Annotated in this window: 56 protein-coding genes, 3 tRNA genes, 4 pseudogenes and 2 CRISPR repeat arrays (1 of these 65 only partly in view); of the genes and pseudogenes, 32 read left to right on the top strand and 31 right to left on the bottom strand. The window is 38.2% G+C overall.

The features are described from left to right. From fruB to EAE90_RS09095, 9 genes are all read left to right on the top strand, one after another. Positions 1-113, top strand: partial view of a fused PTS fructose transporter subunit IIA/HPr protein gene (gene fruB / locus EAE90_RS09135; protein ID WP_214053233.1) — the final stretch only. Its footprint begins 1,015 nt before the window's first position; only the last 113 of its 1,128 coding nucleotides appear in the window; its start codon lies beyond the left edge, outside the window; its stop codon occupies positions 111-113. A gap of 74 nt (positions 114-187) precedes the next feature. Beyond that, positions 188-1,870, top strand: coding sequence for a PTS fructose transporter subunit IIBC (fruA, locus tag EAE90_RS09130; RefSeq protein ID WP_214053276.1), 1,683 nt, complete (start codon positions 188-190; stop codon positions 1,868-1,870). A 152-nt stretch (positions 1,871-2,022) separates the two neighbouring features. Further along, positions 2,023-2,928 carry a GntR family transcriptional regulator YhfZ gene (gene yhfZ, locus EAE90_RS09125; RefSeq protein WP_214053232.1) on the top strand — a complete coding sequence of 302 codons (906 nt, stop codon included), beginning with the start codon at positions 2,023-2,025 and terminating at the stop codon, positions 2,926-2,928. 26 nt (positions 2,929-2,954) lie between these two features. Next, positions 2,955-3,314 (top strand): PRD domain-containing protein, encoded by a 360-nt coding sequence (locus tag EAE90_RS09120; RefSeq protein WP_214053231.1) that lies wholly within the window; start codon positions 2,955-2,957, stop codon positions 3,312-3,314. Positions 3,315-3,428: 114 nt separating this feature from the next. Further along, the gene (locus EAE90_RS09115; protein WP_214053230.1) at positions 3,429-4,607 is read left to right on the top strand and encodes a YhfX family PLP-dependent enzyme; all 1,179 of its coding nucleotides are present in this window, start codon (positions 3,429-3,431) and stop codon (positions 4,605-4,607) included. Positions 4,608-4,665: 58 nt separating this feature from the next. Beyond that, positions 4,666-5,556 carry a phosphotriesterase-related protein gene (locus tag EAE90_RS09110; RefSeq protein WP_214053229.1) on the top strand — a complete coding sequence of 297 codons (891 nt, stop codon included), beginning with the start codon at positions 4,666-4,668 and terminating at the stop codon, positions 5,554-5,556. An 11-nt stretch (positions 5,557-5,567) separates the two neighbouring features. Continuing rightward, positions 5,568-5,927: a DUF2620 domain-containing protein gene (locus tag EAE90_RS09105; RefSeq protein ID WP_214053228.1), complete on the top strand. Its 360-nt coding sequence runs from the start codon at positions 5,568-5,570 to the stop codon at positions 5,925-5,927. Positions 5,928-5,937: 10 nt separating this feature from the next. Then, on the top strand, positions 5,938-7,293 hold the full coding sequence (locus tag EAE90_RS09100; RefSeq protein WP_214053227.1) for a YhfT family protein: 1,356 nt from the start codon (positions 5,938-5,940) through the stop codon (positions 7,291-7,293). A gap of 83 nt (positions 7,294-7,376) precedes the next feature. Next, complete coding sequence (locus EAE90_RS09095) at positions 7,377-8,486, top strand: aminotransferase class V-fold PLP-dependent enzyme (RefSeq protein ID WP_214053226.1); 1,110 nt, start codon at positions 7,377-7,379, stop codon at positions 8,484-8,486. 227 nt (positions 8,487-8,713) lie between these two features. Here EAE90_RS09095 and EAE90_RS09090 read toward each other — a convergent pair whose 3' ends face one another. The 18 genes from EAE90_RS09090 to EAE90_RS09005 form a co-directional block, all read right to left on the bottom strand. Further along, a complete protein-coding gene (locus EAE90_RS09090) occupies positions 8,714-9,409 on the bottom strand; it encodes a helix-turn-helix transcriptional regulator (protein WP_214053225.1) in 696 nt (231 codons plus the stop codon). Positions 9,410-9,554: 145 nt separating this feature from the next. Beyond that, positions 9,555-10,226 (bottom strand): helix-turn-helix transcriptional regulator, encoded by a 672-nt coding sequence (locus EAE90_RS09085; protein WP_214053224.1) that lies wholly within the window; start codon positions 10,224-10,226, stop codon positions 9,555-9,557. A 30-nt stretch (positions 10,227-10,256) separates the two neighbouring features. After that, positions 10,257-10,937, bottom strand: a complete 681-nt coding sequence (locus tag EAE90_RS09080) for a PAS and helix-turn-helix domain-containing protein (protein ID WP_214053223.1) — start codon at positions 10,935-10,937, stop codon at positions 10,257-10,259. A gap of 306 nt (positions 10,938-11,243) precedes the next feature. Continuing rightward, positions 11,244-11,924 carry a helix-turn-helix transcriptional regulator gene (locus tag EAE90_RS09075; RefSeq protein WP_214053222.1) on the bottom strand — a complete coding sequence of 227 codons (681 nt, stop codon included), beginning with the start codon at positions 11,922-11,924 and terminating at the stop codon, positions 11,244-11,246. Positions 11,925-11,953: 29 nt separating this feature from the next. Continuing rightward, the gene (locus EAE90_RS09070) at positions 11,954-12,634 is read right to left on the bottom strand and encodes a helix-turn-helix transcriptional regulator (protein ID WP_214053221.1); all 681 of its coding nucleotides are present in this window, start codon (positions 12,632-12,634) and stop codon (positions 11,954-11,956) included. A gap of 29 nt (positions 12,635-12,663) precedes the next feature. Next, a complete protein-coding gene (locus tag EAE90_RS09065; RefSeq protein ID WP_214053220.1) occupies positions 12,664-13,344 on the bottom strand; it encodes a helix-turn-helix transcriptional regulator in 681 nt (226 codons plus the stop codon). Positions 13,345-13,372: 28 nt separating this feature from the next. Next, positions 13,373-14,056, bottom strand: a complete 684-nt coding sequence (locus EAE90_RS09060; RefSeq protein ID WP_214053219.1) for a helix-turn-helix transcriptional regulator — start codon at positions 14,054-14,056, stop codon at positions 13,373-13,375. Between the two features lie 58 nt (positions 14,057-14,114). After that, positions 14,115-14,324 (bottom strand): hypothetical protein, encoded by a 210-nt coding sequence (locus EAE90_RS09055; protein ID WP_339921121.1) that lies wholly within the window; start codon positions 14,322-14,324, stop codon positions 14,115-14,117. Positions 14,325-14,352: 28 nt separating this feature from the next. Next, positions 14,353-15,033, bottom strand: a complete 681-nt coding sequence (locus EAE90_RS09050; RefSeq protein WP_214053218.1) for a helix-turn-helix transcriptional regulator — start codon at positions 15,031-15,033, stop codon at positions 14,353-14,355. Positions 15,034-15,061: 28 nt separating this feature from the next. Further along, on the bottom strand, positions 15,062-15,742 hold the full coding sequence (locus EAE90_RS09045) for a helix-turn-helix transcriptional regulator (protein ID WP_214053217.1): 681 nt from the start codon (positions 15,740-15,742) through the stop codon (positions 15,062-15,064). Between the two features lie 28 nt (positions 15,743-15,770). Beyond that, positions 15,771-16,451, bottom strand: coding sequence for a helix-turn-helix transcriptional regulator (locus EAE90_RS09040; protein ID WP_214053216.1), 681 nt, complete (start codon positions 16,449-16,451; stop codon positions 15,771-15,773). Between the two features lie 49 nt (positions 16,452-16,500). Beyond that, positions 16,501-17,160 (bottom strand): helix-turn-helix transcriptional regulator, encoded by a 660-nt coding sequence (locus EAE90_RS09035; RefSeq protein WP_214053215.1) that lies wholly within the window; start codon positions 17,158-17,160, stop codon positions 16,501-16,503. A 30-nt stretch (positions 17,161-17,190) separates the two neighbouring features. Continuing rightward, positions 17,191-17,868, bottom strand: a complete 678-nt coding sequence (locus EAE90_RS09030; protein ID WP_214053214.1) for a helix-turn-helix transcriptional regulator — start codon at positions 17,866-17,868, stop codon at positions 17,191-17,193. Between the two features lie 295 nt (positions 17,869-18,163). After that, positions 18,164-18,841: a PAS and helix-turn-helix domain-containing protein gene (locus tag EAE90_RS09025; protein ID WP_214053213.1), complete on the bottom strand. Its 678-nt coding sequence runs from the start codon at positions 18,839-18,841 to the stop codon at positions 18,164-18,166. Between the two features lie 16 nt (positions 18,842-18,857). Then, a complete protein-coding gene (locus EAE90_RS09020; protein ID WP_214053212.1) occupies positions 18,858-19,091 on the bottom strand; it encodes a hypothetical protein in 234 nt (77 codons plus the stop codon). Between the two features lie 29 nt (positions 19,092-19,120). Next, positions 19,121-19,801, bottom strand: a complete 681-nt coding sequence (locus EAE90_RS09015) for a helix-turn-helix transcriptional regulator (protein ID WP_214053211.1) — start codon at positions 19,799-19,801, stop codon at positions 19,121-19,123. A gap of 290 nt (positions 19,802-20,091) precedes the next feature. After that, positions 20,092-20,772, bottom strand: coding sequence for a helix-turn-helix transcriptional regulator (locus EAE90_RS09010; protein WP_214053210.1), 681 nt, complete (start codon positions 20,770-20,772; stop codon positions 20,092-20,094). A gap of 51 nt (positions 20,773-20,823) precedes the next feature. Next, the gene (locus EAE90_RS09005) at positions 20,824-21,516 is read right to left on the bottom strand and encodes a PAS domain-containing protein (protein ID WP_214053209.1); all 693 of its coding nucleotides are present in this window, start codon (positions 21,514-21,516) and stop codon (positions 20,824-20,826) included. 909 nt (positions 21,517-22,425) lie between these two features. On the opposite strand from EAE90_RS09005, the pseudogene EAE90_RS09000 reads away from it, so the two are divergent. From EAE90_RS09000 to EAE90_RS24650, 5 genes and pseudogenes are all read left to right on the top strand, one after another. Then, a pseudogene (locus tag EAE90_RS09000) lies at positions 22,426-22,888 on the top strand (PAAR domain-containing protein); the annotation flags it as partial. Between the two features lie 252 nt (positions 22,889-23,140). Beyond that, a complete protein-coding gene (locus EAE90_RS08995) occupies positions 23,141-23,269 on the top strand; it encodes a hypothetical protein (RefSeq protein WP_246550543.1) in 129 nt (42 codons plus the stop codon). A gap of 4 nt (positions 23,270-23,273) precedes the next feature. After that, positions 23,274-23,408, top strand: coding sequence for a DUF6392 family protein (locus EAE90_RS24460; protein WP_339921112.1), 135 nt, complete (start codon positions 23,274-23,276; stop codon positions 23,406-23,408). Between the two features lie 49 nt (positions 23,409-23,457). Continuing rightward, the gene (locus EAE90_RS24655) at positions 23,458-23,559 is read left to right on the top strand and encodes a DUF6392 family protein (protein ID WP_422615987.1); all 102 of its coding nucleotides are present in this window, start codon (positions 23,458-23,460) and stop codon (positions 23,557-23,559) included. A 77-nt stretch (positions 23,560-23,636) separates the two neighbouring features. Then, positions 23,637-23,738, top strand: a complete 102-nt coding sequence (locus EAE90_RS24650; RefSeq protein WP_422615984.1) for a hypothetical protein — start codon at positions 23,637-23,639, stop codon at positions 23,736-23,738. Positions 23,739-24,495: 757 nt separating this feature from the next. Here EAE90_RS24650 and EAE90_RS08990 read toward each other — a convergent pair. Together EAE90_RS08990 and EAE90_RS08985 are read right to left on the bottom strand one after the other, a co-directional pair. Then, complete coding sequence (locus tag EAE90_RS08990) at positions 24,496-25,164, bottom strand: helix-turn-helix transcriptional regulator (protein WP_214053208.1); 669 nt, start codon at positions 25,162-25,164, stop codon at positions 24,496-24,498. An 836-nt stretch (positions 25,165-26,000) separates the two neighbouring features. Further along, on the bottom strand, positions 26,001-26,675 hold the full coding sequence (locus EAE90_RS08985) for a PAS and helix-turn-helix domain-containing protein (RefSeq protein ID WP_214053207.1): 675 nt from the start codon (positions 26,673-26,675) through the stop codon (positions 26,001-26,003). Between the two features lie 864 nt (positions 26,676-27,539). Between EAE90_RS08985 and EAE90_RS08980 the strand changes: the two genes are divergently transcribed. The 5 genes and pseudogenes from EAE90_RS08980 (at position 27,540) to EAE90_RS08960 (ending at position 36,616) form a co-directional block, all read left to right on the top strand. Beyond that, entirely contained in the window at positions 27,540-28,364 is an 825-nt protein-coding gene (locus EAE90_RS08980) for a hypothetical protein (RefSeq protein WP_214053206.1), read from the top strand. 189 nt (positions 28,365-28,553) lie between these two features. Next, a CRISPR array of direct repeats spans positions 28,554-29,420; the repeat unit is 28 nt; unit sequence GTGTACTGCCGTACAGGCAGCTTAGAAA. Between the two features lie 981 nt (positions 29,421-30,401). After that, positions 30,402-31,319 (top strand): phage tail protein, encoded by a 918-nt coding sequence (locus EAE90_RS08975; RefSeq protein WP_214053205.1) that lies wholly within the window; start codon positions 30,402-30,404, stop codon positions 31,317-31,319. A 203-nt stretch (positions 31,320-31,522) separates the two neighbouring features. Further along, a CRISPR array of direct repeats spans positions 31,523-33,470; the repeat unit is 28 nt; unit sequence GTGCACTGCCGTACAGGCAGCTTAGAAA. Between the two features lie 441 nt (positions 33,471-33,911). Continuing rightward, positions 33,912-34,541, top strand: a pseudogene (locus EAE90_RS08970) (tail fiber protein); the annotation flags it as partial. Between the two features lie 225 nt (positions 34,542-34,766). Then, positions 34,767-35,393 carry a tail fiber assembly protein gene (locus EAE90_RS08965; protein WP_214053274.1) on the top strand — a complete coding sequence of 209 codons (627 nt, stop codon included), beginning with the start codon at positions 34,767-34,769 and terminating at the stop codon, positions 35,391-35,393. Positions 35,394-35,698: 305 nt separating this feature from the next. Next, the gene (locus EAE90_RS08960) at positions 35,699-36,616 is read left to right on the top strand and encodes a phage tail protein (protein ID WP_214053204.1); all 918 of its coding nucleotides are present in this window, start codon (positions 35,699-35,701) and stop codon (positions 36,614-36,616) included. A 579-nt stretch (positions 36,617-37,195) separates the two neighbouring features. Here EAE90_RS08960 and EAE90_RS08955 read toward each other — a convergent pair. Together EAE90_RS08955 and EAE90_RS08950 are read right to left on the bottom strand one after the other, a co-directional pair. Then, the gene (locus tag EAE90_RS08955; RefSeq protein WP_214053203.1) at positions 37,196-38,347 is read right to left on the bottom strand and encodes a type I restriction endonuclease; all 1,152 of its coding nucleotides are present in this window, start codon (positions 38,345-38,347) and stop codon (positions 37,196-37,198) included. Between the two features lie 9 nt (positions 38,348-38,356). Beyond that, positions 38,357-39,058 carry an XRE family transcriptional regulator gene (locus EAE90_RS08950; protein ID WP_214053202.1) on the bottom strand — a complete coding sequence of 234 codons (702 nt, stop codon included), beginning with the start codon at positions 39,056-39,058 and terminating at the stop codon, positions 38,357-38,359. Between the two features lie 1,003 nt (positions 39,059-40,061). Here EAE90_RS08950 and EAE90_RS08945 point away from each other — a divergent pair. The 3 genes and pseudogenes from EAE90_RS08945 (at position 40,062) to EAE90_RS08935 (ending at position 41,521) form a co-directional block, all read left to right on the top strand. Next, positions 40,062-40,765 (top strand): annotated as a pseudogene (locus EAE90_RS08945) (phage tail protein). Positions 40,766-40,773: 8 nt separating this feature from the next. Continuing rightward, on the top strand, positions 40,774-40,974 hold the full coding sequence (locus EAE90_RS08940) for a tail fiber assembly protein (RefSeq protein WP_214053273.1): 201 nt from the start codon (positions 40,774-40,776) through the stop codon (positions 40,972-40,974). A gap of 148 nt (positions 40,975-41,122) precedes the next feature. Then, a complete protein-coding gene (locus EAE90_RS08935) occupies positions 41,123-41,521 on the top strand; it encodes a hypothetical protein (RefSeq protein WP_214053201.1) in 399 nt (132 codons plus the stop codon). 257 nt (positions 41,522-41,778) lie between these two features. Here EAE90_RS08935 and EAE90_RS08930 read toward each other — a convergent pair. The 6 genes from EAE90_RS08930 to uvrY all read right to left on the bottom strand — a co-directional run bounded on the left by EAE90_RS08930 (position 41,779) and on the right by uvrY (position 45,313). Beyond that, a tRNA-Leu gene (locus EAE90_RS08930) sits at positions 41,779-41,865 on the bottom strand. Between the two features lie 6 nt (positions 41,866-41,871). After that, positions 41,872-41,945 (bottom strand) — tRNA-Cys (locus tag EAE90_RS08925). Between the two features lie 60 nt (positions 41,946-42,005). Beyond that, positions 42,006-42,081, bottom strand: a tRNA-Gly gene (locus EAE90_RS08920). 144 nt (positions 42,082-42,225) lie between these two features. Then, positions 42,226-42,774 (bottom strand): CDP-diacylglycerol--glycerol-3-phosphate 3-phosphatidyltransferase, encoded by a 549-nt coding sequence (gene pgsA, locus EAE90_RS08915; protein ID WP_214053200.1) that lies wholly within the window; start codon positions 42,772-42,774, stop codon positions 42,226-42,228. 57 nt (positions 42,775-42,831) lie between these two features. Beyond that, a complete protein-coding gene (uvrC, locus tag EAE90_RS08910; RefSeq protein WP_214053199.1) occupies positions 42,832-44,664 on the bottom strand; it encodes an excinuclease ABC subunit UvrC in 1,833 nt (610 codons plus the stop codon). After that, positions 44,648-45,313, bottom strand: a complete 666-nt coding sequence (gene uvrY / locus EAE90_RS08905; RefSeq protein WP_214053198.1) for a UvrY/SirA/GacA family response regulator transcription factor — start codon at positions 45,311-45,313, stop codon at positions 44,648-44,650. Before uvrY ends, uvrC begins: the two co-directional genes overlap by 17 nt. Positions 45,314-45,747: 434 nt before the next feature. Here uvrY and EAE90_RS08900 point away from each other — a divergent pair, with 434 nt between their 5' ends. From EAE90_RS08900 to phoH, 10 genes and pseudogenes are all read left to right on the top strand, one after another. Beyond that, the gene (locus EAE90_RS08900) at positions 45,748-45,972 is read left to right on the top strand and encodes a DUF2594 family protein (RefSeq protein WP_214053197.1); all 225 of its coding nucleotides are present in this window, start codon (positions 45,748-45,750) and stop codon (positions 45,970-45,972) included. 568 nt (positions 45,973-46,540) lie between these two features. Continuing rightward, positions 46,541-46,968: pseudogene (locus EAE90_RS08895) on the top strand (universal stress protein). Positions 46,969-47,122: 154 nt separating this feature from the next. Continuing rightward, complete coding sequence (locus EAE90_RS08890; RefSeq protein ID WP_036807688.1) at positions 47,123-47,461, top strand: hypothetical protein; 339 nt, start codon at positions 47,123-47,125, stop codon at positions 47,459-47,461. A 119-nt stretch (positions 47,462-47,580) separates the two neighbouring features. Then, positions 47,581-48,018, top strand: coding sequence for a universal stress protein (locus EAE90_RS08885; RefSeq protein WP_214053196.1), 438 nt, complete (start codon positions 47,581-47,583; stop codon positions 48,016-48,018). Between the two features lie 365 nt (positions 48,019-48,383). Beyond that, a complete protein-coding gene (aqpZ, locus tag EAE90_RS08880) occupies positions 48,384-49,079 on the top strand; it encodes an aquaporin Z (protein WP_214053195.1) in 696 nt (231 codons plus the stop codon). Positions 49,080-49,439: 360 nt separating this feature from the next. Beyond that, complete coding sequence (locus tag EAE90_RS08875; protein ID WP_214053194.1) at positions 49,440-50,159, top strand: phage tail protein; 720 nt, start codon at positions 49,440-49,442, stop codon at positions 50,157-50,159. 21 nt (positions 50,160-50,180) lie between these two features. Next, positions 50,181-50,813 (top strand): tail fiber assembly protein, encoded by a 633-nt coding sequence (locus tag EAE90_RS08870; RefSeq protein WP_214053193.1) that lies wholly within the window; start codon positions 50,181-50,183, stop codon positions 50,811-50,813. 235 nt (positions 50,814-51,048) lie between these two features. Then, on the top strand, positions 51,049-52,344 hold the full coding sequence (locus EAE90_RS08865; protein WP_214053192.1) for a phage tail protein: 1,296 nt from the start codon (positions 51,049-51,051) through the stop codon (positions 52,342-52,344). A 393-nt stretch (positions 52,345-52,737) separates the two neighbouring features. Then, complete coding sequence (locus EAE90_RS08860; protein WP_422615986.1) at positions 52,738-53,721, top strand: endonuclease; 984 nt, start codon at positions 52,738-52,740, stop codon at positions 53,719-53,721. A 574-nt stretch (positions 53,722-54,295) separates the two neighbouring features. Continuing rightward, positions 54,296-55,087: a phosphate starvation-inducible protein PhoH gene (gene phoH / locus EAE90_RS08855; protein WP_214053190.1), complete on the top strand. Its 792-nt coding sequence runs from the start codon at positions 54,296-54,298 to the stop codon at positions 55,085-55,087. A gap of 167 nt (positions 55,088-55,254) precedes the next feature. Here phoH and EAE90_RS08850 read toward each other — a convergent pair whose 3' ends face one another. From EAE90_RS08850 to EAE90_RS08840, 3 genes are all read right to left on the bottom strand, one after another. Then, positions 55,255-55,995 carry a hypothetical protein gene (locus EAE90_RS08850; protein WP_214053189.1) on the bottom strand — a complete coding sequence of 247 codons (741 nt, stop codon included), beginning with the start codon at positions 55,993-55,995 and terminating at the stop codon, positions 55,255-55,257. Between the two features lie 77 nt (positions 55,996-56,072). Then, positions 56,073-56,807 (bottom strand): hypothetical protein, encoded by a 735-nt coding sequence (locus tag EAE90_RS08845; RefSeq protein ID WP_214053188.1) that lies wholly within the window; start codon positions 56,805-56,807, stop codon positions 56,073-56,075. Between the two features lie 77 nt (positions 56,808-56,884). Continuing rightward, positions 56,885-57,619, bottom strand: coding sequence for a hypothetical protein (locus EAE90_RS08840; protein ID WP_214053187.1), 735 nt, complete (start codon positions 57,617-57,619; stop codon positions 56,885-56,887). Positions 57,620-57,671 lie beyond the last annotated feature (52 nt).

Here is a 57,671-nt window from a genome sequence, read left to right as displayed (position 1 = left end):
CTAAAAAAGGGCACCGGCTGCATGTTACTGCTAATGGCGATGATGCTCAACAGGCGATAGCTGCCATTGGTGAAGCGATTGTTTCCGGTTTGGGGGAGGGGCCGTGTAAATAGAAATCTCCAATTGACTGTGATAATGGCGCGCGTCGATCTACAACCCTAATTTAGCTAACAGCAGGAGAAGCATGATGAAAACACTGCTTATCATTGATCCCTCACTCGGACTTGCCGGAAGTTATCTGGTGAAAACAATTCTCAGTGCCGCTGCGGTGGAAAACGGACTGATACTAACAGAAGATCCAGCGGAAGCCGATTTGGTGGTCGTGACCGGCAGTCACATCCCCACCGATAACGCACTGAATGGTAAGCTTGTTTATCTCGGCGACACGGAACAGGCGTTGCATGCGCCGAAAAATTTCTTTCAGCAAGCAAAAGCTGACGCGAAGCCGTATCAGATACCGGCAACTGACAGCCGTGATGATATAAAACGCATTGTCGCGGTTACTGCTTGTCCTACTGGTGTGGCACACACCTTTATGGCCGCTGAAGCTATCGAAACCGAAGCCAAAAAGCGCGGCTGGTGGGTAAAGGTGGAAACTCGCGGTTCGGTAGGTGCGGGCAATGTTATTACGCCGGAAGAGGTGGCAAAAGCGGATCTGGTGCTGATTGTTGCAGATATTGACGTAGATTTGGCGAAATTTGCAGGAAAACCTATGTACCGTACCTCCACCGGGCTGGCATTGAAGAAAACAGCGCAAGAATTTGATAAAGCGCTGGTCGAAGCTAAACCTTTCCAGCCGGCAGGGCAGAATATGCAGAATAACAGTACTAAAAGCGGACAAGGAGAAGAGAATGGCGGCATCTATCGTCACCTGTTGACCGGCGTCTCTTATATGTTGCCGATGGTAGTGGCGGGTGGTCTGTGTATCGCACTGTCATTTGCTTTTGGTATCACTGCATTTAAAGAGCCGGGTACATTGGCAGCCGCGTTGATGCAAATCGGCGGTGGTTCAGCTTTTGTGCTGATGGTCCCTGTATTGGCAGGTTACATTGCTTTCTCGATCGCTGATCGTCCAGGTCTGACGCCTGGTTTGATTGGCGGTATGTTGGCAACTAGCACGAATGCGGGATTTATTGGCGGTATTATTGCGGGTTTCCTCGCCGGTTACGTAGCGAAGTTACTCAGCACCAAAGTGAAATTGCCGCAGAGTATGGCAGCGTTGAAACCGATTTTGATCATTCCGCTATTTGCTAGCCTGATCACTGGATTGATTATGATTTACGTTATTGGTAAACCAGCCGCCGGTATCATGGCGGGGCTAACGCACTGGCTTTCTAATATGGGAACAACCAACGCGCTCCTGCTAGGGGCCATTTTGGGTGGGATGATGTGTGCTGATATGGGGGGAGCGATAAACAAAGCAGCCTATGCGTTTGGTGTCGGTTTGCTTAGTTCGCAAACCTATGCGCCAATGGCTGCCATTATGGCTGCGGGGATGGTTCCACCGTTGGCAATGGGGGTGGCGACTCTGATTGCCCGGCAGAAGTTCGATAACGTTCAGCGGGAAAGTGGTAGAGCCGCGTTGGTGTTGGGCCTATGTTTTATTTCCGAAGGCGCGATTCCTTTTGCTGTCCGCGATCCGATGCGTGTGCTCCCATGTTGTATCGTTGGTGGTGCAGTGACGGGAGCGATCTCTATGGCAGTGAGTGCGCAATTGATGACACCACACGGTGGCCTGTTTGTGCTGTTGATCCCAGGAGCTATCACACCAGTATTGGGTTATTTAATGTCGATTATTGTCGGCACCCTATTGGCAGGATTTATTTATGCATTACTTAAGCGTCCAGAAGCGACCCCGACTAAAGTATAAAGACAGAAATTATTAGTTATCAAACTAAACTAATTGAAATTAAAGGAAATTATCTCTTTATTCGTGACCTCATTCGCATTTTTGCTATTTTCCGATTGTTATTTGCCTGCTTAAATTAGATATAAATACATTCAAAAAAATGAAGAATTATTATGGGTCGTGGGCTGTTAAAAAAAGAGGGGGTTGCTCAGGCGTGTCTGGCGCGTTATCTGCTAGGTGAGCATTGTGGTAATCGGTTGAAGACGATTGAAGAGCTGTCATCTGACTATGGGTTATCTGTTGGGCTAGTTCAGTTTGCATTAAAAAAATTGGAGAGTTCTGGCGCGGTTTACGTAGAACGGCGGGGGCGCAACGGCAGTTATCTGGTCAGTGTGGATCACAAAGCGCTGTTAGCCCATGCTGACATTAGTAACGTGGTTTGTGCAATGCCGCTGCCTTATACCCTATTGTATGAAGGATTGGCGAGCGGCTTGAAAGCGCAATTTGAGGGCATTCCGTTTTATTTCGCCCATATGAGAGGTTCAGATGCCAGGATGGAATGCTTGCGTAACGGCATTTATGACTTGGCGGTAGTATCACATTTGGCGGCGCAGACTTATCTGGAGCAGGGTGATGTCCGCGCTGTACTTGGATTGGGGCCACATACCTATGTTGGCGCACACCAACTGATTTATCGCAAAGGAGGTGAACATAATATTCGTCGTGTTGGGTTGGATCATCGTTCTGCCGATCAGAAGATCATGACTGAGGTGTACTTTGCTGGGCAGGATATCACGTTGGTGGATATCTCTTACCACGAGAGCCTGCATAAGGTGGCGAAAGGTGACATTGATGCGGTGATCTGGAACGTTAGCAGAGAAATTGAACTGAGTTCCAGGGAGCTTATTGCAGTACCGCTCCGTGGAAGTGCATGTTTTATCCAAGCTTCTGAGGCAGTAGTTTTAACCAGAACTGATGACATTCTGATTCAGCAACTTGTACGTACTATGGTGAATAAAACAGAGTTGTTAGCCCATCAACAACGTGTACTGGCAGGCCAGCAGGACCCAAGTTATTAATTTGGCATGGGGGGGAGGTTCACGACATGGAAAATCGACTGAATCTACTCTGTCAGGGAAATGTCATTGATCAGGATATCTATGATGGCATGTTACAGGTTGTGGCGCAGCTTGAAAATGATTGGGAAATTCCAGTCAGGAATGCGCTAGGGGAAATGGTAATAACACATATGGCTAATGCGTTGATGCGCTCACGCCGGGGAGAACAAATCAGTTCAATGGATATTGAGCTGTTGATGGAAATACGTCAATCAAGTGTTTTTTCTCATTTGCAAGCGGTTAACGCTTCGTTGTTGGCACATTTTGACGTGCAATTACATCCCTGTGAGGAGGGGTACCTGTTGGCAAATTTGCTTAACCTTTGGTCGGCGAAGAAGCAGTGGTAAACCACCACAGAGATGAGGAAAATTTTTTTTTCCATCAAATATTCAAAAAAATGATGATTTAACATCTAGGTTTTATAATGGCATTGATCGCCGAAGAAGTACAGGAGGTACATCATGTTTATGCATGCGCTGAACAAACAAAATCCGGCACTGATTGAGGCAGCCCAGATGTTATGGGCGCAAGGAGCCTTACTGCCGGATACTTACGTTATTGACGTTGATCAGGTTTTAGACAATGCCAGACGGTTGCTTGCGGTAGCGGAACATCATGATATTGCTCTCTACCTGATGACCAAACAGGTTGGGCGTAACTCCTGGTTGGCACGTAAACTGATAGAGCTGGGTTATCAGGGCGTCACCGCGGTGGATTTTAAAGAAGCCAGGATCTTGATGAACGGGAAAATTCCGGTGACTCATGTAGGCCATCTGGTACAGATCCCTCGCAATATGCTCTCCTCAGTGATGCAACAACATCCAGAAGTGATCACAGTATTTTCTTTAGAAAAAGCAGAGGAAATTTCCAGTCTGGCGCAGCGTGAGGGAAATGTGCAACGCATTATGCTGAAAGTCTATGATGATCATGATCATTTATATCCTGGTCAGGAGGCGGGTTTTCATTTATCGGAATTGAACGCCATCGTTCAGCGCATTATGGCGATGCCCGGTGTAAAACTGACAGGGTTGACACATTTTCCTTGCTTGTTGTGGCAAGATGACCAGCAGCAGACACTACCGGCGCCAAACTTATTTACTTTACTGAAAGCAAAAGACATTGTACGACAGGCAGGGATTGAGGTGACGCAGATAAATGCGCCGTCGGCGTCAAGCTGTAGCACACTGCCGTTACTGGCAAAGTATGGTGTTACCCATACCGAGCCGGGACATGCGCTAACAGGAACGATCCTTGCTAATTATCGAGGGGAACAGCCAGAACGCATTGCTATGCTTTATCTGACAGAAATATCCCACCGATTTAACGGTAACAGCTACTGTTACGGGGGCGGTTATTACCGTCGTGGACGGGCGCATAACGCGCTGATATTCTTGCCAAACGGTCAAACTACTTCTACTCATTTGTTACCGATGGATGATACCAGTATTGATTACCATTTCCCTCTGAGCGGTGAATTTCCGGTCGGTTGTGCTGTTATGCTGTGTTTTCGCACCCAGATATTTGCTACTCGCAGTGATGTGGCGTTGGTTAGCGGTATCCAGTCAGGGCATCCGGTATTGGAAGGGCTTTATGACAGCCAAGGGGGCCCTATTTCGATTAATGGAGAAAATGCCCCGTGAATAGATGCATTTCCATCCTCTTCACCTCCATCCTTTTTACCTTCGGACCATCTTACTTATGACTCAGCAAAACAGAATTGACGCATCGGGCTATACCTATGCGCATGAACACCTGCATCTCGATTTATCATCATTTAAAAACAACATTGACTGCCGACTGGATCAGTACGACCTGATTTGTGAAGAGATGAAAACGCTGGTCAGCTTGGGTGTACACAATATTGTGGAGATGACCAACCGTTACATGGGACGTAACCCACAGTTTATGCTGGATCTGATGCGGAACTCCGGCATTAATGTAATAGTTTCAACTGGCTATTACCAATCTGCCTTTTTTCCTGAGCATGTAGCACATACCACAGCTCGACAACTGGCGGATGAAATGATCGCTGAGATTGAGCAGGGTATCGACGGTACAACGCTGAAAGCCGGAGTGATTGGGGAAATTGGTTCCAGCAAAGGGGTAATTACGCCTGATGAAGAGAAAGTATTTCATGCTGCGGCTATCGCTCATCTGGAAACCGGGCGCCCTGTTTCGACGCATACGACATTAAGCACGATGGGCCTTGAGCAACTGGCGTTACTGAAAAAGCACGGTGTAGATGCTGAACGTGTAGTTATTGGTCACTGTGATCTTAAAGATAATCTGGACAACATCTTGCGTATCATTGAACAGGGTGCCTACATCCAGTTCGACACGATTGGCAAAAACGATTATTACCCGGATGAAAAGCGGATCGCTATGTTACAGACCCTGGCCCAACGTGGCTTACTTAACCGCGTCATGTTATCGATGGATATTACCCGTCGTTCTCATTTAAAAGCCAATGGTGGCAATGGCTTTGCCTATTTGATCACCACCTTTGTGCCGATGTTAAAAGAGGCTGGATTAACGCAAACCGATATTGATTTGATGTTACGTGATAACCCAACACTATTTTTCAAATAAAGGAAAAACATATGAGATTTGTTATTGGAGGACAAATTGAGAAAGAAAGAATTGCTGAAACCTTACGCCGTCTGGCCGGAGATAAAGTCTCATCCATTACCGTGATGGGCGATATAGATGCCGCTATAGCGCTTAAGAGCGGTAATGCGGATTACTATTTGGGGGCCTGTAATACAGGTGGGGGCGCTTTGGCAATGGTAATTGCTATTGTTGGTATTGATAAATGCGCGACCATCAGTATGCCAGGCAAGATCCTGCCTGATGAAGAAATTATTGCCCATGTTAACGCGGGGAAAACCGCATTTGGTTTTACTGGTCAGGATATGGACGCAGTTATTCCGGTGATTATCAAGGCTATTTTTTCTTTATGAGGGCAGGAAAATGGAATATGAATTTTTCAGCCGTTTAATGGAAATTGATCCATTTAAAGCCGGTTTGTTGGCGGTGATTGGTGGGATATCTGCCATGATGGCTAACCGTGGTATTGCGGTATTTCATGATGGTCTACGTCCTTTAATGCCGGAACATCTGGAAGGGCGTATGAATCGTAAGACCTTGGCGGCCACCAGTTTTGCCCTAAGCTTTGGTTTGGTTATCGGCTTTGGTATTCCGTTCTCGCTGACCGCTCCGATTATTTTGGTGCATAGCCTATTACTGGGAACTGATGTCATTGGAACCTGGTGTGCAAATAGTAAAAAAGGTTTCATACTTTCCGCTATCTTGGGGGCGCTGTATGCCGTTGCCCTGATGACCGGTTTACGATCTGTTGTCGACATCTTTGCCCATTTGCCGGTTAATTTCATGGGCAACCTGAGTAAAGTTGGCGATCCTATCGTGGCCTGCTTTGCACTGTTTCCTGCGATTGTTGTGGCCTATCAATATGGCTATGGCAAAGGAATATGGGTGCTGATTGCGACATTGGTAGGGTATATCGCGACGAAAGCGGTAGGAGCATTGAGTTTTGGCGGCGCTCTGAGCAAACCGGTGCAGTTGGACCCTAACGGGATAGCCCTGCTGATTTCGATGATAGTGATGTTCTATTTTGCTATGAAACAGCGTGCACCCAAAGCTGGCGAAGGATCTGCTTCGTCCAAGGGGGCGAATGAGATGCTAGTTGGATTATTTTCCACGCGGATCCAGCGTATTCAAAATAACATCTGGTTGCTGGTATTCAGTGGGGGATTGACTGCTGTAGCGGCTTCGATGTCGCTTAGTTTGCTGGCGGAGGGGCCTGTATCACTGCAACTGATGGCGCAGGGGGAAGGGGCTAACGCTATGCTGGTGGCGCTTGCCAGAGCGATCAGCTTTGTGCCGTTAGTCGGTATGACCGCCATTGCTACTGGGGTTTATAGCCCGGTCGGCATGAAATTTGTGTTTGTCGCGGGATTAGTTACCAATAATCTGTGGATTGCCTTCATTGTCGGCAGTGTGATTATGTTCATGGAAATCAAACTACTGGCGAGAATTGCTATCTGGTTGGATAAATATCCCGGGGTTAAAGCTTGTGGTGAACATATACGAACCGTTATTACCCGCATGTTGGAAGTTGCCCTATTGGTGGGAGGAATGATGGCTTCCAATGCTATTCTGCCGGGCATGGGATTCATGGTGGTGGCGGGCATTTATCTGCTCAACCGCACGGCTAAACGTCCTTTGGTTGAAATGGCGATTGGGCCTATTGCAACGATTGTGGTTGGTGTATTAGCCAACGTCATCTATCTGGTGGGCATCAGTTAATTGAGTAGATTTCCCCCTTTATTTTGTGATGATAAAAATAGAGGGGGAAGTGCGGGAGAATAAATAGTGCGGGAGAGCAGATATTGAACACCTATCCATTACCCAGTCTGAGCATGGAGCAGGCGCAGCACAAACAGTTTCGTTTAGTTGATATTATCTGCCGCCATTTTCCCGGTGCGGATTTTCTCACCACCGGAGATTTAGGGTTGGTGCCGGGATTGAATCGGCCACAAGTGACACAACGTGTTGAACAGGTTATCGCAGATTTCTTTTCCGCCGAAGCTGCTGTGTTAGTGCAAGGGGCGGGAACTGGCGCAATACGTTGTGGGCTGGCGGCATTACTTAACGCGGGCGATAGTCTGTTGGTTCATGATGCGCCGTTATATCCCTCGACAGCGGTTACTGCCGAGCAGATGGGGTTGCATTTGGTACGGGCTGATTTCAACCAACCCGAACAAATACGAGCTGCGATTTTGCAACATTCACCGGTGGCGGGATTGGTACAACACACGCGACAGAAAATTGATGATGCTTATGACTTGGCAGAGGTTATATCACTGCTGAATGCCGCCTCGCTACCGGTTCTGGTTGACGATAACTATGCAGCCATGAAAGTGGAACATATCGGTTGTGAATGGGGGGCTGCATTATCGGCCTTCTCCAGCTTTAAATTGTTTGGCCCGCAAGGTGTCGGTGTTGTAGTAGGCCAACAAGCGGCAATAGAGCACATCCGGCGTAGTATGTATTCCGGTGGCAGTCAGATACAGGGATTTCAGGCATTAGAAGTATTGCGTGGATTGGTATTTGCTCCAGTGATGCATGCTGTGCAGGCTCAGGTGAGTGAAACATTAGTGGTACGGCTTAATCAGGGAATTATTCCGCAGGTAAAACAGGCGTTTATCGCCAATGCACAATCGAAAGTATTGCTGGTAGAGTTTTATGATGAGATTGCTGAACAAGTACTTCATGTTGCTCATCAGCTTGGCGCACTGCCTTATCCGGTAGGCGCTGAATCAAAATTTGATATTCCGCCACTGTTTTACCGGTTGTCTGGTACATTCCGTCAGTCTGATCCCACGTTAGAAAAACGGATGATAAGGATAAATCCCAATCGAAGTGGTGTGGAGACAGTGATAAGGCTCCTGAGTCAAAGCTGTGCACAGGCCGTCGCCCTTGCGGTAATAAAAGGCTAAAAAATAGGCAGAAGATTATTCTGGATGCAGTAGCATCCGCCGTAATCGGCGGTATATATCGTCTGTCATCCAAAATATGTTCAATATTTTCTGAGTATGGAGAAATCGATATCAAGGCTTATCGATCCTGAATTAATGTAAAATTTGGCGATATCATTAATTGCATTCCTGATTATTAAAAAAATTAATAAATGATGTGAGTAATAGTTAATAGTAAAATAAATCACTTATAATATAAAATGACCTATGGATAGAAAATACCGTGGTGGCATATAGAGGTCATAGCCATTTTCTTTGCAAAGTGATCGTAATTCTGTTACTGAGTTAACAGATAATTTTTCATAAATACTTTCAAAATGTTTTTCCACAGTATGACATGAAACATTCATTTCAAGGGCTGTATCATTATTGCTCATGCCGCAGCAAAATAGAAAAATAACCATCCACTCTTTATCGTTTAGCAAATCATTAGGTGGTCTGGGGGCGGCAGATATTGGAGTATTATTTTTAATATAGTGGGATACTGTAAAGTGTTCTATTTCTCTGGCATGGCAAATAATACCGATACATTGATTATCTTCCCCCATCAATGGGTATTTCTCGCAAAAATAGGATTTAGGCGGCCGACCATTACCTTGAGGATAAGTGCCGACAGAACATACTCGTTGCATACATTTTAAGACCCTACGATCGTGTTCTCTAAAATGGTGAGCAAAACCATTAACGGGTGTTGGTAATTCTTCAACAGCGTGCCCTATAATATTAAAGTTTTCCGGTAACTTCATGACTTTAATGAATTTGGTATTCGCATAAATAAAACGGGATTCCTTATCTTTTACGAACCACGGTTCAGGGCTTCTGTCCCATACATGTGTAAATTGACGAGTAATAAAAGGGACTTTTTCTAATCCTGATTTATTCATAAATATCCTTTAAGATAATTATTGCTTTTTTAAACAATTGAATGGAAATGTTCCGTTGAAAAAAGCCTGTTTCCATAGGGCCATATATTTTATCAATAAATAATTAACAAAGGTAGTGTGTAGCAACTGGGAAATAATACGTAATCTAAGACAATAAAAACCTTTCTGGGATGTAATGATGAAAGTCATTGGCTCGACAATATTCTTCCAACTGTTGACTAGAGTGAATCCCGATTTTACGATATATCCTTGCCATATGTTCTTCAACCTCATGATAGGCGATATTCAACATTTCCCCAATCTGTTTTCTAGATTGCTTGTGTAAGAAGAGAAAGATAATATCCCACTCCCATTGAGTAAAAAGATCAGAGGGTGGTTGGAGTAGTATAGATGGTGGTAGTTTATCATAATATTGATATAGGTAGGTTAATGAATACTCCTTGGCTTGCCACATATGGTACATAATTCCCATACAATTACCATTGTTATGATAAAGAGGCAATTTTTCACAGAAATAGGATGATAGAGTTTGCTCTTGTCCAAACACATGGGTTTCAAGTGAACAGACTCTTTCACCTTTAGCCATGACATTTTTATCGTGGATAATAAACTCCTTGGCGAACTCAGCGCCATCCCAAGGCAGCTCATGATCATCAAGCCCTTCATAATCAAATGACTCTTTAAAATTGTGGATAAATTTCTTTGTGGCTGAATTACCGTAGATAAAGTTTGAAGAGCTATCCTTTATTCCCCACGGTTCATTGCTTATTGCCATTGTATTAATAACTTGAGGTGATATTGCATTGTTCTTCTTCATATTAATAAAATCTCCTTTATAATCTGGGGGTTAAAGAAACATTCTGCTTTTTGGATGAACAAAACATTTTGGCATATAGAGGTCATAATCATTGGTGCGACAATACTCCTCCAATTGGTGACTAGAGTGAACACCGATTCTTTCATATATTCGTGCAATATGGGTTTCAACAGTACGGTGGGAAATACTTAACATTCTACCGGTTTGTTTACTGGTATACTTTTGTAGCATGAAGAAAATAACATCCCATTCCCGTTGAGTAAAGAGATCGGTCGGTGGCTGGAACATAATAGATGCCGGCAGCTTTCCATCAAATAGCCGGGTGAATGAGAAATCTTGGGCTTTCCAGCCATGAATAAAGATACCGATACATTCTTTTTTATCATTATAGATTGGATATTTTTCCGAAAAATAAGATGATGGAAATTTATCTTTTCCATATGTATGTGTTTCAAGTGAGCATATTCTTTCCCCTTGTTTCATAACACTTTTATCGTGAATAACGAATTTTTTTGCAAATTCAGCACCATTCCAGGGGAGTTCACTATCATATTTCCCTTCATAATCAAATAAGTCTGGGATATTTTGCATTTGTCTAAGTGCCGAATTACAAAAAATCCAACATGAGTTTTTGTCTTTGATTGCCCAAGGTTCATTACTTTGCTGCATAGTATTAATAACTTGAGGTGAAGTAATTAGTTTATTATCCATGTTATTATTTCTCTTTTCTCTATCCTTAAAGTTCGGTTCTTGATGTTTGCTCTTTGTTCTTATAATCAATTCAACTCATGACCATCCCATAATCTAGGGTAACGCATGATTATAAATTTTTCCATAACCAAATGGTTGTTTAAATTTACGAATAAATTCCTTTGTGGCTGAATTATCATAGATAAAATATGAAGAACTATTCTGTATTCCCCACGGTTCACTGCTTATTTCTGCTATGTTAATAATCTGAGGTGATACTGCATAGTTCTTATTCATATTAGTGGCGACACCTTTTAATCTAAAGAATTAAGGAAACGTTCTACTTTCTGGATGTACAAATCTTTCCGGTACATAGAGATCATAATCATTGGTGCGGCAATACTCTTCCAATTGGTAACTAGAGTGGACACCAATCCGTTTGTATATACGTGAGATATGGCTTTCAACCGTACGATAGGAAATATTTAACATTCTACCGATTTGCTTACTGGTATACTTTTGCAACAGGGGGAAAATAACATCCCATTCCCGTTGGGTAAAGAGATCGACCGGTGGTTGGAACATAATATTAGCTGGCAATTTTCCACGAAATAATCGGGTGAATGAGAAATCCTGAACTTGCCAACCATGATATATCGTTCCTATACAGCTTCCGTCTTCATGATAAAAAGGGTATTTTTCAAAGAAGTAAGACGACAGAATTTGTTCTTTAAAAAATTTATGAGTTACAAGCGAACACGTTCGTTCTTCTCTTTCCATCACTATTTTATCATTGGCCATATACGCTTCAGAAAATTCGGCACCATCCCACGGAAGATCGTAGTCATAAAGGCCCTCATAGTCAAAGGAACGTGAAATATTTTGAACACGATTACATGCTCGATTAGCATAAATAAAGCATGAGTTTTTATCTTTTATTCCCCAAGGCTCGTTACTCAGCTCCATCGTATTAATAACCTGAGGTGATATTGCATAGTTCTTTTTCATATCAGTAAAATTCCTTTGTAATCTAAGAGTTAAAGAAACATTCTGCTTTCTCGATGCACAAATCTTTCTGGTACATAGAGATCATAATCATTGGTACGACAGTATTCTTCCAATTGACAACTGGAATGAACTCCAATTCTTTGGTATATGCGTGAGATATGATTTTCAACCGTACGATAAGAAATGCTTAATATTCTACCGATTTGCTTGCTATTATATTTTTGTAAAAAAAGGAAAATAACATCCCATTCCCGTTGCATAAAGAGATCTGTCGGTGGCTGGAACATAATAGATGCCGGCAGTTTTCCACGAAATAGTCGGGTAAATGAGAAATCTTGTGCTTGCCAGCCATGATATATAACCCCCATACAGCTACCATCTTTGTGATAAAAAGGATATTTTGCAAGAAAATAAGATGATAGAATTTGTTCTTTTCCGAATAAATGTGTTTCAAGTGAACATATTCTTTTTTCTTGTTCCATTACTTTGTGATCATGAGCAATGTATTCTTTGGCAAATTCGGCTCCGTCCCAGGGTAATTCATGTTCATGAACCCCTTCATAGTCAAAAGAACTTGAAATATTTTGAAGACGTTTACATGCCTGATTGACATAAATGAAGCATGAGTTTTTATCTTTTATTCCCCACGGTTCATTACTTATCTCCATCGTATTAATAACCTGAGGTGATATTGCATAGTTCTTTTTCATATCAGTAAAATTCCTTTGTAATCTAAGAGTTAAAGAAACATTCTGCTTTCTGGATGTACAAATCTTTCTGGTACATAGAGATCATAATCATTGGTACGACAGTATTCTTCCAATTGATAACTGGAATGAACTCCAATTCTTTGGTATATGCGTGAGATATGATTTTCAACCGTACGATAAGAAATGTTTAATATTCTACCAATTTGCTTGCTGTTATTTTTTTGTAAAAAAAGGAAAATAACATCCCATTCCCGTTGCGTAAAGAGATCAGTCGGTGGTTGGAACATAATAGATGCTGGCAGTTTTCCACGAAATAACCGGGTAAATGAGAAATCTTGTGCTTGCCAGCCATGATATATAATGCCCATACAGCTCCCGTTTTCATGATAAAGAGGATATTTTGCAAAAAAGTAGGATGATAGAATTTGTTCTTTTCCATGTACATGTGTCTCAAGTGAACATATTCTTTTTTCTTGCTCTACAACTTTTTTATCATGAGCCATGTATTCTTTGGCAAATTCAGCTCCATCCCAGGGCAATTCATATTCATAAAGCCCCTCATAATCAAAAGAACTTGAAATATTTTGAAGACGCTTACATGCCTGATTGACATAAATATAGCGTGTATTTTCATCCTTTATTCCCCACGGCTCATTACTTTGCTCCATCGTGTTAATAACCTGAGGTGAAATGACATAGTTCTTTTTCATATTAGTAGAACTCCTATTAATCTAATGGTTAAGGAAACATTCTGCTTCCAGGTTGCACAAATCTTTTTGGCACATAGAGATCATAATCGTTGGTGCGACAATATTCTTCTAACTGAGAACTAGAGTGAACAGCAATCCGTTTATATATACGTGAGATATGGGTTTCAACCGTACGATAGGAAATATTTAACATTCTACCGATTTGCTTACTGGTATACTTTTGTAACATGAGGAAAATAACATCCCATTCCCGTTGGGTAAAGAGATCGGTAGGTGGTTGGAACATAATATTTGCTGGCAGTTTTCCATGAAATAGCCTGGTAAATGAAAAATCTTGAGCTTGCCAACCATGATATATTGTTCCTATACAGCTTCCATCTTCATGATAAAAAGGGTATTTTTCAAAAAAATAAGATGACAGAATTTGTTCTTTTCCAAATGTACATGTTATAAGTGAACATACTCTTTCTTCTTTTTCTATTACTTTTTGATCATGAGCGATGTACTCTTTGGAGAATTCGGCTCCATCCCAAGGCAATTCATGATCATAAAATCCTTCATAATCAAATGATTCTTTAAAATTATGAATAAGTTTTTTTGTTGCTGAATTTCCATAAACAAAACATGAGTTTTTATCTCTTATTCCCCAAGGTTCATTACTTTGCTTCATTGTGTTAATGACTTGGGGTGTAATAATTAGTTTATTGTCCATGTTATCACTCCTCTTTTATCTAGCCTTAAAATTAGGTTTTTGATGTTTGATCTTATAATCAATTTAATTCATGATCATCCCATAATCTAGGGTAATGCATGATCATAAAACTCTTCATAATTAAATAATTGTTTAAAGTTACGAATAAATCTTTTGTAGCTGAATTATCATAGATAAAATTTGAAGAACTATCCTGTATTCCCCTCGGCTCATTACTTTGCTCCATCGTGTTAATAACCTGAGGTGAAATGACAAAGTTCTTTTTCATATTAGTAGAACTCCTATTAATCTAATGGTTAAAGAAACATTCTGCTTTCTGGATGTACAAATCTTTCTGGTACATAGAGATCATAATCATTGGTGCGACAATACTCTTCCAATTGATAACTGGAATGAACTCCAATTCTTTGGTATATGCGTGAGATATGATTTTCAACCGTACGATAAGAAATGTTTAATATTCTACCGATTTGCTTGCTGTTATATTTTTGTAAAAAAAGGAAAATAATATCCCATTCCCGTTGGGTAAAGAGATCGGTCGGTGGCTGGAACATAATATTGGCTGGCAATTTTCCACGAAATAGCCGGGTGAATGAGAAATCCTGCGCTTGCCAACCATGATATATCGTTCCTATACAGCTTCCGTCTTCATGATAAAAAGGATATTTTTCAAAAAAATAAGATGAAAGAATTTGTTCTTTTCCATGTACATGTGTTATAAGCGAACGCATCCTTTCTTCTTTCTCCATCACCATTCTGTCGTGAATCATGAATTCTTTAGCAAATTCGGCTCCATCCCAGGGAAGGTCATAATCATAAAGCCCCTCATAGTCAAAAGAGATTGAAATATTTTGAACATGTTTACATGCTTGATTGGCATAAATAAAGCATGAATTCTTGTCTTTTATCCCCCAGGGTTCATTACTTTGCTCCATTGTATTAATAATCTGAGGTGAGATGACATAGTTCTTTTTCATAGTAGTAGAACTCTTTTTAATTTAATGGTTAAGGAAACATTCTGCTTTCTCGATGCACAAATCTTTTTGGCACATAGAGATCATAATCATTTGTGCGACAGTATTCTTCCAATTGATAACTGGAATGAACTCCAATTCTTTGGTATATGCGTGAGATATGATTTTCAACCGTACGATAGGAAATATTTAACATTTTACCGATTTGCTTGATGTTATATTTTTGTAAAAAAAGGAAAATAACATCCCATTCCCGTTGGGTAAAGAGATCGGTCGGTGGCTGGAATATAATAGATGCTGGCAGTTTTCCACGAAATAGCCGGGTAAATGAGAAATCCTGCGCTTGCCAACCATGAAATATCGTTCCTATACAGCTTCCATCTTCATGGTAAAGTGGATATTTTTCACAAAAATAGGATGATAAAATTTGTTCTTTTCCAAATAGATGTGTTTCAAGTGAACATATTCTTTCTTCTTTTTCTATCACTATTTTATCTTGAATCACATGTTCTTTAGCAAATTCGGCCCCATCCCAAGGAAGGTCATAATCATAAAGTCCTTCATAGTCAAGAGAGCTTGAAATATTTTGTGCATGCTTACATGCTTGATTGACATAAATAAAGCATGAGTTTTTATCCTTGATTCCCCAGGGCTCATTACTTTGCTTCATTGTGTTAATAACCTGAGGTGAGATGACACAATTCTTTTTCATATTAGTAGAACTCCTATTAATCTAATAGTTAAGGAAACATTCTGGTTTCTGGATGCACAAATCTTTTTGGCACATAGAGATCATAATCATTCGTACGACAATATTCTTCCAATTGATGGCTAGAGTGAACACCAATGCGTTTATATATACGCGAGATATGATTTTCAACAGTACGGTAAGAAAGATTTAATATTCTACCGATTTGCTTACTGTTATACTTTTGCAACATGAGGAAAATAATATCCCATTCCCGTTGGGTAAAGAGATCGGTCGGTGGCTGGAACATAATATTTGCTGGCAATTTTCCACGAAATAGCCGAGTGAATGAGAAATCCTGAACTTGCCAACCATGAAATATCGTTCCAATACAGCTTCCATCTTCATGATAGAGAGGGTATTTTTCAAAGAAGTAAGACGACAGAATTTGTTCTTTAAAAAATTTATGTGTTACAAGCGAACATATTCGCTCTTCTCTTTCCATTACTATTTTATCATTGGCTATGTATTTTTCAGCAAATTCGGCACCATCCCAGGGAAGATCATAGTCATAAAGGCCCTCATAATCAAAGGAACGTGAAATATTTTGAACGTGATAATTAGCTTGATTAGCATAAATAAAGCATGAATTTTTATCTTTTATTCCCCAGGGTTCATTACTCTTCTCCATTGTGTTAATAACCTGAGGTGAGATGACATAATTCTTTTTCATATTAGTAGAACTCCTTTTAATCTAAGGGTTAAAGGAACATTCTGCTTTCTCAATGTACAAACCTTTCTGGCACATAGAGATTATAGCCATTCGTGCGACAATATTCTTCCAATTGACGACTAGAGTGAACACCAGTGCGTTTATATATTTGTGAGATATGGGTTTCAACAGTACGATAGGAAATGTTTAATATTCTACCGATTTGCTTACTGGTATATCTTTGTAACAGGAAGAAAATAACATCCCATTCCCGTTGGGTAAAGAGATCGGTCGGTGGCTGGAACATAATAGGTGTTGGCAGTTTTCCGCGAAATAACCGGGTGAATGAGAAATTCTGAGCTTGACAACCATGATATATCGTTCCCATACAGCTTCCATCTTCATGATAAAAAGGGTATTTTTCAAAAAAATAAGATGAAAGAATTTGTTCTTTTCCAAAAGTATGTGTTAGAAACAAACATACTCTTTCTTCTTTTTCCATTACCTTTCGATCATGATCTATGTATTCTTTGGCAAATTCGGCCCCATCCCAGGGTAATTCATGATCATAAAGCCCTTCAAAGTCAAAAGAACATGAAATATTGAGAAGACGTTTACATGCTTGATTGACATAAATGTGGCATGAATTTTTATCCTTTATTGCCCAAGGAGCATTACTTTGATCCATTGTATTAATAATCTGCGGTGATATTGCATAGTTCTTTTTCATATTAGTAAAAGCTCCTTTATAATCTAAGCGTTAAAGAAACATTCTGCTTTCTGGATGTACAAACCTTTCTGGCACATAGAGATCATAATCATTCGTGCGACAATAATCTTCCAATTGACGACTAGAGTGAATACCAATGCGTTTATATATGCGTGAGATATGGGTTTCAATCGTACGGTAGGAAAGATTTAACATTCTACCGATTTGCTTACTGGTATACTTTTGTAACATGAGGAAAATAACATCCCATTCCCGTTGAGTAAAGAGATCAGTTGGTGGTTGAAATAATATAGATGCTGGAAGTTTTCCATGAAATAGCCGAGTGAATGAGAAGTCTTGGGCTTGCCATGCATGGAGAAAGATACCGATACATTCATTTTCATCATTATAGATTGGATATTTTTCCGAAAAATAAGATGATAGAAATTTATCTTTCCCATAGGTATGTGTTTCAAGTGAGCATATTCTTTTCTCTTGTTTCATAACATTTTTATCGTGAATAACGAATTCCTTTGCAAATTCAGCCCCGTTCCAGGGAAGTTCATTATCATATTTCCCTTCATAATCAAATAAATCTGGGAGATTTTGGATTTTTCTAAATGCTAAATTACCAAAAATCCAACATGAGTTTTTGTCTTTGATTGCCCAAGGTTCATTACTTTGCTGCATGGTGTTAATAACTTGTGATGAAATCATTTTGCTATTCATAGTATTATTCCTCTTCTTTACCTTAAAATTCGATTATTGATGTCTGATATTATAATCACTTTAACTCACGACTATCCCATGATATAGGATAATGCGTGATTATAAAATCCTTTATAATAAAAGGGTTGTTTAAAATCACGAGTGAATCTCTTTGTAGCTGAATTATCGTAGATAAAGTTCGAAGAACTATCCGGTATTCCCCACAGTTCGTTGTTCACTCCCATTGTGTTAATAATCTGAGGTAATATTGCATAGTTCTTTTTCATATTAGTGATCACTCCTTCTAATCTAATAATTAAGAAAATATTCTGATTTTTGGATGCACAAACCTTTCTGGTACATAGAGATCATAATCATTTGTGCGGCAATATTCTTCTAATTGATAACAAGAGTGAACTCCCACTCTTTTATATATTCGTGAGATATGGGTTTCAACAGTCCGATAGGAGATATTTAATATTCTACCGATTTGCTTGCTAGTATACTTTTGTAACAGGAGGAAAATAACGTCCCATTCCCGTTGAGTAAAGAGATCGATTGGTGGTTGGAACATAATATTTGCTGGTAATTTTCCACGAAATAGCCGGGTAAGTGAGAAATCCTGAGCTTGCCAACCATGATATATAATTCCCATACAGTTATCATCATGGTAAATAGGTAGCTTTTCAAAAAAGTAAGATGATAGAATTTGGTTTTTCCCATATGTATTAGTTTCAAGGGAACATACTCTTTTTTCTTTTTCCATAACCTTTTGATCATGAGCAATGTATTCTTTGGCAAATTCGGCCCCAACCCAAGGTAATTCATGATCATAAAGCCCTTCAAAGTCAAAAGAACATGAAATATTGAGCATGCGTTTACATGCCTGATTGGCATAAATAAAGCATGAATTCTCATCTTTTACTCCCCAGGGATCGTTACTTTGTTCCATTGTATTAATGATTTGAGGTGAAATCATTGTTGTTCTGCTCATCGTATCATTCCTGTGATTATGATAATTTTAGTGTAGATAACAGACTCTTTGGCAAATTCAATGCCATCTCAAGGCAGTTAATATCCATAAAGTCATTTATAATTAAATGATTATTTAAAGTTGTGAATAAATTTTTTTGTTGCTGATTACTGTAGATAAAGCTTGAAGAACTATCCTGTATTCCCCACGGTTCATTGCTTATTTCTATTGTATTCATAATCTGAGGTGATACTGCATAGTTCTTTTTCATATCAGTAAAAATCCTTTGTAATTTAAGAATTAAAGAAACATTCTGCTTTCTGGATGCACAAACCTTTCTGGTACATAGAGATCATAATCATTCGTGCGACAATAATCTTCCAATTGACGACTAGAGTGAATACCAATCCGTTTATATATACGTGAAATATGGGTTTCAACCGTACGGTAGGAAATATTTAACATTCTACTGATTTGCTTACTGGTATACTTTTGTAACAGCAGGAAAATAACATTCCATTCCCGTTGTGTAAAGAGATCGGTTGGTGGTTGAAATAATATAGACGCCGGAAGTTTTCCATGAAATAGGCGAGTGAATGAGAAATCTTGGGCTTGCCAACCATGAAATATCGTTCCTATACAACTTCCGTCTTCATGGTAAAGAGGGTATTTTTCACAAAAATAGGATGACAGTATTTGCTCTTTCCCAAATAGATGTGTTTCGAGTGAACATATTCTTTCTTTTTCTTCCATCACTATTCTATCTTGAATCACGTGTTCTTTAGCAAATTCAGCACCATTCCAAGGAATTTCATCATCGAAAAGCCCTTCATAGTTAAAAGAACTTGAAACATTATGAAGAGATTTTAATGCCAAATTAACATAAATAAGGCATGAGTTCTCATCTTTTATTCCCCAGGGATCGTTACTTTGTTCCATTGTATTAATGATTTGAGGCGAAATAATTAATTCATTTTCCATGTTATCACTCCTATTTTTCTAGCCTTAAAATTCGATTTTCGATGTTTTATCTTATAATCAATTTAACTCACGACTATCCCAGACCTGAAGGTAGTTCATGATCATAAAATTCTTCATAATCAAATGATTGTTTAAAGTTACGAATGAATTTCTTTGTAGCTGAATTATCGTAGATAAAATATGAAGAACTATCCTGTATTCCCCTCGGTTCATTTCTATTGTATTAATAATCTGAGGTGATATTGCATAGTTCTTTTTCATATCAGTAAAAATCCTTTGTAATTTAAGAATCAAAGAAACATTCTGCTTTCTGGATGCACAAACCTTTCTGGCACATAGAGATCATAATCATTGGTGCGACAATAATCTTCCAATTGACGACTAGAGTGAACACCAATGCGTTTATATATGCGTGAAATATGAGTTTCAATCGTACGATAGGAAAGATTTAACATTCTACCGATTTGCTTACTGGTATACTTTTGTAACATCAGGAAAATAACATCCCATTCCCGTTGCGTAAAGAGATCGGTCGGTGGCTGGAACATAATATTGGCTGGCAATTTTCCATGAAATAGCCGGGTGAATGAGAAATCCTGAGCTTGCCAACCATGATATATAATTCCTATACAGTTTCCGTCTTCATGATAAAGAGGGTATTTTTCAAAAAAATAAGACGAAAGAATTTGTTCTTTTCCAAAAGTATGTGTTAAAAGCAAACACACTCTTTCTTCTTTCTCCATCACCTTTTGATCATGAGCAATGTACTCTTTGGCAAATTCGGCTCCATCCCAAGGTAATTCATGCTCATATAGTCCTTCAAATTCAAATGAACTTGAGAAATTCTTAAGAGATTTTAATGCTAAGTTACCATAAATAAAGCATGAGTTTTTATCCTTGATTCCCCAGGGATCATTACTTTGCTTCAATGTATTAATAACTTGAGATGAAATAATTAATTTATTGTCCATATTATTACCCCTCTTTTCTCTAACCTTAAAATTAGATTGTTAATCTTATAATCAATTTAACTCTAAACTACCAATAGTGACGAATCTTGCTGGAATATAAACATCAAGTTTATTTTCTTTACAGAAATCTTTTAATTCTGCATGTAATGGCAAATTAAATTTTTGGTAAATTGATTGAATATGATTAACCACATCTTCGGTACTTATCATTAACTCTTCACCGATTTCATCTTCATCTAATGAGCGCAGAGTTAGAAAGAGAACTTCCCATTCAGTTTGCGTCAATTTGTCATTAGGGGCGATAAATTCCAACGTTGCCGGAGGTGTTTTTTCATGGTAGTAAGCAGTAGAAAAGTTTTGGGTTTTGCACATATGAAAAATGATCCCAATACAATTGCCATCTTCATCACAAAGTGGGTATTTATTGCAAAGATAGATTTGTTTAATCTTATGTTCTTCAAATGGATGCGTTTCTAGTGAAGTAACACGTTGCATTGTTTGAATAACTTTTTGATCCTGACGGTGGCATTCTTTTTCATATTCTGCAATAGGTGAGGGTAATTCACCTGTTGAAAGCCCGGTAATATCGAAATCTTCCGGCAAGTTGAGTAGTTGATAAAAGGCGGAATTGGCATAAATGAATTTTGATTGGAGATCTTTAGCTCCCCAAGGTTCATCACTGTTTTCCCACATATGAATTAATTGTGGAGTGATATTATTAGGTCTGTTTTTTATATGTTGCATTGGTGGCTCCTGAACGATTATTTCAGTTGTTATCTGACACGTTTGCTAACTAATTATACTTAAAATGCCTTGGTAATATAATAGAATATAATAACCTTCTCGTCAAAATACATATATTTATTAATTTAACCTTTTATTGTTATATAATGGTATTTTTAACATTAATTAATATAACGCAAAATACTATTTTGTATAAAAACATTTTAGTTTGATTACTAAACAGTAAAATTAATGAATAAGGTTTTTAAGTCATAAGTAATTAAGTGATATAGGTCAAAAACTTTCTGTCATTAACCGAAGCATGAGGGAGCGGTTGTTATAACGATGATCGGTAATAGAATGAAAAAGAAGGTGTTATCTTTCTGGCAGAATAACGTCGAAAAAATGGCATTTAATCGGAATAATATTCGATCAATTAAAGAATGCTTTTTAAACGTCATATACTGGTCATCGTAATTCGGTAAAATATATTGTGGAATTGTCAGAATAATCAACTATATGGAGTTTTCAGCCTAAAAACTGCGTCTAAATTTGTCAGCTACTAACAATAGCGATTCTTAAATAAAATTAAGGTTGGGTAAATTCTATGAAATTAAATTTTTGAAGAATAATTAAATAAAAAACTTACTTAAAATGGTATAGCTCAAGATATAAAGTTGTATTTAAAGTTCTACTTAGGTGTTTGTCACAATCACATTCTTATCCCATTTCCTATGGTTCTTGTCAGTGCCGGTGAGGTAATGTCGGAGACAAAATGTTGACCTGATTTTCATCAGTTTCATAATGTTATTGTATTTTTTAATTCAAATTTATTGCGTTATTGTTCATCTATTAATTCTTAAGTGGTAATAATATAGTGAGAATTTAGATCAAAACAACGTTTTGTACGATTGGCTAATGGGGGCGTGAATAGATGACAATAGGTATTATCTGCTCGTCGGTGACAAAACCACTTGTGGCGGACAGATTATTACGGGTGATCACACCGTGACATTTAATGGGCGAACAACAGCTTGTGAAGGAGATACAGTTAACTGTGGTAAAAATCCCGGCACTGATATTATTACTGGTGGCACATCAGATATGTTTGATATGGGACAATGATTGGCAGGAACACTGGATGGTGTTAGTACCTGCTTTTGTCGGGTTCGGTTTATCAATTCGGTTATGGCAGCTACGAGAAGCAGAAACAGCCCCGCCATCAAGCGGTAGCGCTTGCTTATATGGCGATATAAAATTTCTCATCACGATGAAGAAAGCGTCAACGATTCGGCCCATTCTTCCACCGGTGACACAGGTATTGCCTCCACCAATCTTGGTATTTGCCAAATTCCGTCAGCGGAGCAAAGGTTGTACCGATGTCGGAAGAGAAGGATTTCCGTGATTATATTTGCTCCTCCTTATCCCTAACATGCCGCTGATGTATGTGTATTTGAGTGAACCTAGAAATGGGTTGCCTCAAGGTGGATACGATGATCATCCAGCCCAAAAATAGAGAAAATTACTGGAGGTTTCGGGTTACGGTCAGTTAAGGAAAAACACCAAAACAAAGTGGAGGTAGTAAATGAGATAAATCGATAGCAAAGGTAGCTGAATTTATGAATGGGATTCTCAACATGGTGAATTGGAAGTTTACCTGGCAAGTGATGGTGAGCATCTTTGCTCTATAGATTATAAGTCTAGGCAAGAATTAAAACCTGCTCTCAAAGGAAGAAATGTTTTTCGTTCCAGACACACCAGATCCTGGGTATAAATAAATGTTTATTAATATTGAAGCATTAGTTAATTGCTTGGGTAAGCATTATCAGGAAATTTTCTATGAAGAGCTAATCTCTTATAAAACGAATCTAAGTGGTTTTGGTGGTGATAGCATGGTGTGTTTGTATGGTTAAAGAAGGTGTCTTTCTATCTTTTTATCGGGAAGTAGTGCGCTTAAAATAAATTACATTAACTCTGTTTGATGAGAAGAATTCTTTATATCGGTTTGCTAATGAGCTACCTTCACTATTAATTCTATTGATGTGCCGACAGTGGGTTCATTAATAATTTGGTAAAGCAAAAAAGTTCCTTCCACCGAGAAAAAGGCTTAAAAAGGCATTGGCTGGGTTGAGTGATATGAGTTGTTGGATTTTCGTATTCCGACTAGTATGAAGTTTGATTATGACTTATTGGAGCGAGTTATGTTAGTGACATTCTTACCTACCCCAGAAGTGCGTTGGTAGTTAATGTGCTTTTTAGAAAGTTATCACTTTCACGAATGACAATGTTTACTTTTGCTTGAATATATCTGTTTCAGGTGAAAATTATTTTGTATCCGGGAATTAAAGAAACATTTTATTTATCGGTTGCGAAAATTTTCTGTAAATAGAGATTGTGATTATTTATTTGAAAATATTCTACTAATTTTCCTATTATGGAATTTTTGTATAAGTAGGAACGTAATGTCCCATTCCTGTTGAGTAAATAAAACATGCATTTCTGTCCTTTATTCTCCGCATCTCATTAATTTTCTCTAATATATTAATTATTTGAGTTATTTTCTCATTTTGGTTATCTAAAAAATTCATTATATTATTATAGTTAAAATAGTTTGATTACATAATAGAGAATAATAATTTTTTCGTCAAAAAATATATTCTTATTAATTAGATGTGTAATTTTTTTATAAAGAGATTTTAAAAATAAATATGATAGGGAAGGTTATTTTATATAAAAATATTTATATTGCTAAGTGATTACACTTAGCGGTGATATTCCTTCTTTTTTACAAACTATCATTGTGAACATCTATCCTGTGTATTTGTTAACTGAATGTAATGAGAAATGTTTTTTAAGCCCTGATGGGTTCATATATAACCTTTAAAAATTATTGAATATAACTATAATATTTTAAAATAAAAATATTTCAACAGGGCTGGTTATTTTCTCCATCAATAATGGATAAGAACAGTATGTAAAAATTGGGAATAAATACGTAATCTAAGACAATAAAAATTTTTCCGGTATATAGTGATTAAAATTATAGGTTCGGCAATACTCTTCCAGTTGTTGGCTGGAATTAATACCTATCTTATGGTATATCCGAGTCATATAAGATTCAACAGTACGATAAGCAAGATTCAGTATCCGTCCAATCTGCTTTCTGGTATTTTTCTGTAAAAAGAGGAAAATGATATCCCATTCACGTTGAGTAAAAAGATCAGTTGGAGGCTGGAGCATAATTGAAGGGGGAAGTTTGTCATGGTATTGATGTAAATAGGCTAATGAATGATTTTGTGCTTTCCAACCGTGGTATATGACTCCGATACAATCTCCGTCTTGATGGTAAAAAGGTAATTTTTCGAAAAAGTAAGATGATAGGAGTTGATCTCTGCCAAATACATGAGTTTCGATTGAACATATTCTCTGCTGTTTTTCCATTACTTTTCTGTCATGATTAATAAATTCTTCCGCAAATTTAGCACTATCCCAAGGAAGTTCATTTTCATAAAACCCTTCAAATTCAAATGAATTTGAAAAGTTCTGAAGGGATTTTAATGCTATATTGCCGTAGATAAAGCATGAGTTTCTATCTTTGATTCCCCAAGGATCATTGCTTAGGGCCAGTGTGTTAATAATTTGAGATGATATAGTTATGTGATTACTCATATTATTATTCCTTTTTACCTGATTTGTGTTTAAGTTGTGATATGTTTGAATCATATTGTCAGTTTAATACTTTATTACCAGCAATGACAGGCTTTTTCATAAAATAATTATCATGGATACTTTTATTACGATAAACATTTAATTATATATACCATTGTAAATTTTATTTTGGATGGATTTTATTAATATAATTAACCAAATTTTCTGCAATGGGTGAGGACAATTTGTTAGTTAAAAATATCACAATGCCGTAATTTTTAGAGAAATTACGATATTGATAGAGAATCAGGAAAGGAAGATTTTTGATAAATAATCACTTTTTCCAGGAGATTATTACTTTCTTACACAGTTAAATTAGTTCAATAATGGTATTGTTTTGATTGTATTTATTAACTGGTATAATACCATTTGATTATTCAAGTTATTTGTTTATGATGTTTAAAATAACTGTGTTTTATGATAGAGAGAAATAGCTAATTCTTTCTGTTAATGAAATTTATTTTTATTTGAGAGGTGAGCTTTGAATATTAGAAAATGTAACTGGAAATGATTCTTGATATTAAAAATAAATTAAATGTTAAGTTGTTTGTGTAACTAATATTTTTATATATGAAACTGCTGCCGGTATAATTTGAAATAAAAATATATCCTATGGGTTTCAAGATGGATTGCGACGGCAAGGAAGCGAATCCCCGGCAGCATAACGAACTATGTTACCGGGGGAGAGCGAGTGCAGCCAGCGAAGAGGCAACTTGAAAGATAACGGGTATGTCTCCATTGATAGTGGGGTCGCATCATACCGACAGTAATAGACTATTTAATCGTGTTCTTTATGACTAAAATAGTAAAAATCTCTCCGGTACATAGCGTTTAAAATTATTGATGAGACAATATTCTTCCAGTTGTTGACTGGAGTTAACACCTATCTTGTGATATATACTGGTCATATGAGATTCAACTGTACGATAAGCAATATTTAGTATTTTTCCAATCTGTTTACGGGTGTATTTTTGTAAAAAGAAGAAAATAACATCCCATTCCCGTTGAGTAAAAGTATCTACTGGCGGTTGAAATATAATCGATGTGGGTAGATCATTATAATATTGATATAGGTTAATTAATGAAAAATCTTGGGCTTTCCATCCATGAAAAAATATGCCTATGCATTCCTTTGCATCGTTATACAGTGGTAATTTCTCTTGGAAGTAAGACGATAAGATTTTTTCTTTTCCATATGTATATGTTTCGAGTGAACAGATTCTTTCCCCTTTTATCATTACAATGTTATCATGATCAATAAATTCTTTTGCAAACTCTGCTCCACTCCAGGGAAGTTCGTTATCAAAACACCCTTCATAATCAAATGATATTGGAATGTTTTGAATAGATTTTAGAGCCAGATTACCATAAATAAAGCGTGAATTTTTATCTTTAATTCCCCACGGTTCATTGCTTGCTTCCATCGTGTTTATTATTTGTGGTGAAATATATGTTCCATGAATTTTTTTCATGATTAAGACCTATGTAGCTGGTGATAAGTTTATAGTGCTTTGTTACCGTAAGTGATCAATATTTATAGGGTGCAAAAGAGGATAGTCATTTTTATTGCGGTAGTTTCCCGATGATTGAGTTTTTTGTAAGATGCCTTTACATCGTTTCAACATATGTTTTATCTTGGTAGCGGGATTTTTATTCATATTCTAAGGTTGTTAAATATAATTTATGTGTTCAAATGACTCTATTTTTATTCTTCATATAACTTAAGATTAACGTGGTATTGCTTAGTTTACTTTTTATGTTTTGCATAGTAAATCCTTGCTGATTACTTAATGGATTAAGTAAGCGATTTCAGTAACAATTTAACTTAAAATAACTTTATTATATGGCATAGATAAACAATTTGTTTTTAAATGAAAAATAAACTAATAATTAAGTCTTTATTCTTTAATAAAGAAATTTTAAATAAATGGAAATATATTTTTAAATATTATTTTTTAGGTAAATTATTTAATAATGATATTTTTTCTGAATGGTCAATGATAGTTGGTGATACCTATTTTTTTCGATGGCATTTATTGGTGAACGGTTATCAATAGTCTTGGAGTATTGTATCGAACAATAGATTGAGCGTTTCTGTTATTAATGAAAGTTTCTTGGTTAAAAGTATTATTAGCAAGATCAAATGAAGTGTCTCTGTAATTATGTTAATTTTTTGTGAAGTTATGATGTTTAAAATTGCTGAAATAGAAAAATTGGCCAATATGAAAAACTTAGGGAATTTTTATAAACCTTAATCCTTTACTTGCATAATAAAGAGTACTGACAAAGATTTTTATTGATTATAGATGTTGATATTTTCAAATGGTGTCGATATATTGACCACGATAGCCTATTTATTTTATGGTGCTGTAAGTAACATCGCATTAATAGATAATTTAGGTAATATTGGATTAGCTATGTTTTATAGAGATCTTTCTTTGGAATATAGGATGAGGTTATCGATGATGAGAAAATATATCCTGGCATTTTTACTGTTAAATGTGTCGGGACAAATAAATGCTGCTGAGGCTTGCCCAATAGGGGTGGAGTTTTTTTCTGTTAATAAAGAGAGGGAGCTTTGTTTTAAAGGAAAGGTATTATCTGATAATATTGATGAACCTCACAAAGTTTTACAGACCGTAATCTCGAAAGATAAAAAGAGCGCTGCAAAGTTGATTTCATATCCAGCCAAAAGTGAAGATCCGGAAGATGATTGTTGTGGTTTTCCTTATCATTATGAGTTGTATCTCAAACGGATAAAGGGTGATGATGAAATTGAATCAAAAATGGTTGTTTCAGGCAAAGGACATACAGCAGTTCAAATAGGGTATGATAAAAAATTGTGTCCAACGTGGAATATTAGCCTTTCTCCTGATGCATCTAAAACATATCTTGAGTGTATGAGATCAGCGACAGCGAATGAAATTAGATCTGTTGATAACAGAACAGGAAAAATATCTGATGTCATCACATATGGCAATGGGCTCGATATTGTGGAGTCAGGTAGATATGAAGGGTATATCATCACGGAAGAACATTTGTATAAGGAAAAATCCGGCTCTTACGACCGTTATTATCTTGTATCACCGGATGGGAAGAAATCGATTCCGCTGAGTGATGAATGGGATAAGGTAGAAGATTTCTTGAAACGTAGTCGTTAGCTAAGAAAATTGTGTCAATGGTAACTTAAAAACGCAGGTATTCCTGAACCTGATTTTTAACCCTTTTTTAGCAATCAATTATAACTTATTGATTTTTAATGTAATTCAATCTCTTCTTTAAAAAAGGGTTTTTGAGCTTTTTATAAATATATTCTTTGATAGTCAGTGGGTTGGAGTTAATATGTAACAGTGTACTGCCGTACAGGCAGCTTAGAAAACCAACTGCAATTTTGGGTGGGGGTAAAGATTGTGTACTGCCGTACAGGCAGCTTAGAAAGCTATGTAACAGATTGTTACGTTCGATTAAGTGTGTACTGCCGTACAGGCAGCTTAGAAATGTCTTCGTAAAGAATTGGGTCTAGCCTATACGTGTACTGCCGTACAGGCAGCTTAGAAAAAGAATAGTGCATCATTTTCAATAAATTGCATGTGTACTGCCGTACAGGCAGCTTAGAAACGCCTTGATTTCAATAGCTCATGAACGTAATCGTGTACTGCCGTACAGGCAGCTTAGAAATATTAATAATCGATTAGTACCAGCAAACTTGAGTGTACTGCCGTACAGGCAGCTTAGAAAGCTAGCTTTAATTGCATTGTAGTGGGCTTTGAGTGTACTGCCGTACAGGCAGCTTAGAAATGAGTTTCAAGCGGTCGGTACAGAATGCCCCGGTGTACTGCCGTACAGGCAGCTTAGAAAAACAGCACCCCTCTCTGCTTGCGAGAAACACGTGTACTGCCGTACAGGCAGCTTAGAAATTATTTTTAGAGTTCCAGTCGCATATAGCATCGTGTACTGCCGTACAGGCAGCTTAGAAAACCCCCATGCGTAAATAGAACGCTATATATTTGTGTACTGCCGTACAGGCAGCTTAGAAAATTTCACCGCGGGCCAATAGCTAAATTGTTCCGTGTACTGCCGTACAGGCAGCTTAGAAAAATGGGAAAAAAGACGGATTACAAATCCTACCGTGTACTGCCGTACAGGCAGCTTAGAAAATTAATTCAAAATTCGGATGTATTCCTGCTATGTGTACTGCCGTACAGGCAGCTTAAATTTTTAAAGTTCTAGTTGTGGTTTAAAGTTATAAAAGCAAGGAATTTCTATCAATTGATAAGATTGGAAAATAATGTACGGATTTACACTTATATTTATTTCTTAGATTTCTATTTATATGAGTTGAGATTTTCTTGGCTTTATTTTTTTCTGTATAAATAATTAGCAATTCTCCACCAGAAATAGAACCTGCGGTCTGGGCATTTAAGGGTGCGATGTATTGCTTTGAACCATAAAAACGATGTGTGTGAACAGATAACTTCGCTGAGTAAGCGTGCTTTTAAATGGTTTAGCTCTTCTTTGTGTGGTGATATTTTATTTTTCCGTTAATACTTTGCACTGACTAGTTTTATCATTTTTCAGATATGGATTATATTAAAAATGTCAGATTCAGCCAAATAGATTAATTTGGGAAATGTAGATATGTGCTGACAAAATGCAGGCAAATCATCATAAAATTTCGATGCTTCACACTATTTCTGCCAGGTTTTTCGCCAAGCAACTTCTTTGAAGTGAATTCTAGGGAAAAATCACTGTCAGGTTCAAACGGCGCAAATACAGTCAAACCATCTCGCAGAAAAAAGAGAAAGGATAGGGAAATTATTGGCTTGGTCGTGAGACGTATATCTGGGTAATTTAATTAAAATTGGAAATGTTTTTAAATTATCAGCGGTTAAAAATGTCAATAGTAATACTGAATTAGTATTAATAGATAAATTTCTGGATACGGTTTTTAACTCTGGATATTACCGTTTAATTATTTGTTTTTAGATAAAAATATTCCGTATGGAGAACATCAAATAGAATGTTGAACTACTTATTTCCACCGATTATATAAAAATAGTTAACCTTATAAGTAATAATAGCATTCTATTGTTATTTTTCTGAACTAGACTGATATTTGCGTGAATTGAGAGAAATCATCTTTACAATAGTTCAATATGTTTCTTATGAAATAATATTATTTAATTTAAGGAAAGTATATGAGTTACAAGAATGATTTTAAGGCTTTTTCTATTAGTGATAATGCGAATGTAGTCAGCCAAGAAAAATATGAGGTAAATCAGAGTCTACAGAGTGGATTTTCACCAGATAATGTTCCCACCCACTTGTTAAATAAGGTATTACGTCAAGCGTCAACGGTATCATCTGTCGTAGCGGATTTTATTGCTGCACAATCTGGCAATGATGTTTTGGATGATGGAAATATAGCTAAACTTACCGCGCAATTAAATAAAGCGTTAGAACAAAAAATTACAACAGACATTCCCAGTGCTTCATTAACTCAAAAAGGTGTTGTCCAGCTTACAAATGTGGTTGGCAATAGCGATACATTGGCGGTTACACAAAAGCTTGTTCAGGAAGTAATAAATTCATTACGTGAATATACCCGCGAAGAGATAGATAACAGGATGAAAACAGCCAATGAAATTCCGGTTGGTTCTCCTATTCCGTGGCCGTTATCTCACCCGCCGTTCGGTTATTTCACTTGTAATGGTTCAGCTTTTAATAAATCACAGTATCCGAAGTTAGCGGAAGTTTACCCTGACGGTAGATTACCTGATTTAAGAGGCGAATTTATTCGTGGATGGGATGATGGTCGAGGTATTGATAGCGGCCGTGGAATTTTAACTTATCAGGGAGATGCCATTAGAAATATTGTAGGTTCATTTCCTGGGGCAATAACAGGTTACTTTAATCTGGCAACAAAAGGGGCTTTTTATGGTGGTGCAACTTTGGGCGTGGGTACAGACGGTAATCCTAAATCAGTGGGCCATTTTACCCAGGATGTTGTATACACTGCATATGGTTTCGGATTCGATGCGGCAAGGGTTGCTCCTGTCGCACCAGAGAACCGCCCCCGCAACATAGCCTTTAACTACATAGTGAAAGCAGCATAGTATCTGAACAAAAATACCCTTTAAATGAGAAATAGAAGGGGAGGGGGTTTTACTTGAATGGCGGAAGTTTTGACCCTTTTTTTACGATGAATTTTAATTTATTGATTTTTAAGTAAATATTGTTTGTTCCGCAAAAAAGGGTTTTTTTATTTTTTATAACGGTTGCTCTTTAATATTCAATAGGTTGTGGTTAATATGTAACAGTGCACTGCCGTACAGGCAGCTTAGAAATTAAAATACTTTGCCATCGGTAACGGAGGCCAGTGCACTGCCGTACAGGCAGCTTAGAAACAACCTTGCAAAAACCAGAGAGGGCCTGAAATGTGCACTGCCGTACAGGCAGCTTAGAAAGTTGGGGGCCGCGTGATGCGTGGTCCCTGACAGTGCACTGCCGTACAGGCAGCTTAGAAACAACGGTGCGGTTACTGGTAGAGCAACTCATAGTGCACTGCCGTACAGGCAGCTTAGAAATGTTGAACACATTCATAACCTGATGGGTTTTTGTGCACTGCCGTACAGGCAGCTTAGAAACGAAGATTGGAAGAAAGATTTTACATGGTTGCGTACACTGCCGTACAGGCAGCTTAGAAAGCTATCTAATGCATCTTGAGCATTTGCATAATGTGCACTGCCGTACAGGCAGCTTAGAAACTGCGGTAAATGCCACAGATTTCTCAATAATTGTGCACTGCCGTACAGGCAGCTTAGAAATAAACTTGAAGCTCGAACCACTTCATGAACGCGTGCACTGCCGTACAGGCAGCTTAGAAACAGAGGACAGTAAATCGGGAAAAGCAATTGGGGTGCACTGCCGTACAGGCAGCTTAGAAAAAAATTCAACCCATTGCCTGGCGCTATCTATTGTGCACTGCCGTACAGGCAGCTTAGAAATGACACTTTTTCTCTAACTCATTCATTTCATGGTGCACTGCCGTACAGGCAGCTTAGAAATTGACTCGTATCACGTAGTATTTCTAATACAAGTGCACTGCCGTACAGGCAGCTTAGAAAGAAGATCAGCAGTAATTTTAACTAATTCAAATGTGCACTGCCGTACAGGCAGCTTAGAAAATGCTGGCTTCATCTAAAATAACCAGCAGCGGGTGCACTGCCGTACAGGCAGCTTAGAAAACGGGGGCAAGCAACACACGTACTACGACACAGTGCACTGCCGTACAGGCAGCTTAGAAAACCATCCGTTTGTTGCAGGATTGATTTGATTAGTGCACTGCCGTACAGGCAGCTTAGAAACCAACGACTGACCCCCTTCGCTCCACGCCCATGTGCACTGCCGTACAGGCAGCTTAGAAAGATTGCGAATATATGAAATTAAAACAGGAGCAGTGCACTGCCGTACAGGCAGCTTAGAAACCAGAAATTTCAATAAAGTGGGCTCCTTCCTTGTGCACTGCCGTACAGGCAGCTTAGAAAATCATGGGGTATCTGTTACAGAAACCACAAAAGTGCACTGCCGTACAGGCAGCTTAGAAAAATCCACAAAAACAAAAACCAAAGCAACAGCAGTGCACTGCCGTACAGGCAGCTTAGAAAAGAAGCAAGAGCCAGAGAACTCTCATCGCCAAGTGCACTGCCGTACAGGCAGCTTAGAAAGGTCGATACAATTTAAAGCCCGGAGTCAGTCGGTGCACTGCCGTACAGGCAGCTTAGAAACATACGGGCACGGATTACCGATATACTTAGTCGTGCACTGCCGTACAGGCAGCTTAGAAATAAGGTTTCCCATATGCCTAAGTCGCCAGACTGTGCACTGCCGTACAGGCAGCTTAGAAAATCGGGAAAGGTGAATTGGACGGATATTCTGCGTGCACTGCCGTACAGGCAGCTTAGAAATTCCGAAAACACCCCGCTCGTATTATCATTATGTGCACTGCCGTACAGGCAGCTTAGAAATTATGTTATAGTGGAATGATTTCAATGTTATTGTGCACTGCCGTACAGGCAGCTTAGAAAAATCTTATCCCGAAGGATACCGAGCAACGCGTGTGCACTGCCGTACAGGCAGCTTAGAAACAAAACCGCCACGCCTCATCAATCGCGATTAAGTGCACTGCCGTACAGGCAGCTTAGAAATGGCTTATACTGCATCCGGCCAGTAAACAGAAGTGCACTGCCGTACAGGCAGATTAAAAAACCAACATTCTTACTTACTAATCTATTTTCAGAACTGGAGGCTTAAGTGTATCGATGAGAACAATGAATATGTGTTTTATGAAGATAGAGAGTGTTGTGACATTCCAGAACACTGTTGTTTAGATATTCGTGTCCAAATGCCGGAAGATTTAGTTTGGAATTTAAACTAGAAGGAGTTGAAGAAGGAGATAGAGGGAATAAGTGAAGAATAGTTTTAAGATATTAAATATAAATGGTTTGGCTATATTTTTGACTCTAAGATATTTAATTGCTTATTGATTACAATTATATAAAAACGGTCAGTCTCCTAATAAATAGGAATGATGTATTGCTCTTCTTTCTGAACTAGACTTTAATTTTAATAAATTACAGTCGGATTGTTTTTACAGTAATTAAATATGTTGATTATAAAAAATATTATTTTACTTAAGGAGTAAATACATGAGTCAAAAAAATGATTTTAAAGCTTTTTCTATTGGCAATAATGCTAATGTAATTAGCCAAGAAAAATATGAAGAAAATCAGAATTTGCAGACGGGGTTTCCACAAGATGGTATTACCACAGATATGCTAAATAAGGCATTGCGTCAGTCGTCCACGATATCTTCTGTCGTCGCTAATTTTATCGCCACACAATCTGATAATGATGTTCTGGATGATGGGAATATAGAGAAACTCACCGCCCAATTAAATAGCGCGTTGGAACAAAAAATGACAACAAAGGTTCCAGATGCCTCATTAACACAGAAGGGTATTGTTCAGCTTACAAATGTAATTGGTAATAGCGATACATTGGCGGTTACACAAAAGCTTGCTCAGGAAATAATAAATTCATTACGTGAAGAAATTAATATACCTGTGGGTTCCCCCATTCCGTGGCCGTTACCCTATCCACCTATCAACTACCTCGTTTGTAACGGTGCATTTTTTAATAAATTGCAGTACCCAAAGTTAGCAGAAGCTTATCCTGACGGCAGATTGCCTGATTTAAGGGGCGAATTTATCCGTGGTTGGGATAGTGGTCGGAATGTGGATCCATCTCGTTCAATATTGTCGTGGCAGGAAGGGGCTTATTTGGTACAGAATGTTGATCGGGCTGGTAATTTTCTTATTACTCCCTCACGCAATGAGCTCAAAAAATTGCAGTGGGATATTCCCCGAAATAACAATATTTCGGTAAAAGCCGTATATTATAAAGCTCAGGCAGATTGGATCGCGAATTCCGCATTTATAGGGATATCAAGGCCCCGTAACATAGCATTTAACTACATAGTGAGAGCAGCGGCATGCAGCATAATGACAGAACAAAAAAACTTTTTAGAACATGAAACAGCCGTATTAGGTGAGAATGGATTAGCAATTCAACCTGGCTGGATAAAAGTTTATCACACAAATCAAATTACACGAGAATTTACCAATTCTGATATCGAATATGTCATGTTGGGCGTCAGTTTGTCAGCACATTCTTATTTAGATGCACCAGACTTTCCCGATTCTGATGATGTGGCTGTTTGTCGCAGTGAAGACGGTAAGCGTTGGGAAAGAGTACCTGATTATCGCGGAAAAATCGCTTACGACACGTTAACTCTAACTCAACAGGAAATTACTGAACTGGGTGAATTACCTGAAACTCTGACTTTCAAGCAACCTACCACCGATTTTGATAAATGGGATGGCACACAATGGATCACTGATAATGTAGCCCTAAAAGCAAATCAGGTTGAACAAGCGGAGCAGCGGCGTGTAACTCTGTTGCGACACGCGAATGAATCCATTGCATTACTGCAAGATGCTGCTGATTTAGATATCGCTACCGAAGCGGAGAAAGCCGCTCTGTTGGAATGGAAAAAATACAGGGTAATGCTCAATAGAGTAAATATTTCGCTGGCTCCCGAGATGGAATGGCCAGAACAACCGAGGTAATGAAAATGGCCTGAATAAACAGGCCATTCATACAGTGATTTTGTTGATACTGTAATTACAGCACTAAAATATCATTCTGAGATATGAAATATAAAAACATTTCAGTAAGCAATAAAGTAGTGGAATGATTTTGGTTTGTTTAATATAAATGAATTTAGTATGTTTTGGTTGAAAATATTAGGTTGTTTGCTATTGAAATTATATAAAAATCAGCTCTCTGAGTTATAAGAGTATTTTATTGAAATATAATGCTGAATTTTAATGAGTGGTTTGTAAAATAATGTTATTTAAATTTAGGGGAATATATGAGTTACAAAAATGATTTTAAGGCTTTTTCTATTAGTGATAATGCGAATGTAGTCAGCCAGGAAAAATATGAGGTAAATCAGAGTCTACAGAGTGGATTTTCACCAGATAATGTTCCCACTCATTTGTTAAATAAGGTATTACGCCAAGCCTCAACGGTATCATCTGTCGTGGCAGATTTTATTGCAGCACGATCTGGCAATGATGTTCTGGATGATGGAAATATAGCTAAACTTACCGCGCAATTAAATAAAGCGTTAGAACAAAAAATTACAACAGACATTCCTAGTGCCTCATTAACTCAAAAAGGCGTTGTCCAGCTTACAAATGTGGTTGGCAATAGCGACACACTGGCGGTTACGCAAAAGCTTGTTCAGGAAGTAATAAATTCATTACGTGAATATACCCGCGAAGAGATAGATAACCGGATAAAAACAGCCAATGAAATTCCGGTTGGTTCTCCTATTCCGTGGCCGTTACCTCATCCACCATTCGGTTATTTCACTTGTAATGGTTCAGCATTTAATAGATTACAGTATCCGAAGTTAGCGGAAGCTTATCCTGACGGCAGATTACCTGATTTAAGAGGCGAATTTATTCGCGGGTGGGATGATGGTCGAGGTATTGATAGCGGCCGTGGAATTTTAACTCATCAGGGAGATGCCATTAGAAATATTGAGGGTTTATTTCCTGGGGCTATAACAAATGGCTTTCATTTGGCAACAAAAGGGGCTTGTTATGCTAGTGCAACGTCTGGGGTGGCTACAGATGGCAAGCCAAAATCGGTAGGTCATTTTACCCCGGATGTTGTATACACTGAATATGGTTTTGGGTTCGACGCGTCAAGGGTTGTTCCTGTGGCCTCAGAGAACCGCCCCCGCAACATAGCCTTTAACTACATAGTGAGAGCAGCGTAATGTCTGAACAAAAATACGCTTGATAGCTAGAAATAGAAGCAGAAGCTGTTTTCTACTTGGATGGGAAAAATTTTGACCCTTTTTTAACGGTAAATTTTAATTTGTTGATTTTTAAGTAAATATTATTTGTCCCGTAAAAAAGGGTTTTTTATTTTTTTTAATAATTACTCTTTAACATTCAACAGGTTGAGGTTAATATGTAACAGTTTACTGCCGTACAGGCAGCTTAGAAACGAAACGATATCTGGTAGTACACCTTCCACTGTTTACTGCCGTACAGGCAGCTTAGAAATGGGGCACATAACCTTCAGGGAACCGGTAAATGTTTACTGCCGTACAGGCAGCCTAGAAAGACAACACTACGTTGTTTTCCTCAGACTTGTGGATAGTTCTTCTAGACGGTAGCGAGTCATATTAAGATGATTAGGGGTATACAAGTATTGGTTTATGAAAACAAGTAATACTTGTTTTTAATATGGATTTTATTTTTATTGATTGTTGGAAATGTGACTGCTTAGACATTCTTAGATGATAGTGAAGGATATAGGGCAGAAAAGCCACCGAGTGGTGGCTGGTATGTTATTGTGCTTTCTTTCTAAAGTTATCGTCATTTTTGACGAACTCAAAAGCATCAAGGATAATACCTGTTATCCTCAATATATCTTCTGGCGCTTCTATAAATATCCTTGAGTTATTAGCAGATAATCCAGCTCTATTAACTTCGTTGGCTAATATATCAGTTAGCTCAATAGGTATCTGGATGTAAGGTTTATTCTTCTTGTCAAAGTATCTTATTATCCATCTATTTGATTTTCCTTGATAAAGAATTCCAAAGTAAGATTCTGTATCCTTGTATTGCAAGTCAACAGAATCCCCAACTATTGATCTTGCTTTTTCATATAGAGCTAGTTCGTTTTTGGTGGTAACAATATTAGGGTTATCTAGATCTACTATTTCATCTGGTTCTTTCGAATTTTCTTGAAGTTCTATCTCGTCTTGAACTCCATCAATTGGAACATGTTTATTTGAAAGACCGGAAACCACCATTGCGCTGACAGATTTCTCAACAGCTTGTTTTACCAACGGGGTGATTGATTCAATAAAGCGCTGGTTTAGTTGGCGTTCGACATTAGATCTATTGGCAACATATCTCACAAATTCACTATCAACATCTCTCAAGCTAGTGCTGATGGTTTTAGTAAAAGCAGATAAGTAAACACTTTCTTCTGCAAGCGTTCTTAGTGCTTCCGGTTTGAATTTATCGTGTCTAAATCGATAGAGCTGGCTTACATCTGCGTCGCTAACTTCATCCATTTTAATGCGTAAGAATGGGGTAGGATCCATTACGTTTTTTTGTTTTAAATCGGTAAAGAAACGCCACTCTAATCCATTGGTAATTGCCGAGATAGTCACTTCTGGAGTGGAATTAAAGTATCTGGATAACTGAGGGCAGTGGTTATCTAGCTTTTCGCTATATCCTTTTGCCTCGATAAACATAACTGGAACACCTTGGCAAAACAAAGCATAATCAACCCGCTCATTTGCTTTTAACCCGGGGAAATCCGCGCCATATTCGGCTTTAACTTTTTGAGGGTCATACGGACTGAACCCAAGAATATCTAAAAAAGGCAATATTAATGCTTGCTTGGTTGTTTCTTCGGTGGTGCAGTGTTGGCCTGCGCTCTTAACGTGGTCAACATGATGTTTTATTTTTATCTTAAAATTGTCCATTCCATAACCTTAGTAATCTAAAACGGAATACCAGAACATTCTTCCGATGATGTTCACTTGATCTTCATCTGCAACTTCATCTTCGTATTCATCACGGTTATAACTTCTGATAAGTAATTTTCCTCTTGGGCGTCTGTAAAGACATTTAAGACGCTTTAACCCATCCTGTTCAATTGCATATACTTTTCCATCAATAATTTTCTTATTAGAGATATCTATTGCTATAGCTGTTCCATCTGGGATAACTGGCTCCATGCTGTCGCCCTTAGCAGGAAAACAAACAATTGTAGAGCCGTCAGCAGGTGCGCCAATTCTGCTTAATGTTGCTTTAGAAAATCTTAACTTAAAGCTGTTATAATCTGCATCAATACATCCACCATTGCCGCATGCGAATTCAATATCCTTTAAGAACGGCACCTTCACCTCATTGCCATCTAGTGGCATGTTACTGTCCCATTGCGTAATAGTTGTCCACTCGCTTTCAGGTGGAACTTGGTTCGTACCCTTTTTGAGTGTTTCACCAAATAAAAGCCAGTTCACATCGGTGTTAAGGATAGATGCTAATGTTGTTAGCTTTGATTTTCTTGGTTCTGTGCTTGATTCCCACTGCTGTACAGACTGTGGAGTAACTCCAAGCATATCTGCTAGTTCAGCTTGAGTTAGTTTTTTTGCAAGCCGAGCTTGCTTGATTCTTTCGTGCATTGTTTTCATGCCTTAAATATACAAGCGAGGCTTTTATTTTTATAGCAAGCAAAACTTTATTTTTAAAGTGTTTATTGTATTTTGTTTGTTGTTAGTAAAAAAATAAAACTTTTATGAATATATTGGATATGCCAATAAAAGAAGTTGGCGGCATACCAGTGTTAGTCAAAATGCTAAGCATTAGGGATTGGGTGGTTCACCAGTGGAACAAAAAAGGGTATATATCACTTTCAGGAAGGTAATACGGCAAACAGAAAGATAATAAATTGCAATCTCAGAACAAATGATTACGTGGTTTCAAGTATAGGGGAGAGAGTTGATTAGTTTATAAAAATTCTTTTAACTCTAACTGATACCATGAAATAAGGTACCTATATAGCAGTAGTAACTATAGCCTGTAGCGCGGGTGATATTTTGTCATAGCTTATTAGTGATAACGCAATTAACTATTAAGAAAATAGTAATACCTTGGATGATGGTGTTTGATGGGTAGAACAATATACATAAACGAGGGGGATTCTTTGACTTTCTAAAAAAGAAAATAACAGTGACAATAGATTAGTAATGGTAATAATGCATTAGAAGTAGTTCCAAATATTATTAAAAGCTGCCAATGACCAGGCAATGTGTTATAGAATTGAGATATTGTATTAACAGCATTTTCGAGTAGAAATATGGTCAACATTATCGTTTAGATATTCGTATCCAAATGCCGGAAGATTCAGTTTGGAATTTAAACCAGAAGGAGTTGAAGAAGGAGATAGAGGGAATAAGAGAAGAATAGTTTCCAGATATTAAATATAAATGGCTTGGATATATTTTTGACTCTAAGATATTTAATTTCTTATTGATTCCAATTATATAAAAACGGCCAACCTCCTAATAAATAGGAATGCTGTATTGCTATTATTTCTGAGTTGGATTTTAACTTTAATAAATTACAGGTGGATTGTTTTTACAGTAATTAAATATGTTGATTATAAAAATATTATTTTACTTAAGGAGTAAATGCATGAGTCAAAAAAATGATTTTAAAGCTTTTTCTATTGGCAATAATGCTAATGTAATTAGCCAAGAAAAATATAATGATGTTCTGGATGATGGGAATATAGAGAAACTCACCGCTCAATTAGATAGCGCGTTGGAACAAAAAATGACAACAGACATTCCCAGTGCTTCATTAACTCAAAAAGGCGTTGTCCAATTTACAAATGTGGTTGGCAATAGCGATTACACAAAAGCTTGTTCAGGAAGTAATAAATTCATTACGTGAAGAAATTAATATACCTGTGGGTTCCCCCATCCTGTGGCCGTTACCCTAATCCACCTATCAACTACCTCGTTTGTAACGGTGCATTTTTCAATAAATTGCAGTACCCAAAGTTAGCAGAAGTTTATCCTGACGGCAGATTACTCGATTTAAGGGGAGAATTTATCCGTGGTTGGGACAGTGGCCGAAATGTGGATCCGTCTCGTTCAATATTGTCGTGGCAGGAAAGAGCTTATTTGGTACAGAATGTTGATTGGGCTGGTAATTTTATTATTATCTCTTCACGCAATGAGCTCAAAAATTTGCAGTGGGATATTCCCCAAAATAACAATACTTCGGTAAAAGCTGTATATTGTAAAGCTCAGGCAGACTGGGTTGCGAATTCTGCATTTATAGGGGTATCAAGGCCCCGCAACATAGCATTTAATTACATAGTGAGAGCGTAGCATACAGCATAACGGCAGAACAAAAGTGGAAAAATCGTTTACGACACGCGAATGAATCCATTGTATTACTGCAAGATGCTGTTGATTTAGATATCGCTACCGAAGCAGAGAAAGCTGCTCTGTTGGAATGGAGAAAATACAGGATAGTGCTCAATAGAGTAAATATTTCGCTGGCTTCCGACATTGAATGGCCAGAACAGCCGAGGTAAAAAGTATAATGAAAGGATATAGTGAATAGTGATTTCCATCACGGAAAAAGAAACAATCCTCGTTATTTTAAATGTAGTTTGTCAGCGGTCTGAGCCACCTTGCGGTGGCCTTTTACTGCTGTATTTTTCAAATAATTAAGGAGTAATTATGGGGTGGGAGCTTCATATAACAAGAGCTGAATGCTTCTCAATGAATGAAGATTGCCAGATTAGTAGCGATGAGTGGCTCGCATTAGTGGCTAAAGATGACGAATTATTCATTGATGAAAGAAATGGTCAGTTTCATGCTAGGTGGACAGGGAAAAGCGTCTATGAAGAACCTTGGCTGAATTGGTCTGATGGGAACATACATACAAAACACCCCGATACAGCTCTATATTGTAAGATGTTACAGATAGCCGAAAAACTTAATGCAAAAGTTGTTGATGACGATGATCGTCTATACTTACTTCCAACGGATTTAGAAAATCCGTCATGGGCTAAGTCAAATCAATCTGAAATAAAAAAATCGTTCCTAAAAAGGCTCATGAATTATATAAAAAGATAATAATTTTCTGCTAACTCTGCCAATAAATAGGTTTCACAGTAATGTAGTAATCATTACTTAACTTTTTTATATGAAAAAGATTTTTCTGATGATGCTTCGATAGGGGAGAGATTGCCTGAAATAGATAGTGTTGATTTATACAGCACCGCCATTCTGCCGCCACTTCACCATTTTCATGTAATCTCGAAATACAAAAAAGCCACCGCAAGGTGGCTTTTTCTTTTCCCTAACTCACTGTTTTACAGCAAGTTTTTATTTGGTGCCCAGGGCGGGACTTGAACCCGCACAGCCTTACAGCCGAGGGATTTTAAATCCCTTGTGTCTACCGATTTCACCACCTGGGCTGAATCTGGAGGCGCGTCCCGGAGTCGAACCGAGGTTGACGGATTTGCAATCCGCTGCATGGCCACTCTGCCAACGCGCCCTTCTATATTCAGCTAACTAATCGCCATTCAGCTACTAACCATCTTTCTAACTAGTAACTTGGAGCGGGAAACGAGACTCGAACTCGCGACCCCAACCTTGGCAAGGTTGTGCTCTACCAACTGAGCTATTCCCGCACCGCTTTGAACTGGCTGATTTACTTATTTGTTTTCGTAAATCTCATGTGCCGTTCGATGCGTTGCATTCTACTTACTTCACGTATCGAGTCAACACAATTATTGTTACTCTGTGTTTGTTCGATGGTTTTTACGTCATTTCGATCAAGCTTCACGCAAATCAGACCAGGCCGCGTTTAGATATTGAAACATTGACCAAAATGTCATCACCGTAGCAACATAAAGTAATATGAATCCACCCAATTCGAATTCAAAATTAGGGCGCCATAATAAAGCAATTAACGCCGCCATCTGTGCTGTCGTTTTTACCTTACCCATCCAGGAAACGGCAACACTACTGCGTTTACCTAATTCAGCCATCCATTCTCTAAGAGAAGAGATGATAATTTCACGTGCTATCATGGTTGCTGCGGGGAGAGTTATCCACCATGTATGGTAATGCTCGGAAACTAAGACCAACGCGGCAGCAACCATGATTTTGTCCGCGACAGGATCAAGAAATGCGCCAAAGCGAGTTGTCTGTTTCCAAAGGCGGGCGAGAAAACCGTCAAACCAATCTGTCGCCGCAGCGACAACAAAAATTATGGCACAAACCATCGGCGCCCATGTGAATGGCAAATAAAATGCCAAGACAAAAAATGGGATCAGGACGATACGAAATAGAGTGAGCCATGTTGGTATATTTAATTGCATAGTGCTTCTTAACTATCTGGCTATAGTGGAATTTATAAGTATGGTGCATCAATGTACTTAGTGTTTCAATGCATTATAAATTTTTTCTGCTAATGCATAGGAAATAGTCGGTACTTTTGCGATCTCTTCGACACTTGCGTTACGTAAAGGCTGCAAACCTCCCATGTATTTCAATAACATTTGTCGGCGTTTGGGCCCAACTCCTTCAATAGATTCCAGTGTACTGGTGTTTCTAACTTTAGCTCTACGTTGGCGGTGCCCGGTTATTGCATGATTATGTGATTCGTCACGAATATGCTGAATTACATGCAGAGCGGGAGAGTCCGGCGGTAATGCGATACCTTTATCTTCCGTCGTGAAAAATAGTGTTTCAAGCCCAGCTTTGCGATCACTGCCTTTGGCAACACCTATCAATTGAGGGCGCGTTTTATCCCATCCAACATCAAGAGACTGAAAGACATCTATTGCCTGAGCTAATTGCCCTTTACCACCATCGATGAAAATAATGTCGGGAATTTTTGATTCATCTAATGCCTTTCCATATCGACGGCGTAATACTTGATTCATGGCAGCGTAATCATCACCGGGAGTAATACCACTGATATTATAGCGCCGATATTCAGAACGTAGTGGGCCATTGCTATCAAAAACGACACAGGATGCAACGGTTTGTTCCCCCATAGTGTGGCTAATGTCAAAACATTCCATTCTCTGAATTTTTGCTAACTTAACTAATTCGGCGAGAGAGTCTAATCTTTGGTGAATAGTTGATTGTTGCGATAAGCGGGTCGTGAGGGCTGTTGTTGCATTTGTGCGAGCGAGTTTCAGATAACGGGCTTTGTCTCCACGGGGGCGGGTTTGAATCTGAATTTTTCGCCCGGATATTTCAGATAAAGAGTCAGACAAAATGTCTTTCTCTGGCAAGGTAAAATCCAGCAAAATTTCTGAGGGTAAAGTCCGATTTTGGCTGCCCTGTAAATAAAATTGTCCAAGGAATGTTTGTACAATCTCATCAAGTTTTGTCCCCATCGGGACTTTAGGGTAGTAACTCCGGCTACCCAGTACTTTGCCCTGACGTATAAACAGTACGTGTAGACAAGCCATGCCCGCGTCAAAGGCAACACTGATAACATCTAGGTCATCGTCTGTTCCTGAAACAAATTGTCTTTCAGTGACCTGACGAACGGCCTGGATTTGATCACGATATCTTGCTGCATCTTCAAATTTCAATTGCTGGCTGGCTTGTTCCATTCGGTTAATTAATCTGGTTAAAACTTGCTGATCTTTGCCTGAAAGAAACAGACGAATATAATCAACTTGTTGTTGATACTCTTCGTCACTTACCAGCCCTTTAACGCAAGGCCCAAGACAGCGGCCAATTTGGTATTGCAAGCATGGTCGCGAGCGATTGCGGTAGACACTATCCTCACATTGCCGAATAGGAAAAAGTTTTTGCAGTAAGATTAATGATTCTCGTACCGCATGAGCGTTTGGAAACGGGCCGAAATATTCACCTTTGCAATGTTTAGCTCCCCGATGTGTTGCCAGCCGTGGGTGTTTATCTGCGCTGAGAAAAATGTAAGGGTAGGATTTGTCATCTCGCAGTAGAACGTTATATCGGGGTTGATAGAGCTTAATGTAATTATGCTCCAGTAACAGTGCTTCTGTTTCAGTATGCGTGACAGTAACATCTATTTGAACAATGTTTTTAACCAGAGATTCGGTTTTACGACTGGCAACCTGTGCACGGAAGTAACTGGCAAGCCGTTTTTTTAAGTCCTTAGCTTTACCGACATAAATAACCGTACCTGAGGTGTCATACATACGATAAACACCAGGCTGACTGGTTACGGTTTGTAAAAATGTTTTTGAATCAAATTGTTCCGTCACTATTTAATAGACTCTCTGTGTCGAATAGCCCATAACGTATTGCCATATGTGTTAATTCTACATCACCACTGATATTTAGTTTACTAAACATTCGGTAACGATAGCTATTGACGGTTTTTGGGCTAAGATTAAGTTGTTCGGAGATATCACTCACCTTTTGTCCTTTCGTGATCATCAACATAATCTGTAATTCACGATCAGACAGACAACTTAATGGATTGTCTTGCTGTGGGCTAATCTGGCTAAGGGCCATCTGTTGAGCAATATCGGGGGCGATATAGCGTTGACCAGCATTAACCGCACGAATTGCATTAACCATGTCCTGAGGGGTAGAGGCTTTACTGAGATATCCTCTGGCGCCCGCCTGCATCACCTTCATTGGCAAAGGATTTTCAGTATAGATAGTCAACATGATGACACGGACATCGGGACAGTAACGCAGGATTCTTTTTGTTGCCTCCAGTCCACCCATGCCTGGCATGTTCATATCCATTAACACGATATCTACTTTATTAGCCCGGCACCACTTTATCGCCTCTTCACCACAGTTAGCTTCTCCTGTTACTGTTATCCCTTTTACGTCATCAAGAATACGTTTTACACCAACTCTGATCAGCTCATGATCATCGACTAACAAAACATTTATCAAAAAAGTGTCTCCAATTGGCTCTATGCTCATACATGAGCTTCATTGATATTGCTTGTGTATTGAATTTGTTCCAGAAAAGTTAACTTCAATTGCCTATTTTTTGACTTTTAGTAAAGATTATATAAAACAATAGAATAGATAAATTATCCTAAAAGTTCATCAGGAATATGAATATTATACTTATCTCTTCCAAAGACAAAAGGGAATTATTTTATACAATGGCAAGTTTTGTTTATTTGTAATAAGAACATCCTGTATATTCTGATTATGATAAAATTAATAACTAAATAAATATTTATAAAATAAATGGTTTTAACAATAATTTAACGTTTTTTTGCGTAGATCTATTTGGAAAATGTATAAAAATAGGGGATAAACTATGTGGTATAATTATTATTTCCATAATGTAATTAATACGTAAACGGGTAATGACTATGAATAAAATCGATTTAATTTCTTCATCCGATACTGAAACCCTGGCAGCAGAGGTGGCATGTTTGAAAGTTCTGTTAGCTTCCATTCTTAAAACTATGGGGCAAGCTCATGCAGGGAAAGTTGTACTGAATTTGGAACGTGTTATTGCAGAAATGGGAGATGAAAAACAGGCGAAGATATTTGAAAATACGGTTCAGCAAATAAAAGCGTTATATCGGCAGTGAGGCGGGCCTCATCTCAGGGGTTAATGTTGTTGCCCCTGTATATCCCGCTTTTGCTACGTGTTGAAATGACCAGCATTTATTTTCATAATGTTTTTTTGGAAAAATATATTATTATGCGCATTAAATTAGTATAACTGTATGAAACTAAAGATGTAATATAAAAAAATTAAAAATGATATTAATTGTCCTGTTATAGAGAAAGGTACGCGAAGGAGAATGATTTGTGAAAAATCTTTAATTTATAATTGTTATTTTATCGTTATATACAGAATGATATATTGAAAAAAGGTATCAATTAACTTTTTATTTTGCAGATAAGTCATGTAATCATCATTGATGACAAACAATAATAGATTCATTATCATGATAATGATTGGTTTTTACTTTTATGAATGTTAATTCTATGTGAATGATATGGGTAATGTTTTTATATCAATATGAAATATAAGTGATTTTCTTGATTTTTATCATTGTGTCTATATAGTTGAATAACTCATAGTAATTAACAAGATATAGAGTATACTAAATGTAGTAGCTTGGTTTGGTATGTAAATATAGGAGCGTGCGTATGTACAAAACTATTTTAGTACCGGTAGATATTTCAGAAGATGAACTAACGAGTAAAGCTGTTAAGCATGCACTGTCTTTGGCAAAAAAACAGGTGCGAGGCTCCATATTCTTCATGTACTGCCAATTTCATCAGCAATCGTTAATGCATATTCGTTGGGATATGATGAAATTAAGGATAAAGCGACAATTAAAGCCGAAGATGATTTGAAAACGCTGCTTGATACCATCGATTTTCCTGATGACAGGTTATCCTATTCCATTGCATTTGGGTCGCCAAGAGATGAAATAACAGCAGCAGCTACAGAAATTAATGCTGATCTTATTGTTATTGGGTCCAGAAGGCCCAATATTACAACGCACTTGCTAGGATCTAATGCGTCTGGTGTTGTTAAATATTCGACAACATCTGTTTTGGTTATCAGATAAGGTGTAATGGGAGAGATTGGCTAGCCATCTTCGGATGGCTTGCTAGATATGTTTTGGTTAACGCTGTGTTGCTCTATTTTTATTAAATTTTCTCTGACTTCATTTTCATTGAGATTGCATAAAGTTTCGTAGAATTGTTGAGGATGCAATAATTATGGAAAAATTTACTGATAAACTGATTCGTCTGGACCATTTTTTATGGCGGGTGGTACGTTTTTACCTTATTGCTGCAACGTTTTTCTTTATTGGAATAATTCCGGGTGTCCTGGGGTTCTATCTGATAGAAGGGCATACGTTTTCTGAATCTTTGCTGAACGCTTTATCTATGTTGGGGTCGCAGGGTTTAGATCCCGCTCCTGTTAGTTTATCCGGTAAATATTTTATTGCGATATATGGTGTATTTTTGGAAAGTGTGTTCTTTATTACCTTGGGGCTTGTTGTAACACCTTTCATTCATCGAATATTACATAAGTGGCATCTTGACTCTGAGTGATTAAAAATAGAGCTATACTGTAATTTATTTGATTTAGTTAAATAACTCACAACAAATAAAGGAGTATTTTATAAACTTATTGAAGTAGTTAAATTTGGTATATAAATATAGGAGTGCGTATGTACAAAATGATTTTAGTACCGGTGGATATTTCAGAGGATGAATTGACCGATAAAGCGATTGCACATGCAGAGTATTTAGCGAAGTTATCTGATGCTAATATACATCTTTTCCATGCCGTTCCTGATATATCAAGATTTTCAATTAGTTATAGTTACCATTATGACTTGCTCAACTCTTTTGCCAAGAAATCTATTGCAAGATCAGAAGAGGAATTGGCAAAAGTGGCTGAGAAAATAGACTTGCCAAAAGAGCGAGTCTCTTTCTCTGTAGCCTTTGGATCACCGAGGGATAAGGTATTATCGACAGCAGGTGAAATTAAAGCAGATTTAATTGTTATTGGTTCCCGGCGGCCTAATATTTCCACCCATTTATTAGGTTCAAACGCTTCAGGGATTGTCGGGTATGCAAATATTTCAGTTTTGGTAGTCAGATGAAAGACTTGTTAAGTAGTGAAAAAACCAGTTTTCACATAGTACTCATTGCTTAATAGGTATTATGTTATTCAATACTGACGTGATAATCCGGTGCAGGTATTTTGCATCGGATTTTTCTATTGTTAAAACAGAATATTGAACTTATTTTGGCGATAATTGATTTTAAGTTATCCATTTTTCACCGAAAAGCTGATCTGCACAGGATAGATGTTGCTTTAAATCCCAGTTTAAAGTGAATATCAAGTAAAGTGCTACAAGAATCAGCGACTTATACGGTTATAGTAAAAATAAGCATGATTTTAATTTATTGGCTATAGTTAATTTCAGCAAGGTAACTCGTTTTGATAACTGGATGAGGACAAAACATGTTAAGAAAATTAGCAGCTGAATTGCTTGGAACTTTTGTTCTGGTTTTTGGGGGATGTGGTAGTGTTGTATTCTCTGCTGCATTTCCTGAATTAGGGATTGGTTTTGTCGGTGTATCTTTGGCATTTGGTTTAACAGTATTAACGATGATATATGCTGTTGGGCATATTTCTGGCGGGCATTTTAACCCCGCTGTAACAATTGGTCTTTGGGCTGGTGGCCGTTTCAGGGCAGTAGAAGTTATTCCTTATATTATTTCTCAAGTTATAGGTGGTATTCTTGCTGCGGCGGTACTGTATGTTATTGCCAGTGGGCAGGTAGGTTTTGATGCGACCGCGAGTGGCTTTGCATCAAATGGTTTTGGTGAGCATTCACCGGGTGGATTCTCGCTTCAATCCGCTATTGTAGCTGAAATTGTTTTAACGGCTATTTTCTTAATTGTCATTATTGGTGTGACAGATAGACGCGCACCTCCGGGTTTTGCACCATTAGCAATAGGTTTGGCGTTGGTTTTAATTAATCTGATTAGCATTCCTATTACCAACACGTCAGTCAATCCGGCACGAAGCACGGCTGTTGCTATATTCCAGAATACCTGGGCTTTAGAGCAGTTATGGTTTTTCTGGGTGATGCCAATTATTGGTGGGATTGTTGGAGGGGGAATTTACCGGCTATTGTTCGCTGAAAAACAATAATTTTTACTGGTGAGTTACCTTGCTTAAGGCCACGCGATAGTGTGGTCTTTTTTGTCATTGTTATTTTTTCATTTGTTTTAATAAAGGCAGGAAATATTTTCATGAAGATTTTCAATTGTAAATAGCAAAGATAAGGTAAGAGATGAAAAATGCAAATAATCTGGGGGTGTTTTATTGCAATGTGTTGGGTGGTTTATTACTGCCAATTATACAAAAATAATTAACCCTATAAGTTATAAAATAAATTTCATTATTATTTTTATGAACTAGACTATCATTAGCGTCAATTGAAAGAGGCTATCTGTCCGACTATTTAATATATTGATTACTGAATGATATTATTGAATTTAAGAGGAGTGTATGAGCCAAAGAAATGATTTTAAAGCTTTTTCCATTAGTGATAATGCTAATGTAGTCAGTCAAGAAAAATATGAAGAAAGTCAGAATTTAAAGACGGGGTTTCCACCTGAAAATGTTTCTACTCATGTATTAAATAAGGTATTACGCCAATCATCAACAATATCATCTGTTGTGGCTAATTTTATTGCGACACAATCAGGTGAGGATGTTTTGGATGATGGTGATATAGCTAAACTTACTGTGCGATTCAATAGGGCTTTAGATAAAGCTTTAGAGCAAAAAATTTCAGGTATTTCCAACATCCCTGTTGGCTCTCCTATTCCTTGGCCGTTACCCCATCCACCTTCCGGTTATTTCACTTGTAATGGCTCTGCTTTTAGTAGATCACAGTATCCGAAATTAGCAGAAGCTTATCCTGACGGTAGAATACCCGATTTAAGAGGCGAGTTTATTCGTGGTTGGGATGATGGGCGTGGTGTTGATAGCGGCCGTGTTATTCTAAGCGCACAGGCTGACAACACAAAAAGAATACAACTTACGCAAGGAAACTCTAATGGGCAATTTCTTGTTGACTATCAAGGTCCTGTAGATAGATACCAGTTCCCGCTGGGGCGTGATGTACTTGATATCGCCACAGCTACATCAATTGCTAATAATACAGGTGGTCATGAAACCCGCCCCCGCAATATTGCATTTAACTATATCGTAAAAGCAGAATAATATCATAGAGGTAGAGTAATAATGACACAAGAAAATATCTTAGATTTAGATACTGAAACCGCTGTATTAGGTGAAGACGGATTAGCAATCCAAGCTGGCTGGATAAAAGTTTATCATGTTAATCCCTATTCGAGAGAATTCTCTGGCTCTGATTTAGAATATGTTGCGGAAGGTGTTGGTGTGTCAGCGCATTCTTATTTAGACGCACCAGATCTTCCCGATTCTGATGATATGGCTGTGCGTCGCAGCGAGGACGGAAATTATTGGGAAATTGTCCCTGACCACCGTGGAAAAATAGCTTACAACACGCAAGCGGGTGCACAGGAAGAAGTGGCTGCACTGGGTGAATTACCAGAAACATTAACATTCGAGCAACCGTCCACCGATTTTGATCAATGGGATGGTGAAAAATGGGTAACGGACTTTGAAGCTCTAAAAGTCAGTCAAATTGAACAGGCAGAACAACAACGTGCTATTTTTCGTCGGCAAGCTGATGAAGCCATCACTGTATTGCAATATGCGGTTGAAACTGAAATGGCATCGGAAGAGGAAAAAACTTTATTGCTAGATTGGAAAAAGTATTTGGTATTACTGCGTCGGGTTGATGTTTCATCGGCACCAGATATTAATTGGCCTGAACAGCCGCAAAAATAATATCATTAAATTCTTATAGGTTCAGGTATTGACAAGGCACTGGTTTTTTATCAGTGCTTTGATTAAAGAAATTTGTATAAAAGTCTATATAAAAATGAACTCTGGTTCGTAAAGTTGATTTGGTGATCGATTTTGAATTTATTTTCTTTAAAAATGGTGGGTGATCAACAAGGATATTTTAAGATGTTGAATATTTTTGATTATAAATGAATATTATTTAATTTGGGGAAAGTATATGAGTAAAAATGATTTTAAAGCTTTTTCTATCGATAGTAACGCTAATGTGCCTAGTCAGCAAGATTATGAAACAGATCCGAGTTTACCTCGTGGGTTTCCAAGTAATCAGTATATTACTAATCACGTATTAAATAAGGTATTACGTCAAGCATCAACCATATCATCGGTTGTAGCTGATTTTATTGCGGCACAAACTGGTGAGGATGTTTTAGATGATGGTAATATAACTAAACTCACCGCACAGCTAAATAAAGCTTTAGAACAGAAAGCGATAACAGGAATTCCCAATGCTTCATTAACACAAAAAGGTATTGTTCAACTTACCGATGTAATTGGTGATAGTGATACATTGGCAGTGACGCAAAAGTTGATTAAGGAAATAGTTAATTCATTACTTGGAAATATTAATACCAGAGTACCTGATAGCCGGAAAATAAACGGTAAAGCGTTGACCGGAGATATCAATTTGACTGCGGGGGATGTAGGCGCAGTATCAATTAATGATGCAATGCACTCAATGGGTTTTGCTCGTTTGTATGGATCGGAAAATCTATACGATGGTTGTGCCGGGTATGGACCTAACGCGCCATTCCTAATTAAATATGGATTGCCATCCGATTGGTATGGCGTTCAGTTAAGATTTAGTAATGTAAATGGCCTATCAAGTGAAGGCGTGGATGGTGTATGGAGTCATCGACTGGTTTTTGCGCATGAAGGCAATACATATCGTACAGATAGCATAAATAGCGATAGTAAAAGACAAGTTACACGTAAGTTTTGGGACGATAGGAACGCTAAACCAGACGCCAACGGAAACCTCAAGGTAGCTTCTCCAGTAATAGAAATCTACCCTGATGGCATATTCTCGACTAATGACGAATCCGAAGGTGCAAAAGTAATAAAAGAGGGAACCGGCATATATCGTGTATTAAATATCCTGGGCTATAATGCTGATGGTGGTTGGGGGGTGAATGGGGGCATTTCCGTTCCCCGCGACAACAATAATCTCGAACTGATTTTTGTTGATGATCACGTTCAGCCTGACGGCTCTATTATCATTGAGACTTTCCATCGTCAACACGCGCATTTACCGGAGAGATTTCAAAATTGGCGACTCAAATCTATTGATGACAATGGCAACAAGATCTTCTATCAAGATGGAGAGCCTTGTGATATCCCCAATTCTTGCCGCTTAGATATTCGGGTCCAAATGCCAGAAGATTCACTCTGGAACTTGAAACGAAAGAAGTTACAGGAAGAAATGGAGAGTACCAGCGCTTCTGGTAATAAATGATTCTGGTAGTAAATTGCAGTAAGACGGGGCCATGTATTGGCCCTATATCTTATTTAGTTTGGGCTTTTGGGGCTTCAATATAGAGGGTTGACGTTTAGCACCATTCTCTATTTTTTCATACCAGTAGTGAGTGATATAACTGTTCGTTTTTAAAGCATATAGTTTATATATCGATCTCATCATATCCAATTAATCATTCCGCAATAATGGGATGACTATCCTCTTGTGGTATCTCAATCTGTTCATTGAGTAGCTTTTCTTTTTAAAAGAGATGCTAAGAAGAAATGCAAAGAAACAATATTTGTCTTATAGGTCGATTATGAGGCAACATAAAAGTGTAAAATCAGAATGATATTTTTGCATAAGTAGGGTTTATCATTGAAACGTAAAGTTATTTTTTGGGCAATTCATATTGGGTGTTTCAGCTTAATTGCTCCTTTATCTTCTTTTGCCGCGCCGTCTACCTTTGAACAAGCTAAAGTTGAATTGCGTAAACGCATTTACCATGATCAATTTAAGTCAGGGGAAGGGACATTTTATTGTGGTTGTCATTGGCAATGGACAGGTAAAAGCGGTGGACGCGCAATTCTTTCTTCGTGTGGTTATCAAGTCAGATCACAACAGAATCGTGCTGAACGAATTGAATGGGAACATATTGTTCCTGCCTGGGTTTTTGGTCATCAGCGGCAATGTTGGCAAAATGGAGGAAGGAAAAATTGTGTCTCTTCCGATCCGGTTTTCAGGGCAATGGAGTCTGATATGCATAATTTAGCTCCATCGATTGGCGAAGTTAATGGCGATCGTAGTAATTTCAATTATGGAATGTTACCGAAAAATATGCCGAATGATTATGGTCATTGTTCCAGTAAAGTCGATTTTAAATCTCGCACGTTCGAGCCTAGAAATGAAGTAAAAGGGCAGGTCGCTCGGATAAATTTTTATATGCATGATCGTTACAATCTTTCCATGTCCCGTCAACAACAGCAATTATTTATCGCTTGGGATCGTCAATATCCACCGAGTAAATGGGAGCGGGAGAGAGATAATCGAATTGCTAGTATTATGGGGCATCATAACCCTTTTGTTACCGGTGAACAGAAATGGCAATTGTGGCATAAAAACTCCGCTGCGGGCATTCCAAAAACCGAGCAGGGAAAAGGGCAGAGAAATAGTCAAACAGATATCCAGAGACAACGGGTGTTACCTGATGCATCCTCTACAAGATTAATTAAAGGGAATAACAACAGCAAAATTTATCATTTTTCTCATTGTTCAGGTTATAAGGTGATGCAGGAGAAGAACGCGGTCTATTTTAAAACAGAAACGGAAGCAAAGAATGCAGGTTTTCGATTGGCTGGAAACTGTAAGGGTACTTAATAAAACAGATAATTAACTATTTTTTCTGTTGTCATCAATAATAATATGGCTGCCATCCGGTGGAGAAGAGTGTTTGCAAATAGTGACTTCTTTGCCGAATGGTAACTGAATGTATCAATACCACAGTAGCCAAATCAATAATGGCTACTGTGGTGTTAAGTAATTAGTGTTGTTAAGTCATTAGCTTATATTAATGAGTACTTATCATTGTAAATATTAAGTCATATTATTCAATGAATTAAATTCTTTCCAAACTAAATAAACGATACTGTCGATTATTTTTAATCGAGAGTTTCTGGCTTGTTTGCTATAACTTAGAGATTGTCATTATACTGTCATAATGATTCGTTAGTTTTCACTAGATAGAAATAATGGTGAGTGACGTTAATGATTGATATTCCAATGATACGCGAACCTGTGGGAATATCAGAGTCATTAATATATGTGACGGTTCTACCACCGTTTTTCTATGGGGCTAAATAAGCGGAAAGGAGGCACCTATCTATTTGAATGTAGTTATTATATCGGTGGAATGACACCGGATGGGTGAAAACAACGATAAGGTGATACTGCTATGAGTAGACAGAAAGCAGTGATTAAATCACGTCGAGAGGCAAAACGGATAATGAAAAGGGATTTACGTCATCATCAATGTTATCAGGATGATAATGTGACCTCTCTGGTACAACTCGGTGGCGTAGAAGCTATTGGCATGGCTCGTGATAACCGAGATACTTCGGAAATTTTGCCACGGACTGAAACGCAATGGCGTTATATGCGAGCAATAAATTATAAAAAACTGATTATTGCCAGTGGAGAGGCGGGTTGCGGTAAAACGTTTATCAGTGCTGCAATGGCCGCGGATGCATTGATTAATAAGGAAATTGATAGGATCATCGTCACTCGTCCTGTATTACAGGCGGATGAAGATCTGGGCTTTTTGCCCGGAGATATGGCTGAAAAATTTGCACCCTATTTCCGACCGGTTTATGACGTTTTATTAAAACGCATGGGAGCATCATTTCTGCAATATTGCTTACGGCCTGAAATTGGTAAAGTTGAAATTGCTCCTTTTGCCTATATGCGGGGCAGAACATTTGAAAATGCATTTGTGATTCTGGATGAAGCCCAGAATGTCACTGTTAATCAAATGAAAATGTTTCTGACTCGGCTTGGGGAAAATGTTACGGTGATTGTAAATGGTGATATAAGTCAATGCGATTTGCCGGTTGGCGTCGTATCAGGATTGCGTGATGCACTGGAAAGATTTTCAGATGATGAAATCGTCAGTGTTATCCATTTTAATCAAGAGGATTGCGTTCGTTCTCAACTGTGCCAGAAAACGTTATTGGCTTATTGTGAATAAATTGCGGAAATACGCCGTTGAGGGCTTTTACAAGAGCGCCTCACGGCGTGATCCTTAGCATATTCTCTGATTATTCGGTATATTTTAAATCTCTGATCTTCAGCCAGTTTCCTTTTTTATTTTTGCTGAGTGACGGCCAATGATTTTTACTGGAAACTCTGATAACGCTACTTTATTTTCCAATAATCAATAGAATCTCTGTTTAAATCAACTCTGCCATCAGGATATTCAACCCTTGAAGGTTCTTTGCCTGGTGGGATAATAATTTTAGGCATTTTGGTTTCATCTAACTTAGGTTTATAGGTAATTTTCCATTCTGCGCCCGGTATTAACCTTAACCTAAAGGGATACATACCAACTTCACCCTGTAAGAATATCCTTTTGGGAAATCTGTTAATCATTTCCAATACAGGGTAAATAACTGGACTATAATTTATAGTATTCAGTGTCGCCGTTTCGCTTAGATTTGTCTGGGTTGCGTCGTTGATAAATGCAGTTAAACCAGTGCCCTCAGTTCCTGCTTCTTGAGTAGCATCTTTCACCAAATGACGGACATCTGTATAACCTACCGTCACAAAGGCTCGGTCAATCTTCCATTTACACCGGCCTCCTCCATCAAAAGGTAACTTTGTTTGAAAATAACCGGTTTGTGGATTGGTCTTTACATCTAGACTCAATCCATTATAGGTTGGCACTTTATAAGGTGACATGTCAGCATGTAATTGATATCTTAGACAATTTTTTGAGATGTACACAGCAGATACATATGGTTTTGTATACTTCGGTGCTACTCCCTCCACGGTGATCCACTGATTTTCTTTGGGCGGAGAAAGCGGCTCATTTGGATCAGCACAGCCTGATATTAAAATCACTGATAAGATCGATAAGTATTGTTTAATATTTATCATGGTAAGTTTTCCTCAATTCCTACAGCATTATCTATATAGCGTGTTAAGGCTAGATTGCTTTTGAAATTGCAATTTGCTTATTTTATGTATCGGAAGTTGACTTGTTGAGTATCGGTTTTAATACTCCCGTCAGGATATTCAACCCATTCCTTTTTTTTAGTCACCGTGATCTTGGGTATTTTGGTTTCATCTAGTTTAGGCTTAAAGATAATTTTCCATTCAGCTTTTGGTACTAAAGTTAGCCGGAAAGAACGCACGTCGACTTCACCTTGTAAGAATATTCTGTTTGGATACCCCTCAACTATTTTCAGGACAGGATGAATGACAGGGCTGAAATTCAGGATATTAGATGCAGAGGTCTCATCACCGTCTGTTTGAGCTGCATTATTGATAAATGCAGTCAAACCAGTTCCTCCTCCTCCTTCATATATAACAGCATCTTTTGCCAGATGATGGACATCGGTATAACTGACTGACACAAAGGCTCGGTTAATTTTCCATTTACACCGGCCACCGCCATTAAAAGGCAGTTTTGCCTGAAAGTAACCAGTTTGAGGATCGGCCTTCACTTTCAGGCGAAGCCCATTATAGGTTGGCACTTTATAAGGTGACATGTCAGCACGTAGCTGGTATTCAAGGCAATCTTTTGAGATATACTCTGCGGACACATGAGGTTCAGTATATTTCGGTGCTACCCCTTCCACGGTGATCCACTGATTCTCTTTGGGTGGAGAAAGCGGCTCATTAGGGTTAGTACAGCCCGATATTAAAATCACTGATAAGATCGATAAGTATTGTTTAATATTTATCATGGTAACTGTTCCTCAATTCCTACAGCGTTATCTATATAGCGTGTTAAGGCTAGATTGCGTTTGAAATTGCAATTTGCTTATTTTATGTATCGGAAGTCGACTTGTTGAGTATCGGTTTTAATACGCCCATCAGGATATTCAACCCACTCGCCTTTTCCATTAGTAATGGTGATTTTTGGTATTTTGGTTTCATCCAGTTTAGGCTTAAAGATAATTTTCCATTCAGCTCCCGGAGTTAATTTTAATTGGAAGAAACGCGTACCTACTTCACCTCGTAAAAATAAGCGTTTCGGAAAACCCTCAACTATTTTCAGAATAGGGTAAATAACTGGTCTAAAATCTAGGGTATTCAATACCGCAGTTTCGCTGAGATTTGTTTGGGTTGCATCGTTGATAAAAGCGGTTAAACCTGTTCCATTGCCTCCCTTATTAACAACATCTTTCATCAGATGGCTGACGTCAGTATAGCGCACAGACACAAAAGCTCGATCAATCTTCCATTTACACCGGCCGCCGCCATTAAAAGGTAATTTCGTCTGAAAATAACCGGTTTGTGGATCGGCCTTTACTTTCAGACGAAGCCCATTATAGGTTGGCACCTTATAAGGTGACATGTCAGCATGTAGCTGATATTCAAGGCAGTCTTTTGATATATACACAGCGGACACATATGGTTCGGTATATTTTGGTACTACCCCTTCTACTGTGATCCACTGATTTTCTTTGGGCGGAGAAAGCGGCTCATTTGGATCAGCACAGCCTGATATTAAAATCACTGATAAGATCGATAAGTATTGTTTAATATTTATCATGGTAAGTTTTCCTCAATTCCTACAGCATTATCTATATAGCGTGTTAAGGCTA

The organism is Photorhabdus caribbeanensis (assembly GCF_018448885.1).
In the GTDB taxonomy this organism is placed as follows: Bacteria; Pseudomonadota; Gammaproteobacteria; order Enterobacterales; family Enterobacteriaceae; genus Photorhabdus; species Photorhabdus caribbeanensis.
The sequence above is the reverse complement of the archived record's forward strand: the minus strand, read 5'-3'. Positions and strand labels throughout refer to the sequence as shown.

What these genes read in the sequence shown, in the direction of transcription:
- fruA (WP_214053276.1), top strand. Translation starts at nt 188, where the DNA reads ATGAAAACACTGCTTATCATTGATCCCTCACTCGGACTTGCCGGAAGT.
- yhfZ (WP_214053232.1), top strand. Translation starts at nt 2,023, where the DNA reads ATGGGTCGTGGGCTGTTAAAAAAAGAGGGGGTTGCTCAGGCGTGTCTG.
- EAE90_RS09120 (WP_214053231.1), top strand. Translation starts at nt 2,955, where the DNA reads ATGGAAAATCGACTGAATCTACTCTGTCAGGGAAATGTCATTGATCAG.
- EAE90_RS09115 (WP_214053230.1), top strand. Translation starts at nt 3,429, where the DNA reads ATGTTTATGCATGCGCTGAACAAACAAAATCCGGCACTGATTGAGGCA.
- EAE90_RS09110 (WP_214053229.1), top strand. Translation starts at nt 4,666, where the DNA reads ATGACTCAGCAAAACAGAATTGACGCATCGGGCTATACCTATGCGCAT.
- EAE90_RS09105 (WP_214053228.1), top strand. Translation starts at nt 5,568, where the DNA reads ATGAGATTTGTTATTGGAGGACAAATTGAGAAAGAAAGAATTGCTGAA.
- EAE90_RS09100 (WP_214053227.1), top strand. Translation starts at nt 5,938, where the DNA reads ATGGAATATGAATTTTTCAGCCGTTTAATGGAAATTGATCCATTTAAA.
- EAE90_RS09090 (WP_214053225.1), bottom strand. Translation starts at nt 9,409, where the DNA reads ATGAATAAATCAGGATTAGAAAAAGTCCCTTTTATTACTCGTCAATTT.
- EAE90_RS09085 (WP_214053224.1), bottom strand. Translation starts at nt 10,226, where the DNA reads ATGAAGAAGAACAATGCAATATCACCTCAAGTTATTAATACAATGGCA.
- EAE90_RS09080 (WP_214053223.1), bottom strand. Translation starts at nt 10,937, where the DNA reads ATGGATAATAAACTAATTACTTCACCTCAAGTTATTAATACTATGCAG.
- EAE90_RS09075 (WP_214053222.1), bottom strand. Translation starts at nt 11,924, where the DNA reads ATGAAAAAGAACTATGCAATATCACCTCAGGTTATTAATACGATGGAG.
- EAE90_RS09070 (WP_214053221.1), bottom strand. Translation starts at nt 12,634, where the DNA reads ATGAAAAAGAACTATGCAATATCACCTCAGGTTATTAATACGATGGAG.
- EAE90_RS09065 (WP_214053220.1), bottom strand. Translation starts at nt 13,344, where the DNA reads ATGAAAAAGAACTATGTCATTTCACCTCAGGTTATTAACACGATGGAG.
- EAE90_RS09060 (WP_214053219.1), bottom strand. Translation starts at nt 14,056, where the DNA reads ATGGACAATAAACTAATTATTACACCCCAAGTCATTAACACAATGAAG.
- EAE90_RS09055 (WP_339921121.1), bottom strand. Translation starts at nt 14,324, where the DNA reads ATGAAAAAGAACTTTGTCATTTCACCTCAGGTTATTAACACGATGGAG.
- EAE90_RS09050 (WP_214053218.1), bottom strand. Translation starts at nt 15,033, where the DNA reads ATGAAAAAGAACTATGTCATCTCACCTCAGATTATTAATACAATGGAG.
- EAE90_RS09045 (WP_214053217.1), bottom strand. Translation starts at nt 15,742, where the DNA reads ATGAAAAAGAATTGTGTCATCTCACCTCAGGTTATTAACACAATGAAG.
- EAE90_RS09040 (WP_214053216.1), bottom strand. Translation starts at nt 16,451, where the DNA reads ATGAAAAAGAATTATGTCATCTCACCTCAGGTTATTAACACAATGGAG.
- EAE90_RS09035 (WP_214053215.1), bottom strand. Translation starts at nt 17,160, where the DNA reads ATGAAAAAGAACTATGCAATATCACCGCAGATTATTAATACAATGGAT.
- EAE90_RS09030 (WP_214053214.1), bottom strand. Translation starts at nt 17,868, where the DNA reads ATGAATAGCAAAATGATTTCATCACAAGTTATTAACACCATGCAGCAA.
- EAE90_RS09025 (WP_214053213.1), bottom strand. Translation starts at nt 18,841, where the DNA reads ATGAGCAGAACAACAATGATTTCACCTCAAATCATTAATACAATGGAA.
- EAE90_RS09020 (WP_214053212.1), bottom strand. Translation starts at nt 19,091, where the DNA reads ATGAAAAAGAACTATGCAGTATCACCTCAGATTATGAATACAATAGAA.
- EAE90_RS09015 (WP_214053211.1), bottom strand. Translation starts at nt 19,801, where the DNA reads ATGGAAAATGAATTAATTATTTCGCCTCAAATCATTAATACAATGGAA.
- EAE90_RS09010 (WP_214053210.1), bottom strand. Translation starts at nt 20,772, where the DNA reads ATGGACAATAAATTAATTATTTCATCTCAAGTTATTAATACATTGAAG.
- EAE90_RS09005 (WP_214053209.1), bottom strand. Translation starts at nt 21,516, where the DNA reads ATGCAACATATAAAAAACAGACCTAATAATATCACTCCACAATTAATT.
- EAE90_RS24460 (WP_339921112.1), top strand. Translation starts at nt 23,274, where the DNA reads ATGTTTATTAATATTGAAGCATTAGTTAATTGCTTGGGTAAGCATTAT.
- EAE90_RS08990 (WP_214053208.1), bottom strand. Translation starts at nt 25,164, where the DNA reads ATGAGTAATCACATAACTATATCATCTCAAATTATTAACACACTGGCC.
- EAE90_RS08985 (WP_214053207.1), bottom strand. Translation starts at nt 26,675, where the DNA reads ATGAAAAAAATTCATGGAACATATATTTCACCACAAATAATAAACACG.
- EAE90_RS08975 (WP_214053205.1), top strand. Translation starts at nt 30,402, where the DNA reads ATGAGTTACAAGAATGATTTTAAGGCTTTTTCTATTAGTGATAATGCG.
- EAE90_RS08965 (WP_214053274.1), top strand. Translation starts at nt 34,767, where the DNA reads ATGACAGAACAAAAAAACTTTTTAGAACATGAAACAGCCGTATTAGGT.
- EAE90_RS08960 (WP_214053204.1), top strand. Translation starts at nt 35,699, where the DNA reads ATGAGTTACAAAAATGATTTTAAGGCTTTTTCTATTAGTGATAATGCG.
- EAE90_RS08955 (WP_214053203.1), bottom strand. Translation starts at nt 38,347, where the DNA reads ATGGACAATTTTAAGATAAAAATAAAACATCATGTTGACCACGTTAAG.
- EAE90_RS08950 (WP_214053202.1), bottom strand. Translation starts at nt 39,058, where the DNA reads ATGAAAACAATGCACGAAAGAATCAAGCAAGCTCGGCTTGCAAAAAAA.
- EAE90_RS08935 (WP_214053201.1), top strand. Translation starts at nt 41,123, where the DNA reads ATGGGGTGGGAGCTTCATATAACAAGAGCTGAATGCTTCTCAATGAAT.
- pgsA (WP_214053200.1), bottom strand. Translation starts at nt 42,774, where the DNA reads ATGCAATTAAATATACCAACATGGCTCACTCTATTTCGTATCGTCCTG.
- EAE90_RS08900 (WP_214053197.1), top strand. Translation starts at nt 45,748, where the DNA reads ATGAATAAAATCGATTTAATTTCTTCATCCGATACTGAAACCCTGGCA.
- EAE90_RS08890 (WP_036807688.1), top strand. Translation starts at nt 47,123, where the DNA reads ATGGAAAAATTTACTGATAAACTGATTCGTCTGGACCATTTTTTATGG.
- EAE90_RS08885 (WP_214053196.1), top strand. Translation starts at nt 47,581, where the DNA reads ATGTACAAAATGATTTTAGTACCGGTGGATATTTCAGAGGATGAATTG.
- aqpZ (WP_214053195.1), top strand. Translation starts at nt 48,384, where the DNA reads ATGTTAAGAAAATTAGCAGCTGAATTGCTTGGAACTTTTGTTCTGGTT.
- EAE90_RS08875 (WP_214053194.1), top strand. Translation starts at nt 49,440, where the DNA reads ATGAGCCAAAGAAATGATTTTAAAGCTTTTTCCATTAGTGATAATGCT.
- EAE90_RS08870 (WP_214053193.1), top strand. Translation starts at nt 50,181, where the DNA reads ATGACACAAGAAAATATCTTAGATTTAGATACTGAAACCGCTGTATTA.
- EAE90_RS08865 (WP_214053192.1), top strand. Translation starts at nt 51,049, where the DNA reads ATGAGTAAAAATGATTTTAAAGCTTTTTCTATCGATAGTAACGCTAAT.
- phoH (WP_214053190.1), top strand. Translation starts at nt 54,296, where the DNA reads ATGAGTAGACAGAAAGCAGTGATTAAATCACGTCGAGAGGCAAAACGG.
- EAE90_RS08850 (WP_214053189.1), bottom strand. Translation starts at nt 55,995, where the DNA reads ATGATAAATATTAAACAATACTTATCGATCTTATCAGTGATTTTAATA.
- EAE90_RS08845 (WP_214053188.1), bottom strand. Translation starts at nt 56,807, where the DNA reads ATGATAAATATTAAACAATACTTATCGATCTTATCAGTGATTTTAATA.
- EAE90_RS08840 (WP_214053187.1), bottom strand. Translation starts at nt 57,619, where the DNA reads ATGATAAATATTAAACAATACTTATCGATCTTATCAGTGATTTTAATA.